Below are 56006 nucleotides of genomic sequence, written 5' to 3'. Positions count from 1 at the left end.
TGGAACGCAAACTCACACGTAAAGTCGCTGAATTAGAAGCTAAAGTTGAGGAACTCGATGAAAATAAGACCAAATTAGAACAAGCGATGGCATTACCAGAAAACTTCAATGACCTCGATAAGATGGCAAAATTACAAGCACAGCTCGAAACGCTCACGACCCAATTAGCAAAAGCAGAAACAGCTTGGGAAAATAGTAGCCTGGAACTGGAAAATTTCAAAAGTGAAAACTAGAGCACAAAACAGATAACTTCTAAACATTGACCAACAGGTATCTTTAAAAGAGATGTTATCAATAAAGCATTAAAAGAGCTAGGACAACTATAGTCTAAACCTCTTTTTACACTCACAAACCTAAAAAGAAGAAGACCACTCGAATTTTTTGAAAATTTTGAAAAATTCGGATGGTCTTCTTTTTGTTTTTATTATTTGGTGATATTTTTTGAACTACTGGTAGACATTTTCCACATATTCAATGCCATCAACGCTATTTTCATTTGTCGATTTATCTTTTTCTTACTTCAGTCAACCACATGGCAACAATCTTTCCATAGAAAGTCGCCATGTACAAACTGAGTTGATTTATGTTATAACCACTGTGCATGGGTTTATCTCCTTTCTTTTTTGGGGATAGACTACGGGGCATCAGTCCTTTTTATTTATAGTATACAAAGACGGTCGTAAATGAACGATTTTTAAGTCCATTTACGACCGTTTTTTGAAGCCTTATGGTCACAGCCTCGTGTTGTTCGTAGAGCTCTATTCTTAATTTACCTAGGCTTCTTCTAACCAATCAAATTCTAAACTTGGATCAGCATTTAGATCTAGACCAGCAAATATCTTATCCTTGTAAGCCGCATAACCAGCAGCTCCGATCATTGCTGCATTATCACCACAAAGTTTCAAAGGTGCTTTTAATAATTCAACATCTTCAAATTGTTTCAACTCTTCATCTAAACGATCACGTAAGCCTTGATTAGCTGCCACACCACCAGCCAAGATCAATTGTTTGACCGGATAATTCTCTAATGCCCTGACTGTTTTTTGAGCTAAAACATCAACGACGCTTTGTTGGAAACTAGCAGCCAAGTCAGCCTTATCCAAGGTCTCTTTTACTTGATCAGCATGATGGACCGTATTGATAAAGGCACTCTTTAATCCACTAAAACTAAAGTCATAGTTGTCTTCTTTTTCCATTGCACGTGGGAAAGCAAACGTGTCTTTGCCTTTATGCGCTAATTCATCTATCTCTTTTCCAGCTGGATACGCTAAGCCTAAAACACGCCCGACTTTATCATACGCTTCCCCCGCTGCATCATCACGCGTCTCACCAATGATCTTAAAGTCATTTGGTCCAGCAAGATAGACTAATTCCGTATGTCCACCTGAGACAAGTAACGCTAAAGCTGGAAATTTGATCTCACCAGCAAAATTGGCAGCATAGATATGCCCTGCCATATGATTTACTGGGATCAAGGGAAGATCATGCGCAAAAGCGATCATCTTAGCGGCTGTGACCCCAACTAATAATGATCCCACTAAACCTGGACCGTAAGTCACAGCTACAGCATCCAAGTCGGCATAAGTCACATCTGCTTGCTCTAAGGCATCCGCAATACATAAAGTTATCTGTTCGATATGGTGCCGACTAGCCACTTCGGGAACGACGCCACCAAAACGCTTGTGGCTCTTGATCTGGGTCGCGACGATATTTGATAGGATCTTATTACCATTTTCGATCACTGCAACGCTCGTCTCATCACAGCTTGATTCAAAAGCCAAAATCAAATTCTGATTTTTTTCCATCCTTTTTCAACTCTCTTTTTTAAATTTCTATTTACCAAGTTATAGCTATATTCTAGTCCATCTTCATCTTTGTAATAAGCATTTTTAATAGCTACTTCTTTAAAACCTGCTCGTCTATATAGCGCTTGTGCTTCTAAATTGCTACGTCTGACATCTAAACTCAAATGGCGGCATCCATATTTTTTAGCTTCAGTCTGCAAAGTCTCTAACATCATCAGACCTAAGCCTTGATGTTGATATTCTGGTAAAACTGCAATGTTAGTCACATGCGCTTCACTAGGTCCGTAAGTAAAGTCACATCCTGCAAAAGCTACCATGCGATCTTCATAGCGCACAACGATATAAAGAGAGGTCAGTTTATTTTGAATATGCTTTTCAAAATCTTCGTAGCTCCAAGGTTGATCTCCCGCATATACTGCACTTTCGATCTCAAGCATTTCAGCAATGTCGGGGATGATCGCACGACACATCAAATAATTTTTATCCTCAACGACTACATTATGACAACCAAAATCTAAATTAGGTCTTGCTTGAACTGGTTTTAGCAACGCCAAAAGTTTATCTTTATACTTTTTCAACATAAGAATCCGCTTGATCCTTTCCAGGGTGTTTTTCCATCCATTGTACTTCTGCTTGTGTCAAACGTAAATAATGTGGCACAAATGTCAAAGTATCCGCTACAGGGCGATCTTTACCCAAAAGTCCTAACAAATATGCACTCGGATAATCATCTTTAGGAGCACTAAAACGATAATTATCAGCTGTCAGAAGTTCTTCAAAGCGTTCACGATAAACTTTGGCATCTCCGATCAAGCAAACTTTTTTATCCTTTAAAAATTCGCATAATTCTACGACTGAGAGATGTTGATCAGGTAAAACTTCAACTAGCTTGCCTGCTTTATTTTGATAAACACCGACAAAAACATTTTCCCGACGCGCATCAAAGATCGGTACTAAAAGTTCAGCCGTATCATTTTGACAATTAGCTGCCAAAAGTTCTAGACTTGAAACTCCAACTAATTCCTTATTCAATGTAAAAGCTAGCGTCTTAGCAGCCGTCACTCCGATCCTAAGTCCAGTGTATGAACCTGGTCCGGCAGAAACAACGATCCGGTCAAGATCTTGTGGTGTTGTATCTGACTTTTGGAGCATTTCAGAAATGATCGGCATCAAAGTCGTACTGTGCTTTCGTGCCATATTGAGCGTTGTTTCTGCTAATAACGTATCATCTTCTAAAACCGCCACGCTCAAAGGACGATTTGAAGTATCCAAGGCTAATATCTTCATCTTGCAGCTAACTTCCTTTTATCTATTCTTATTACTTAAAATCACAATGAATATCTTAACATAAATCATTACAGAAAAAAGCTTTTATTTCAATTAGACAGCCTATCGACATTCATTGGTTTAATCGTTATAATAAAAAAACGGTATTTTGCTAATTTTGTGCATCACTAGCATTACTGGTGCACCTAGAAAGGAAGACGCAAAATGAAAAAAATTCTTATTTTGCACACCGGTGGTACGATCGCAATGTCAGAAGATAAAAACGGTGCGGTCGCTCCCGGAAAAGAAAATCCCCTCAATCAATTTAAGAACCCTTTTGGTGCTGATTATGAACTCGTGATCGAAAACATCTTCAATATTCCTTCACCCCATATGGACCCCGCTAATATGCTCGTATTGCAACAGCGGATCATCAAAGCTTATGAAAATGAAAATATCGATGGTGTCGTGATCACTCACGGAACGGATACCCTTGAAGAAACAGCTTATTTTCTCGATCTGACTATCCCATTTAAGCTACCGATCGTCTTGACTGGAGCGATGCGTTCGGCTAATGAGATCGGTTCTGATGGCTTGTATAACTTCAAAACAGCGATCTTGACTGCTGCTAGTCCGGAAGCTAAAGGCATGGGCGTCTTAGTGGTCATGAATGATGAGATCCACACTGCTCGCTATGTAACTAAGACTCATACCACTAATGTTGCGACTTTTAGAACGCCAACTTTTGGTCCGATCGGGCTGATCTTGCGTGATGAAGTGCGTTTTTTTGAAAAATTACTCCGCCACCGTAGTGTTTTGCTCGATCATGTAGTTGACCACGTTTATCTTTTTAAAGCATATGCTGGAATGGATCCAGAATTACTTGAGATCGCGCTCAATGAGCAAACTAACGGCGTCGTGATCGAAGCTTTGGGTGCGGGGAATCTTCCACCTAAAGTTTTACCTGTGATCGAAAAATTACTGGCTAAAAAGATCCCCGTAGTACTTGTATCCCGGAGTTTCAACGGGATCGCCCAAGATGTTTATGCCTATCCTGGTGGGGGCGTCCAGCTAAAACAAATGGGCGTCACCTTCTGTCACGGCTTAAATGGTCAAAAAGCTCGGATCAAACTCTTAGTCGGGCTAAGCGCTGGACTAAGTGGTGATGAACTAGCCGATTTTGTTTCAGATGCTGTTTCTTAAATAGAAAATGAGAGTGTAAGGATACGGTGCCTACCGTATTCTTACACTCTCATTTTTTATTATCTCCAAGTCACTTGCGCACTACAACTCAAAGTCCCATCAGCCATATAGATCTCGTGTAATGTGGTCAATTCGTCTTTTGAACGAAGTAATTCCACTTTACTAGTGCAAGTTTGCCCATAATTCAATTCATGTTCATATTTGATATTCAAAGCTACTGGCTCATGTTCCATTAAAAAATCTTTATCTAAAACATCTAGCATCCATTCGATATAATGAACATTGTTGACATGATGATTACTATCGATATCAAAATACCGCACACGATAATCTTTGGCTAACTCGACTTTTGCTAACCGTTTAGGACTGGCTAAACGTTCGATCGATCTGAGCGGTTCAGGACCAAAAGGTGCGATCACATCAGAGGTTATTCGCGTGATCTTTCGTGTTTTTAGATCAAGCAATACAAAAGCAGTATGCATCTTAGCTAACACTTCACCTTGTTCATCTCGAAGCCAAAAATCACGGTAACAAAAATAGCGATTGTAGGCTGTTGCTTTGGTTTCGATCACAACTTTTTCATCACGTCTAGGTAACCGAGTGACCGAAAGCAGGTGCTGTGTGATCACCCAACCCTGACCTTGCGCATTTAATTTTTCTTCCGGCATCCCGACAGCTTTTCCTTGCGCATAGGAGGCTAACATCATCAAATCGACTAATTTGCCTAGACTCAATTTACCAGTAGGGTCAGTTTCATAGTAAACGATCTGATGGGGCAACCGATATATATTTTCTGTCATTGTCTTATTTGTCCTTATAATTGATGATATTCGTTATAAACATCTTGTTTTTTCAAACCATTTAATTTTGCGACCTCTTTGATCGCTACATTAGGTTTCAACTGTTTTTGGGCGATCAAAGTTGCCACTTGCTCAGCTAATGGCAACTCCAGTAAAGGATCTGCTTTTTTAGCTTTAGGGGCACTATTGCCTTGGACCACGATCACAAATTCACCCCGGATCTCTTCTTTGGTAGCCCATTTTACCGCATCAGCTAACGTACCACGCAAGAACTCTTCATAGCGCTTGGTCAACTCGCGACACAAAGCGATCTTACGTTCAGGACCAAAAGCAGTTTGCATTGCCAGCAACGTCTTTTTCAAACGGTGCGGTGCTTCATAAAAAATCAGCGCACAAGTTTGTTGCTCTAACTGCTCTAAAACTTCCCGTTGCTCATTTTTCTTCCGGGGTAAAAAGCCATAAAACATAAAGGGTTGAGGCGTTATCCCTGAAGCGATAAGTGCGCTCAAAGCCGCATTTGCTCCCGGCAGCGGAACGACTGCAATATCAGCTTGAATACAAGCTTTGACCAATTCATGTCCTGGATCACTGATCGAAGGCATCCCTGCATCGCTTACTTGGGCCAGATCTTGTCCCGCCTGAAGTTTTTCGATCAAATAAGGGATCCGTTCTTGCGCATTATGCTCATGAAAACTGATCTGCGGTGTTTTGATCTCAAAATGGTTCAATAAACGTAGCGTATTACGCGTGTCCTCAGCACAGATCAGATCCACATTTTCTAAGATCTCAAGTGCCCGAAACGTCATATCTTGTAGGTTTCCGATCGGTGTCGGTACTAAATACAACGTTCCCTGCTCGTTTTTTTCTCTAAAACTACTCTTTTGCTTAATTGACATTAGTGTCGCTCCCCATAGATAACATCTTGACAAAAGACACACGGTTCATCGTTTATCCGTCGTGAGCCATACATGTTGTCTACATTACAAACATGGAAGCCCTCTTCGTAAAGTTTTTCCAAATTTTTACGTGACTTGGAAAGACCGGCTTCTTCATTGCTTGTCTCTTGTGTTTTCTTTTGTTCTAATTCGTGAAGTCTTTCACGTAGATGCTGATTTTCGATCTCTAACTCTGCATTTTTCTCGATGATCCGTGTCATCTCTTCTTTCACGCTCGCCAACATCGCTTGTACATCGCGTGACATTTCTTCCATATTTTCAAAATTGTCATATAATTCGCGTTTATCCACAAAATCACCTTCAACCTGTTATCATGCTTGATACCAACTGCATAAATTCAAAGTCAGCGCCTCTAAGATACTCTGAAATGAGACATTGACCGCTCGTTGCTGTTTAGTCGAAAGGACGGCTTCAACGGCGCGGATAGCCCCATTTTCTGGGATCTTTAAATTTTTTTCATTGAGCTCTTTACTATACATTATAAAGGCAACGTCCTCATTTTTACCATATTTTAACAATAAAATATCACGTGTTAATAAGACTATCAACTGTAATAACCGATCTTGGCTAGTTTTATCGGTCGCATATGGCATCAATTTGGTCTGGACCCCTACAAAAGCACGCCAATCATTTCGCAAAACTTGATTAAACCACTCCCAAACATTGGCGAGTAATTTATTAAAATCTTCGTCACCATCAAGTTCTCGGGCTTCTTTTTGACTATTGGTCAGATGTGCTAATAAATTAGCCTTATCTGCCCCGATCCCTTTAGTTTCTAACGTTGCAACCAATTTCTTTAATGTCAGCGAAGACAATTCAACTAACTGACACCGGGAGATGATCGTTGGCAAGATCTGGTTTACACTATCTGTCAATAAAAAGGCCGTTACATCGCCACTTGGTTCTTCTAAAAATTTCAACAGACTGTTAGCGGCACTGATCGTCATCTTTTCAGCATTTTGAATGATAAAAAGCTTCCGATTGCTCTCGACCCCACTTTTGACGAATTCAGCTTTCAAATATCTGATCTGGTCGACTTTGATCGAATTTCCTTCTGGCTTGATCTCGACTACATCAGGTTGATTATTTTGGGCGATCCGCCGACACTCATTGCATTTTAAGCATGGATAACCGTTTTGCTTTTGTTTACAAAAAACGGCTTGGGCGACCCAATGAGCTAGCTTGTTTTTTCCTGTCCCCCGTGGACCAGAGAATAAATAAGCATGGGCCAATTTTTTATTGTCCACCAATTTGGCAAAGTGCTTTGTCAAACGTGGTTGGAGCTCGATGATCGACTGTTCCATAAACTTCAACTATATCAAATGTGGCGCCATCAAGACTGGATGACTAGAAAAAATATAGTTTTCCCTTCTTAAATTATTTCTTGTTATCAGTTGCACATTTTTTCTTTCTAACTGATCTATTCTTAAAAATGAAAGAACTGTTCGACCGGTAAAACGAAAACGGTGGCCCCACCGACTTTTATCTCGACCGGATAAGTCCGCTCAACTTGACCTTCAACATTCACTGGCGGTGTGATGTATTCTGCGCGTTTAGAGGATGCATGCTTGATCAATGCTAAAACTTCAGCTACCCGATCATCTTCGATCCCGATCATAAAAGTCGTATTTCCCGATCGTAAAAAGCCACCGGTCGTTGCTAACTTGGTCGCTCTAACATCAGCTTCAACAAAAGCATTGCTCAAATTATTGCTATCTTTATCTTGAACGATCGCAATGATCATTTTCATTTCCAAACACCTAGTTTCTAACGGGAATTTTACTACTTAAGACCAGCTCGACCTCAGCTATCACATCAGCAAGTTTTTGGCTGGCATCGATCGTCACGATCCGCTCATTTTCAGTGGCGAGTTTTTGATAGGCGCGATAGACAGTCTCATAAAATGAGAGTGCTTCTTTATCCAAACGGTTAACTTCATCTTGACGATTCTGCTTGATCCGTTCAAGCCCTAGTCTCGGTTCGAGCGCTAAGTAAATGGTCAGATCTGGCTCTAATCCAGCTGTTGCAAACTGATTCATCTGTTTTACTTCAGCTACTCCAATACCGCGCCCAGCCCCTTGATAAGCTAAAGAACTATCAACAAAACGATCACACAGCACTACTTTTCCCGCTTCTAAGGCCGGGAGCACTGTCTCGACCAAATGTTGACGTCGTGCAGCAGCGTATAATAAAGCTTCAGTTCGTGCATCCATTTCAGTGGATCTCTCATCTAAAATAACATTTCGGATCTGTTCTGATATGCGATTACCACCTGGTTCACGCGTCCGTAAATAATCGACCTTGGCAGTTTTTAACTTAGCTTCGATCGCGTTTAGGACACTAGTTTTCCCTGATCCATCAGTACCTTCAAAGGTAATAAAAAATCCGTTCACTTGTAAAACCCCATTTTCATTTATTGATTTTATTGTACTGTAACATTTGCTGGCTGTCCACGACCCCATTTTTTCAAAAAGAAAAAGCCTGCCACTTCAGTTGGACTGCTTGACAGGCTAATTTTTAATAATTGATCACTGACGCTTGAATATGGCCCTTGACCTGACGATATTTAGCTTCACGATAGAGAAACTCATACTTAGCACGAGCTAGACTAACTTCAGCCAACAATTCATCATCAACGTCATAGACTGCAGCTGCAGTTTGGCGGGCTTGATCCCAATCCAACTTAGCTTGATCAATATCTTCTAATAATAATTCATTAAAAGAGCGTCTAAGTTTTTGCTTATTTCTTTTAAACATCAACTTCACCCCAACTAGATCTCTTGGCGGTTTTTCACCGCATTATACAATGTCATCTCATCAGCATACTCAATATCACTTCCGACCGCTAAGCCGTGTGCTAAACGAGTTGTCATGATATTAGCTGGTTTGATCAACTTCGAAATATACATCGCCGTTGCTTCACCCTCAGGCGTTGCATTAGTCGCCAAAATGACTTCCTTGATCTGACTATTTTGCTGGAGCCGCCGTAGCAAACTGGTAATATTGATGTCTTCAGGTCCTTTACCTTCGATCGGCGACAAAACACCATGTAAAACATGGTATAAGCCACGATATTCTTGCATTTTTTCCAAAGCCATCACATCTTTGACTTGTTCAACTACGATGACTTGACTTTGATCGCGGGTCTTATCCGCGCAGATCACACACGGATCATTTTCCGTGATATTGCCACAGATGCTACAGTAACTGAGATCTTTTTTAGCTGCGACCAGTGCTTTAGAAAAAGCAACAACCTCACTTTGCTCCATGTCGATCGTAAAAAATGCCAAGCGAGTTGCGGTCTTTTCACCGATCCCTGGCAACTTTAGATAACTATCGATCAACTTAGCGATCGGTTCAGGATATTGCATCGTCTAACCTTCTTTCACGCTTAAAAGCCAGGCATGTTGCGGGAATATTTACCCATTGTCTTTTGTGTTTGGTCATCGATCTTAGCCATCGCATCGTTAACAGCCATGATAACTAGATCTTGTAACATATCAACATCATCTGGATCAACAGCTTCTTCTTTGATCACAATATCTGTCATCTTGTGATCACCAGTAAATTTGACTACTACCGCATCATCAGAAGCATGCCCTTCAAAGATCGTTGCATGTAATTCTTCTTGATCCTTTTGCATTTGCTTTTGCAATTTTTGCATTTGTTTCATCATACCTTGCATGTTCATTCCACGCATCATAATAAATCATCCTTTCAAATTCTAATCATTTTTGACTTCAACTAGTTGTTCCCCAAAGAGCTCTTGGGCCTTGGCAACAACTTCTGGCACAACTGGCTGTGGCGGTGCTTGAATCACTTGTTCATCACTTTCAGGTGCTTTTTGCCTGACATCACCATGTTCACTCAAATAGTTACTTCTGATCTCAGGCCAACGGTTACCTGGGATAAAGATCAAATGGGGAGCAAGACCAAGTAAACGACTCAGGCCGTTACCTAAAACATCTTGGAGTTCTTGATTTTCAAGGGCACGTTGGCATAAGATGTCGTATTCAAAACCGATCACGATCCCATCTGGGCTAGCTGCGACTGGCTTGGCTACTTGCATCATTGCACGTTGAGTCACATTTAACATGTTCATCAGATCGCCCCAAACTTGACGGACCTGCATCAAGTTTTGCTTAGAAGCTTGACCTAAGACTTCATAGATCTTGCTCAAGTTCAACTTCAACTCACCATTTTGCTTAGTAGCTTTACGGTTTGATCTTGGTGGCGTCTGTGTTTTAGCAGGTACACCCGTGGTCTGAAGCTGTTTGAAACTTTGCTCCAATGCGTTGAGTTGCTTTTGTAACTGTGACATTTTAGCATCAGTTGCTGGATCTGAAGTGACTTGCGTTGTGAGCGGCGCACTTGTGACCTGTAGCCGTGACAATTTGACCGTCAGCACTTCTAAATAGATCGCTTCATGAACAGTAAAACGCATATTTTCTTGTTGCTCATTTAAAATATCGATCATTTGATAGAGCTGTTCTGGATCGACCTCACCTGCGAATTTTTTAAAATCATCATCGAGCATCCCTAACTCGCTTTCTTCGACGAGTTTTGGTGCTTGTTGGTACAATAAAAGGTCACGGCAGTAGTTGATCAGATCCTCGATCAGACGCTTGGCATCCTTACCATCTTCCAAGATCTCATGGATCGTAGCTAAAGCACTGCTCGTATCTTTAGCTACAACTTGATGCAAATACTTAGTCAAATTATCGCGTGTAACACTTCCGGTAACAAGTAGCGCATTATCCAGCGTCACTTGATTGTCCCCAAAAGATAACACCTGATCTAAAATACTCAACGCATCCCGCATCCCACCTTCAGCAGCCTTGGCGATCACTTTGAGTGCTGCTTCATCATAGGCAAAATCTTTTTGCTGTAAGATATATTCCATTCGTTTCAAGATCGCCTGTGGGGTGATCCGGCGAAAATCAAAGCGCTGTGTCCGCGAAATGATCGTCGTTGGGATCTTATGTGGCTCGGTCGTCGCCAAGATAAAGACAACATTAGCGGGTGGTTCTTCTAACGTTTTTAGTAATGCATTAAAAGCTCCGGTCGACAGCATGTGAACTTCATCGATGATATAGACCTTGTAATCCGCTTGTGTTGGAGCGTATTTAGCCTTATCGCGAATATCTCGGATCTCTTCGACCCCATTATTTGAGGCCGCATCGATCTCGATCACATCATTTAACCGTCCCGCTGTGATCGCCTTACAAGTCTCACATTGATTGCAAGGTTCACCGTCTTTTTGGTTTTGGCAGTTGATTGCTTTGGCAAAGATCTTAGCTGCCGAAGTTTTCCCAGTTCCCCGCGGGCCGGTGAATAGATAGGCATGTGTCGTTTGCTTTGTCAACAACGCATTTTTCAGCGTTTTCGTGATAAATTCTTGCCCTACAAGATCACTAAAAACTTGCGGACGCCAGACACGGTATAAAGCCTGATAGCTCATCAACCATTGCTTCCTTTCTTTTTCAGTTTAAAAAAAAATCTCGATCAACGTTAAATGACCGAGAGCCTAATTTCATATTAACTTAGGGCACATGCTGAACCAAACTTAGTGCTGCTTCCTTCCGGACCTGACACGCTTCGTAAGGACAACATTGCCCTAAGGCCTTACGGCACATTCTATATTACATGAAATTAAGTAAAATTTCCAGTCTTTAAATCAATTATTTTTATTTTTTACGCAAATTTGCAAAAAAATCACTTAGGATCTGCGCACATTCAGCTTGGAGCAATCCCTTTTGCACCTTAACTTGATGATTGAAGCGCGGATCCGTCAGTAAATTCATCAAAGTTCCAGCTGTGCCAGCTTTTTCATCGGCTGCACCATAATAAACTTTAGCGATCCGCGAATTGATGATCGCTCCACTACACATTGGACAAGGCTCTAGTGTCACATATAACTCAGCTTCTGGTAAGCGCCAACTGTCCAACACTTGATTAGCCTGAGCGATCGCGATCATCTCGGCATGTTTTTCTGCTTGCTGGGTCGTTTCACGCAAATTATGGCCCCGCCCGATGATCTGACCTTGATGCACTATGACACAACCGATCGGGACTTCGCCTAAAGCTTGAGCCTTCTTAGCTTCAGCTAGAGCAGCTTGCATAAACTCTTCTCGTTTCATTTTAGCTTTCTTTCACACTCTGTAAAATGAAATAGCCCTTATCTTTTAAGATAACTTCACAGTTACCAAAGACGGCTACCATTTTCTTTTTCGCAGATGGTGCCCCTTGCTTTTTTTGTAAAACTGCAACTAACTTGCCTCCGACAGCGAGATGCTCTTTGGCAGCTTCCAAGATCTCATGTACGACTGCTTTTCCAGCCCTGATCGGCGGATTAGTCACGATCAACTGATAATCTGTCTTCGTCACATTTTCATAGATGCTTGACGCAAAAATATTGACATTTTCGATCTCGTTTTGTACCGCATTTTTTTGAGCTAATTCTAACGCTAATTCATTGACATCGACCATATCGACTGTCACACTAGGCGCTTTTTTAGCCAAAGCTAAGCCGATCGGGCCATAACCACAACCAACATCTAAGATCGCGCCCGTAAGCTCGGTCGTTGCTACAGCATTCAACAAGACGCGCGAGCCATAATCAACTGTATTTTTAGAAAAGACCCCATTATCTGTTATAAAAGCAAGATCGTGTCCCAATAGTTCAAAATTCCAGTATTTCTCATCGTGTTCGACATTTGGATTCTTTGAATAATAGTAGTTTTCCATTCAGTCACCAAATTTCCTTTTCAAGTTATCTTCACGCTCTTAATTATATCATATCTAGTTTTAGCCTTTGCTTACAAGACAATAACAAAAAACTAAGGACAGGGCTTAGCCTACCCTTAATTTACTCAATCAAGATCTTTACCATTAGTTGCGATCACTTTTTGATACCAATAAAAAGAGTCTTTAGGGGTCCGCTTCAAACTGCTATATAAAATATGAACAAACGTAATCAAATATCTCAAATGATTACATTTGAGAAAGAAATATAGCTTTTCCTTTCCTAAATTTTATTTACTACCGTCAACGCTAGTGTTCCCATATCCTAACAAGAGGGTAATGACATTGACTAGCTCAGATAGCTTAAGGGTGTAGCCCACCCCGTTATATTTTCTAGTTTAATAAAGCTAAAAGATCAGCTACGGTATTTTCATCTCGATCCATGATCACACCACATTCATAACAAATATATTCGTTATGCTTAGTTTTATGTTTTTGATTACCATCAAGACTAATTTTTTCATCACCAGTCTTGATATGACCGCAATCAGAACACCTTTGTGTACTTGGATAGTATTTATCAGCTAAGACTACTTCTTTATCATGCCAGCCAGCTTTATAGGTCAATACTTGTCTTAGGTAATAAAGATCGTGTCAACTTGATTATCCATTACTTCTTTTAGTAATTGTTTCATCAAGAATAACACCTTTAGCATGGGAGTACAATAAGCTTTTAAAGTTCCATCGTTATCCCAGCGTTGTAGGGTTAAAACAGTAACGCCCGATCTTTCAGTTATTTCTTTTGGTTTTAATATCTACCTCACATTTTATCTTTCTTGTAGATATTACATCACATTTGATTATATTTTAATGCATTTTAATTAACAGTTATTTCCTCCAGCGCCCCAGTTTCATGGAACCCCCATGCACCAGTATTGATCTCATTGAAAGTGATCCAATACTTGACCTTATCTTTATAGCGTTCAAAAACAGTTTGCGTAAAGCGTGTAAAATCACTGATAGCTTCTCGACTGGCCCAGCCATTGTATTTTAAGGTCAAACCCAAAGGCATCTCATAGTGCGATAAGGTCACGACCGGCTCAATGTTATATTTTTTCATTTCAGCGATCAAATTATCATAAAATCTCAGGCCGCTTTATTTGGACGCTTTTCATCACCATTCGGAAAGATCCGAGTCCAGGCGATCGAGATCCGTAAAGCCTTAAAGCCCATTTGCGCAAATAATTTGATGTTGGCCGGATATTGATGATAAAAGTCTATCCGCGTTTAGAGTAATCACCTACTGTTTTCTCCGCTAATGCTTCTTTAAGGGAAACTTTTGTCACATTTTCCATTGAGATCTGACGCCTATCAGTGGCCTTTTTTACGACTTTGGCAGTCGTCAGTCTCTTGCCATCAGTATCGAAGGCTCCTTCGATCTAATTTGCCGCTGTAGCACCACCCCATAAAAAATCTTTTGGAAATGTGTGTGGATAATCTGTTTGATACAGCTTGCTTACCTTCTTTATCATTAACTCACTTTGAACGTAGCACTTTTAGGCAGCTGATACAAACGTTTACACTTATCTTTTAAGTAAATAAAAAGCTGCAGTTTTACCTACAGCCTTTAGTCTTATTCATTTATTCGTTGCCGATTTGCCAATGCTAATTCAGATAAGTAACGATAGAGTGGCAAGATATCGATCCGCTTAGGAAATTCAAATTTCATCGTTGTCAAATTTTCCTTATGTGGCTTTTGATAAACATTTTCTAAAACAGTCACTTTGATCTCACTGTCATCGATCCCAAATCCCGCCGTCTCGATCGTAACATCAACGATCCCATCTAAATAGATCGTGTGGTAAGCGGTCTTTTTACCAGTTGCCCCTTGTTTATCAACAAAAATCATCCGGTAATTTGTAAAGATCAAGGCATCACGAACTAGTTTATAGCCACTGCTGATCGTTTCATCTGTCAGTAAGAAATCACCATATTCTTGGGTCAATTCACGCACACTGACTTCAGAATAGTTTCCCAAGGCACCCTGGACTAGATTTTTAAACATTTGACTCATCCTTTCACAAAATCGTTCATATCTTGATGATAAAGGATTTTAGACAGATCAGCTACTAAAAAGCCTTCTGAAGTGTTTGAAACAAATTTTAGATGACTTTACTGTATTATTCGCAGTTTGTAAAATTAAGTTAGAAAAATAAAAAGCCATTTGTGATAGACTTTTGAGTAACACCAAACAAAAGTCTATCACAAATGACCTATAATCATCTTACCATAAGCGAACTGTCCTTCATACAAAATTTTTGGAATCAAGGGGTTAAAGCCTACATTGTAGCTAAAACCTTAAAACGTAGTGCTGAAACTATTTATCGAGTATTTCGTTTCTTAGATGCTGGATATTCGATCTCTGAATACTATGAAAACTATCGAGCTAATAAATATAAATCCGGCCGTAAACCCATCGTATTACCCAATGATGAGCTTGAGTACATCAAGGAAAAAGTTAGTCTAGGTTGGACTCCTGATACGATCATCGGACGTAATGAAAAACATAGCAGCTGTTCGATGCGTACCCTTTATCGTATCTTTAAACGCTCTAAAGACCTAGATGTGACCTCGCTCCCAATGAAAGGAAAAAGGCATCCAAATGGTTACGTTGAACGCCGTGGAAAAGCTGGGAGACTAGGTCGGACTCTTTTGGAACGACATCAGGACTATCCCAACTACCATAATGAATTTGGACATCTTGAAGCTGATACGATCCAAGGTAAAAACCACCATGGTGCAGTAATGATATTAGTTGAACGGAAGTCTAAGGCTGTCATCATTTTGAATACACGCCATAAGACGGATAAAGCTATCTTTGAGAAACTTGATGCTTTACTTTCTGTTACTCCTAAAGGACTCTTTAAATCGATCACTTTTGATAATGGTAAGGAATTTTCTAAGTGGAAAGATATTTCTAATAAGCATGATATCGGTACTTACTTTGCTGATGTAGGTGCTCCTAACCAACGTGCACTAAATGAACATACGAATGGATCACTTAGGAAAGACGGACTAGGAAAAGATATGGATCTCAGTGATCTCCCCACTGACTATGTCCAACAAGTAGCTAGTTATAGGAACAATATTCCACGTAAAAGTTTAAACTATAGAACCCCACTAGAAGTATTCATAAAGTATATTACGAATGAGCAAGTAGTTTTTTCTAACTTGATTTGACAATTCAGGTTTAAAATATTACTACTTTATAACTCTACTAAATTTACAGTATCGCCTTCAAATTTTCCTTGAACAATAAGATTCACAACATCTTTTCTAGCTTTTAGCCCACTAAATGTGGATAAACTCTTTATTTCAAAAATGTCGCCTTGACTATCTTTGATCTTTTGTCCTACTTTAAATTTTAAACTAGGTACAGTAACACAAGTGACATCCTTAAAGGCCAAATAATAAACATCTAAAGCTTTCATCTGTCATCCCTCAAATCTTTAAAATCTTTAGCATAATTTTTGATAAGCAATTTTGTATCTTCGATTTCTTTTTTCGTCAGTTTTAATTATTACACAAATACGGAGGTAAGAATATGGCTACATATTGGAAAACAATAAATATAAATAAATCATGGGACTTCAACAATAAACGCTTCAAAAAAGCTAAGACTGAATCATCTAATAGAATTATCCGAGTCAATGATGATCTGTTAAACATTTTAAGCGAGCTTAAGCCAAATAATACTAAGCAAGTTTTTGATAGTGTATTTGGTTCAGTTCCTGGCTCTGGTGCGGTCAATAAAGCTTTACGTAAAGTTCTAAAACGAGCAGGTATTTCCAAAAAGAATTATCATTTTCACAGTCTTAGACACTCGCATGTTGCGCTACTTTTGTATTAGGGCGTTGATGTAGTATATGCGATAAGTAAAAGATTAGGTCATGCAGACTTAACGACAACTACTAGAAAATATTCTTACTTGATCGATGAATTTAAAGCTAAATCAGATGATCATATTGAAGATTTGTTAAATAATTTTTCTACAAAAAAAGAGAACAAAAAAATTCTATAAAAAATTTTTGCTCTCTTGGGGGACAAAAAGCCGATTAACCCTTATTTTATAAGGTATTGCAATGCGCTTGATCGGAATTGAACCGATGACCTACCGCTTAGGAGGCGGTTGCTCTATCCTGCTGAGCTACAAGCGCAAAAAATAGAATAGTCATTAAAAACGACTATTCCATTATAGGAAGAATTACTTCTAAAGTCAATGATCCTAGTAACCGACCTCGATCTCTTTTAGTAATTTCATGAAATTATGTCGCCTGATCCACTCAGCTAAAGGTGAAAAGATCTTAATTTGTAGTTTAGAAGTCTGCTTTTTGACCAAACTTTCTTCACGATAATCAACTTTAACTTGATCTTTAGCTAACGGTGTCAATTCATAAGCTTCTTTTTTCACATAATGATCTGTTTCGATCTGCAAATGATAACTGCGATCTGGGATCAACTTGATGACCTTGAGTTGAGCTTTGGTCTGATGATCTAACTTAGTAGCATAGCTTAAATCAGATAACTCAGCCACAGTCAATTCGCGTCCTGTTTCTTGCTTGATATCATACAGGAGCGTATCCAACAAACGCTGAAATAAGTATTCGGCTGAAACATTCAAATTCATTGAAATTTCCATCTGCTCTTCCTCTTTCTGCTAGCTTTATTCTCAGTATATCACTTTATCTTCTTTGCACCAGTTATCTAACTTTTCTTACGTTTTCCTTTATTTTTTTGGTCACGTTTACGGTTCTTTTTCCGTTTTTTCTTAGCAGGTTCAGCTTGAGTTACTGGTTTACTTGGCTTTTTACGAACTGGTCGACTTGGCGCTTGTTTCTTTAACTCAGCTAACTCATTTTGATCTGTAACTAGTTGACGTTGATAAAGATAGACTGGCTCTAGTTCATAGCCCTTTTCTTTGACCAATTGCTTAAACATCCGCAGATCGCGTTCATTACCGATATTAATGACGGTCCCATCAGCACCCATTCGCCCCGTACGTCCAACTCGATGAATATACGTATTGACATTTTTAGGCAGATCATAGTTCACGACAGCAGGTAGCCCTGGAATATCTAATCCTCTAGCCGCTACATCTGTGGTCAATAACAACGCAACTTCTCTTTTCCGCAATTGACGTAAAGCTTGTTCCCGTTCAACTTGACGCTGTTCACTATGCAAACGTGCAACGTTAACATGTGCATGTTTTAACTTTTCGTATGCATCATTTAATTCAGCGGTTTGTTTGAAAAAGACTAGAGCGCAAAAATCGTCTAACTGTGCCAACCTACGTAAAGCATCGACGCGCTTTCTTTGTGGAACTTCTAACAAATAATGCTCCACTTGACCTCGAGTATGATCAACTTGGCGAACATCGATCACAGTTGGCTCGATCCCAAACCAGCGATGTAATTCCGATAAGATCGGAGCTTTAGTGGCTGAAAAAAACGAAACAGCTGCCGCTCTAGGCGCATGTGTGATGATCTCACGGCAATCAGCTAGTGTTTCAGCTTCACCCAACAATTCATCTGCCTCATCGATCACGATCGCCTCTAGTTTATGCAATTTTAATTTCTTATCATTGATCAGGTTCAATAATCGGCCTGGTGTCCCGATCACAACTTCAGGTCGCTTTTTTAATTTTTCGATCTGCCGTTTGACATTTGCACCACCTATCAAAGATAAGACATTTAGCTCAAGTAACTTAGCCCATGGGCGGATCACATTAGTCAACTGGGCTGCCAACTCTTGCGATGGAGCTAAGATCAATAATTGCGTACCATCCTTAGGTAAAAGCTGTTCTAATAATGGCAAAGCGTAGGCTAAAGTCTTACCCGAACCAGTTGGAGCCAACCCCAACACACTCTTCTCCTGCGCTAGTAATGGTGCAACTTCCGCTTGGATCGGTGTTAGGGCTTCAAAGCCTTGTTCTTTAAAATAATTCTCAAATTTTGGATTCATACTTACCTTTCTCAGTAGTCGACCTCATCAGCCGGAAAAGCAAGTCCTGCACTTTGACGTAATTTATACAAGACATGATTTACTTCAACGGCTACGGCTAACCACTCCTGCTGTAACTGCTTATTTTGCAGTGAATCCGTATCTCGTAAAACCTCTCCAAAAGCTTTTGCTTCAGCCAACATTGGATTTTTAGCCGGATCCACTGATAACATTGTACCATTTCCTGTGGCATCGACCAATTCCACTTTTTGTAATTCAGCCGCATTATCCATCACGATCGTCTCTTTTAGTCCGTAAACTTCACCAGGCAGATATGAATTGGCTGTCTTACCAACATTTAAGACTACATCATAGTCCGGATAGTTCAAAATGGCTGTCCCAGAACCATCGATCCCGTTGCGTAATTTTACTGGATAATAATGGACATCTTTTGGGATCCCAAACCAACTGATCGCATCATAGACAAGATATACCCCTAGATCTTGCAAAGCTCCACCTGAAAACTTAGGCGAAAAGACATTTGGTTCTGCTCCCGCTAAAAATTGATCATAACGCGAGGAATATTTTTTATAGGTCAAATTAGCCCCTTGGATCACAGGTAGCTCTTTGACTGCTTGTTTGACACTTTGAAAATTTGGCTCGTGAAAATGTCTAGCTGCTTCAAAGCAATAAAGTTCTGGATGATGATGCAAATATTTCTGTAAGGCTTTGAACTCTGCTGGATTAGAACACATAGGCTTTTCAACGATCACATGCTTCTTGGCTTTTAAGGCTTGTAAGGTTTGTTCAAAATGCAAACTATTCGGCGATGCAATGTAGACCACCTCAAAAGTACCTTGTTCAAAAAATTCATTTAAATTATCAAAATATTCTGTTACATTTTTGAAAGCTGCACCAAATTTTTGCGCTGTGGCTACTTTCCTTGAATATACGCTGGTTAAAGTAAACTCACCTGTAGCTTCTGCTGCTTCAACAAATTGCTTAGTGATCCAATTAGTACCAATGATCCCGAGTTTCATAATAAGTAACCCCTTTCAATTTTCCATTCGTATTTATTATAACAGACTTCGAAATATTAGCGTACTAAGAGCTGATTTGTCCCAATTTTTTAAGTTAAAATATTCCAAAAGTATGACAAAATTTCTATTATATTTCATTTTCAAATATTACTGGTATTTTACTATTTTTACAGTATAAATCGTGGTATATTATACTCAATAAGAAAATTGGAGGGGTTGAAGCAATGAAACGCAAGGGCTTGATCAGTTTAGGCCAGACTTTATTCAGTAACGTGATCAATTTTAACAAGAAAAGCAAGCAACCACAGGTGTCTCTACCACTGATCTACGCCGGTAGTTGGCAATTTATCGATGAATTAAGTAATCGAACTCATTGTCTTGAGATCACGACTGACTTGCGGATCTTGATCGATCATCGTGAACTTACTGGTCAAGTTCAAATGCTCACCTCTAAAGAACTCATCTTTTTGGACGGTTATGGTTATCATTTACGGATCGATGCCATCGATGGTAAGCCGATAAGTGTTTATGATGAGGCTGACAATCGTGTTTATGAATTGAGCGAAAATTTAGATTCCGATGGATGTCTTTGACTATCGAATACAGCTAAAAAAGCTCGTATGCAAAACTGCATACGGGCTTTTTCATATCCAACGATTTTCTTTTGCTAAAAGTACTGCTTCTAGGCGTGAACTGGTCCCCGTCTTGCTCAAGATCGCGGAAATATAGTTTCTAACGGTCCCTTCAGCCAGAAATACTGCTTGTGCTATCTGCTTAGTATTACTAAATTCTTTCATCACATTCAAGATCTGTAATTCACGTTTATTCAAGGGACACTTTGACTTATCAAACATCCCCTTGACCAATCGACTTTCATATACTGTTTGTCCGTTAGTAACTGTTCTGATCGCTTGGATCAAATCGTCACTAGGCGAATCTTTTAATAAATATCCCGAGATCTCAGCTTTAATAGCTTGTGCAAAGTATTCTTCTCGTGCAAATGTCGTTAAAATGATCACTTTCACAGGAATTGCTAATAATTTCAATTGCGTAGCCACCTCCAATCCTGTCAAAGATGGCATTTCAATATCCAAAAGAGCTATATCCGGTTTAAGTGCTATGATGTCTTTTAAAGCTTGTTTTCCATCGGTGGCAGTTCCGATCACTTTGAGATCATCTTCTAACTCAAGTAACGTTTTGAGTGCTTGTGCGATCATCACTTGATCTTCAGCTAGATAAATTTTGAGCATCATCCGATCCCCCCTTTCTTTTAGGGAGCCTTAGTATGATCACAGCTCCATTTTCAGTCGTAAAAGTAGTGTTGCCACCTAAATCAGTCACTCTTTGTTTGATACCACTCAGTCCAAATGATATCTGTTTAGTAGCAAATCCTATACCATTATCTCTTATAGTAACATGATAATTTGTTCCATCTTCTTTAAATATAACTTTAAAAATATTTGCTCGACTATACCTGATCGCATTAGTGACAGCTTCATTTATAACTGCTGCAACTACTTGCTGTACTTCTTGTTTCCATAATGCTACGTTATCATCATTTTCAACTATCAGGATAATTTTTGCTTGGCTTAATTTCTCATTTGCTTGATATAAGACTTGTGCTAACGTTTCATACTTTAGATCGTGGGCTATTTGCCGTACTAATTCAAGGTCTGCTCTGGCTTCATCAGCGATCTGTTCTATCTGTAGCTGTGCTTTAAGTGGATCTTTTTTTAAAAGTTTTTGTGCTACTTCTGCTTTTAAAGCCAATAGTGAAAAGCTTTGTCCCAAATCGTCGTGAAGTGCTTGGGCGATGCGATCTCTTTCCTTTGCTAACAAATGCAATCGCTGATTTTCACTTTCTAGCGTCTGTTTTTGTCTTTGCTTCTCACTTAAGGAACGAGAGGCTAAGACAGGCAAAGCTGGTGATAAGATCAAAAGTAGTAGATCGAAAATATCTACATTTCCATCATTAGTTAAAAGAACATAGATCACTCGACAAAGAGAAACACCCAAAAATATATAAAACATCCATAATAACCGTCTGAAGCGCTTATTTTCCAGAGGAAACGACCCGATCAAAAATGAAGTAAATACAAATAAAAAAATATAGTTGAATACTACAGCAAATATCATATCGATCACTAACTGAATAACGATCCGCAAATCAAAGTTTTTAGTCGTCATAAAACTATCACGGTAGACCTTGACATAAAATATTATGATCGCTGACCAAAAATATTTGCTCACACCCTCTATCGCACTGGTCAAACTAAGAACAGGTAAGATAAAGAGTACCCAAAAATATGGAGCAAAACCTAAATATTCAGGAAATAAAATATGCGCACGTAAAAATTTTTTCATACTAGCATGTCCTTGCTATTGTTTTTTCGATCAAATATATCAGACCACCTAAAAGTAAACTCCAAATGATCACCCCAACTAAATAACCCCATGTGATCATTTTACCACTGACTAATTCGCGTGCTATTTCAGCTATATAATATACTGGTGTGTGTCCACCTATGATCTGGATCCAGTGAGGTAGTGTTTTAAAAGGAAACCATAAGCCACTGACAATTGCCAACAAAAACACGATATTACCCAAAATATTGACAGTATTTGTATCATGCGTTTGAGCTAACAATACCCCGATCAACATCAAAGGCGTTGCTAAAAGTGGAATGATGCCAACTAAAATAAGCCATAATTTGACCGAAAAAACAATACCATTGAATAGCCACCCTGTCAATCCTAAAGCAATGACACAAAAAACATTTAGCAACCAAAAAATACTACCGACCGAAATATAATATTGCCACTGTTTAACTGGTAGTAAGCGTAATGATTTAGCGTAACCACTCACATAGTCATTTACTAAAGTGTTAGCTACAGTTAAGACTGAGCCCAATAGATTAGCATAGATCATCATTGACACCAAATAATCTCGCTTAAAACCCATATCATCGGATAAAATCTTTGTAAATAATAAATAAAACAGCACTGGGATCAAAATATCAAAAAATAAAAAATTAGGATTTCTTAAAATGATCCGCTTAAAATTGAACTTACTTTGATACCACATTGTATGTTCCTCCTGTCACTTCTAAAAATAGCTCATTTAACGAATCATGTTCGATACTTAAATTTTTGATCGCTGGTAAATAAGGAACAAGCTCTTGGATAAGTTCGTCTGGCTCAGTCGTCTGAATAATATAATTCATGGCATAATTTTTGACGGTTAGCACTCCAGGAAGTTCTGTAAAAAGACTTTTGTCTAAGACACTCGTAAATCTAAACGTCACTTTTTGACCGTTTTGTTGTAATTCTTGTAAAGTCCCTGCAAAAGCTATGCTACCATCTTTTAAGATCAAGAAACGCTGGACTACGTTTTGTAATTCTTCCAAATAATGACTGGTTATCAGAAATGTTTTCCCAGCAGTTTGCAATTTTTTTATCTGTTCCCAAAACTTTTGCCGATGTTTCAGATCCATTCCAACAGTTGGTTCATCTAAAAATATCACCTCTGGATCACCTGCTAGGCACAATGCAAATTGCAATGATCTTCTTTGTCCGCCTGAAAGTTTAGCGATAAAGGTCTCTTGTTTTTCCTCTAAATCTGCGATCGTTAATAATTCAGCATAACTTTTACTTTTAGGATAATAGCTACGCCAAAGTTCAAGGATCTCTTTTACAGTTGTGCGTTCAAGGGTAAGTTCATTTTGCAACATTACCCCGATCGCTTCAGTTTTTAGTCTCTTTTCCCCTAAGATCTCGATCTCGCCTTGATCTTTAGAAACTAGTTGTAATAAAACATTCAATAAGGTTGATTTACCAGCCCCATTCCTTCCTAAAAGGGCTACGATCTCACCTTTTTTGATCTCAAGATCCACTTGTTTTAAGATCACTCTTTTATCATAGGTCTTTTGTACATTTTTTACTTTGATCACTGTCTTCATAGATTCCACATCCTTTGATCAATATCGTACCCTTAGTTTAGTCTCAAATATCGCCCATATCTAGACGTAAATGTCATGATATTTTATGACAATTGTCACAAAAAAAGTCGCCTAAAAAGACGACTTTTACCTTATAATTTTATTCGATTGCTCGGTTTAGCATAATTTTGGCCTAAATAATAGGTCAAGATCACTAAAATAAATAAGCCCACAAAGACTAAATAACTGGACTCGATTCCAAATGTACCACCATTTAACATCGCAGATCCTGAAACCGGACGCGATGCTAAGATCACACTTGTACCATTGATCCCTGAAACTGGGGTCCCAAATAACGGTCCCTCAGCAAAATTCCAGGCACTATGAAACGCACCTGCTAGCCAAAGATCACCGGTATAGGTCCGAAACAAGCTCATCAAGATCCCAAAGAGCGTCAAACCAATAAGCGCATTGATCCCGACCCCACTATTACCTAAGTGAGCAAGGGCAAATGCCAAAGCCGAGATGAGGATCGCCCAACGTTTTGAAACTTCTTTTTCCAATCTTCCTTGTAAATAACCACGAAAGATGACCTCTTCAGTCATCCCTTGCATCCCAAAGCCTAGCAAAAAGGCTAATAATACTGTCCAATTGGAATTTTGCCAGATAACACTCACACTAAATGCCTTCCCCAAGACCGCGATCCCCCAGATCAAAGCAAAAAATGCTAGTCCAAGAACATATCCAGTCGCATAGCGCAAGAACGAGCCTTTTTTATCAAATGGCATGATCTGATGTAACTGCTTTGGATCACCTTTATACTCTTGTTTCAAAATAAAGACAACAATTATCTCACCGATAAAGCCAAGTCCTAGGGCAAGTGGCGAAAAGATATCACTTAGATCACCTGAGAAAGCCGCCATCAATAAGCCCGTAAAAATCATGATCAGTCCCATTGGGATCGATGATACGATCATCAATAGAAGTGTCCATAAAAAAATTCTACCGATCCGTTTTAATTTATCCATCTACTCACATCCTTTTTTACATAAAAATTAAAACACAAAAAATAAGTAAAAGCTAGCAAAATGCGATTTGACAAAAGTCCTCATTTAACTTCAAAACATAGCTACTGGTATCACAAATCATATCTGACGAAAATAAAACAAGGGACTCATTATGATACGTGATCTGCATCATGATGAGTCCCTCGTGTTCATACGGCACTGATCGTATAGACTTACACTTTAACGCCTACTTATTTAACCAAGCTTCTTTTTCAGTTAAAAATTTTTCTACACATTCTTCCAAACTCAGGCCAGTTCGTTCAGCTAGGGTCGCTAGCCACCAAACGGATTCCCCGATCTTTTGAGCCAATTCATCATTACTTGTCTTAGGCCACCGTCCTTGTTTATCCATCGTCAAGCGCCCCACCAAAGCAGCATCTGTTAGAAAAGCTAAGGCATCTTCTTCAACCGACCACCATGAGCCATGATGCTTTTCTTCGAGCATATGATACTTTTGGCGGATCGCATGTGAACGTGCACTTACTTCATTTAGGTCCATCAGTTATTCTCCTTTATCGCATGACCAGTAGCATAGTCGATCTTTAATCCCTTTTGAACATTAGGGATAAAAACATTATACTCTAACGAACCATCACTTGCTTTAGCTTCTAAATGAGCTCCTGATGGTACTAAATTATTACCGCTATAGACATTTGTCACACGATAACGGACAGTCTTATTACGATCTAAGGCTTTTCGAACAAGACTTTCGTAATAGTTTTGACCTGTTGAATATTTTGCATTAGCTTCATTAGCCCAAGCTGTCTGAGTCGCAATATTTTTGGGATTGCTCTCACTAGCATCAAAACCACGAATATTTCCCACTAAAGCATACCCTAGTAAGTGTCCGCGATCATAAGCATGGTTGTAGGCGCCACTTAAGTTAGTGAGTTGCTTAAAGCCCTGTGGTTTCCATTTAGTCGAACCATTATTAGTTTGGTGGCGATTCTTGTATTGCCGTGTTGTCCTATTCAAAAGGGCATTGGCTACCGTCGGACGTTTTAAGCTATCGACTTCATTTGTTGCATAAGGAGCACTAGAAACCTTAGCTTTTAAATCTGTCTTGTTGTTATTAACGATAAAAGCCCCACTGTTGTTCCATTTGAGATTTTGCTCACCGCCCAATTGTTTAACAACATCCGGCGTCAAAACCGTTTGGGCTAATTGTTGTGATGGAGTGCTCTTTTTTAATTCACCAGAGCCACTCGAACTATTTTTTTGATGTGTGCGCCAACCACCATAGTGCGTCGTTGCTTTAGCTGTTACCGGTGCCCCGATCGCACCACTGAGCATCAAAGCTGCCGCAAATCCGGTCAGTATTTTTTTGAACTTCATAATTTCCTCCGTAAAAAAAGACCAACAGAATCATCCATTGGTCTCTGTTTGTTCGATTATTATAAAATGTTGATATTATGTGCGCGACAAGTTTCGATCATTTCCTTTGGCCAAATACTTGCTTGAACTTCGCCAACATGCGCTTTACCTAGTAACAACATACATAAACGAGATTGTCCGATCCCGCCACCGATCGTGTATGGCAATTCCTTATTCAAGATCATTTGATGGTACGGTAATTGCTTACGATCAAGGGCATCAGCTGCTGCTAATTGGGCTAACATCGAGTCCTCGTCAACGCGGATCCCCATGCTTGAAAGCTCTAAGCGACAGTTGAGTGGCTCATACCAGAATAAAATATCACCATTCAAGCTCCAATCATCATAATCAGGAGCACGTCCGTCATGCTTTTTACCGCTCTTCAAGGTACCACCGATCTGCATCAAAAAGACCGCGCCGTGTTCTTGACAGATCTTATCTTCACGTTCTTCAGGCGTGAGCTCTGGGTACATATCTTCTAATTCTTGAGTTGTGATAAAGAAGATATCGTCAGGCAATTTATTGACTGCTTCAGGGTATTTATACCAGACTTCATTTTCCATGTGCTTGATCACTTTAAAGATTCGTCTGACCGTATCTTCAAGGGTTTTAACATTGCGTTCTTCTTTAGTGATGATCTTTTCCCAGTCCCATTGATCGACATAACTTGAGTGGTAGTTATCCAACTCCTCATCTTTTCGGATCGCATTCATGTTAGTATACAAGCCTTCATGTAGCTTGAAGCCATATTGTTTTAGGGCCATTCGTTTCCATTTAGCTAAAGAATGGACGACTTCAATGGTATCGTTTGGAATACTCTCCATCGTAAAAGATACAGGTGTTTCATAACCATTCAAATTATCATTCAACCCCGAACTCTTTTCTACATACATTGGTGCTGAAACACGTGATAAGCCAAGCTCTTTGCCAAATTCATCTTGGAAGGTCTCCCGAATATAACGGATCGCTTCTTGTGTCTTTTTGACATCAAGCTTGGGATCATAATCTTTTGGAATAATAAGATCCATAAATGTCATCCTTTCTCAGTTAGTTAGTTTAATTTTACCTTAAAATAATTAGATTGCAATCTTTATTTTTTGAATTTCGTACCTTATTTCTTAATTTAACTACTTACAACCTTCCAAACGTTTTTGATGGTGGCGTTTTCAGCAAAATGTTATACTTACCGTAGTTTATAAATGAAAGGATGATCATGATGGATTTTACTACACTCGTTCAGAAAAGACATTCGACACGTGATTTTACCGAGCAAATTATCCCTAGATCACAGCTCGACCAGATCATCCAAGATGCTCTAACAACACCATCTTGGGTCAATTCCCAGCCTTGGCGTGTCTATGTTGCCACGGGTAATACTTTAGCTTTGATCAAAGAAAAGCACCGTGAAGCAGTCAACCAAGGTGATCTTGGTCAACCAGAATATCCTGTTTTAAGTCGTGATAAGTGGGATCAACGTTCACAAGCAAACATGGCCGCTTGGACGACCGAATTTAAGCAGCGTTTCCAACCTGGTGAAGTTGATTTTCGTAAAAGTCAAGCTGATCTCTTCAATGCCCAAGCACTCATCTATATCACGCTACCAAAAAACTTATCCCTTTGGTCAGTCCATGATATCGGTGCTTTTACCCAAACATTAGTCTTAAGCGCTACCGCTCAAGGACTTGCTTCGATCACTGCTTATGAATTAGTCAAATTTCCTACTCTTGTCAAAGAGATCATGGATATATCTAGCAGTGAAACTTTAGCCGTTGGAGTGGCTTTAGGCTACGCTTCAACTGATCCCTTAAATAGCTTTAGTCCCAATAAACTTACCTTAGAACAAGTCGCTACCTTTAAAGATTAAAAGTGACCAGTCCTTTCCCATTATAGAAAAGGACGGTCACTTTTTTCTATGATCTTAAAAATTTTGTGAACTCAGCTACAAGGTCTTATTACGCTTGAAAAATATTCATAAATGTACCTTTACCCTACATAGTATTTTATTTTTCTCCAATTGAACCTGACTTTTCTTTTTTAGCTTGCTTGCCACTTCATCAGATACTCTACTTGATCAGTCGTCTCATCTAATTGTTCATTTACCACAGTAAAATCAGCTCGCTGATAAAAATTTAGGGCTCGCTCATTTTTAGCATAAACAGCTAAGCTCAACTGGCTCTTTTGTTGTTTAGCCTTAGCTAATAACTCGCTTCCGATCCCTTTGCCTTGTGCCTTGTCAGCCACAAAGATCCCCGCGATGTAAGTATCTTGAAGCCCAATGAAGCCCCAAATCTCATTATTTTTTTCATAGACCCAGATATTTGCTTGGGGCAACATTTCTTTAACTAATGCATAGTTGGCGTGCCAATATTTGACAGAGATAAAATCATGGGCTGAAATATTTGTAGCAAGCCAAAGCTCCATAACTTGTTCTAAATCATCGGTTCTAAATTTTCTGATCATAAGCTAACCATTCCCTTCCATGCTATGATACAATAATTGCACACAACAGAAAAGTGAGGACTTAACAATGGAGCAGATCCTTGAATATATAGAGCGTATCGATGATCCGGATAACCGCCTGATCTTTGGCGACTTTATCAACTGGCTAACGACTGATTTTCCTGAATTAAAGCCAGAATACAAATGGAATCAGCCAATGTTCACCCATCATGGAACTTTTATCATCGGTTTTAGTGTTGCCACCAAGCATTTTACTGTGGCACCTGAAATGCGTACTTTTGAGCACTTTTTGCCCCAGATCAAAGCCCTAAAGCTCAAACACGGCAAAAAAACTTTCCAACTTCAATTTGGCAAAGACATCCCATATGACTTACTCCGCACGATCATCGCTCACACGTTAGAAGACAAACAAACTGTTACTAGTTTTTGGGATAAGCGTAAAATTGGCGAATGATAAAACTCTTATTATACTGTTATCAAACAAGGGAGCTAGCAGCGTGCTAGCTCCCTTACTATTTATTTGGCACTGACGGGAGCGCCCCATGCTTTTTAGCTAAAGTTCTCTCAAAACAAGATCATATCGGAGTATTTCTCTCTACGCCTGTAGCTTGCGAATTTATTCCGTCAACGGTTCATAAGAGCTGAGCAGTGAGAGCGACTCACTACTTTCTTATGCATTCCTCGACCGTGGCAAGTATTTCAACTTCCAACACCGACCCGAACATTCAGCATTTTCATATATTTGTATGATCTGCCGTCTTGAGCGATGTACCTGCTTCTTTTCTTATACTGTTATTTCTAACATTCACAGCAACACACTTATTTGGATATTACCAATGTAAACTGCATTCATCCCTGAATAGCAGCAATATTGGCTTCTTCTCACTGAGCGTCTATTATCATGTGGAAAAGTTCAGTACGTTAATTCTGGGCTACATTTGCATATCTCTTAGCCTCTTTTGCTTTTACAAAACGCCATGATGTCACCACCACTTTGATAGTCACTAGCCAGTATCCCAACTAGCAAACTACGCGGGCTTATCCTCCGAGATATCTTAGCAAAGCGTTCAACTTCTCTGCACTAAGTTCGATATGATCTTGTTTTCAAAGAACTTTAGTATTATTATACACATTTTATCCCGTGTGACAAGCTTTTTGATCAATAAAAACCCTCTTGCTAATTGATCGAGCTAAGAGGGTAAAGTTAGTTATTCAATTGTGATCACGCCACTTTTGTCTTAGCAAATGCCAAGTAACCGCAAGCTACGACACCTAATGCGATAAAAATAATTGCAGCGATCATGTTGCCTTTAGAAACCATCGTAACTGCGATCGTCGCAAATAAACTGATGATCGTCAATAAGATACCTGATTTTTGCAATGTGTTGAGTTCATTGAACTTATCTTTGAAACCAACAGCTAACATCAATGAGCCTGCAAATGAACCCAAGCCAAAGAGTACGTGTAAAACGATAAATAACATATCCATCCTAGCACCTCCTTTTCCTTCTTTACTTAAAAATATACAGGATGTGTTAAGTAAACTCAACTCTTTTGTCTTTTGTACAACAAATCACTTTTCCTATTCTTGTACCACGATAAAGTTTAGACTGTCTCTAATGTGAGCAAATTTTATCGCTGGACTATCTTATAAATGAGAATGTAAGTTATATAGCCTCATTTTTTATAACGTATCTTTTTTTAAACGTGATAGGACCAATGTGATCCAAACAGAGATCAATGATGGTAAGACCAAAATGATCAGCTTACTTGGATCGGTCAGATTTAACTGACTGATATCACTAGCTTTGAAATTCTAATTTTTTAAAATACTTAAAAAATTATCGAACATAACTTGATAGACTGTCACATATAGCAGTCCCCATTGGATGATGTATTCATATAACATCTGCACTTGAGAGGATATCTTAAGCTTAGCATTCAAAAAATGATTCAACCAATATAGTACGATCCCATTTAAGATGGCTATGATCAAGATCACTGAAAACAAGCCCTCTATTCCATAATTTAATACTTGACCCAGCGGTGTTATAAAAAATAACAGTATCAACAATTCAAATAAAACACAGTCTAAACATGTTTCTAAGCCCACAAGGACAAACGCCCTTACTATCTTAAGCGATTTTTCTTTCCTTAAACCTACTAAAGATCCAGAAAAAATTATCAAAACTATCAAAGCGTAAAGTGCTATATAGCTTCTCCCCTTGATTTTTTATCATCGTCAACACTGTATTGTCTATACAAAAAGGCTAAAAGGATCTATTCTTTACTTTTAGCCTTGGATCTTATTTATTTTAATGTTCTGATGCGCCGGTATTAGCATCAGGTGTCATTTCAGCACTTGGTGTTTCAGAAGCACCTGTGTTGACATCAGGCATCATCTCCATCTTGCCACCGACCAAACGTTGCCCTGTTTCTTTCAAATACCAATCTAGCCATGGCTTGAAATTAAAGACTAGTTCATTGATCCCAGCATAGGAACCATCTGGATAATACATTGCCTGATAATGGTGCGTATTGACCACATTTTCTGGTGAACCGGGAACGATCGTACGCACAAACTCCTGATTTCCGTTGCGCAAAGTCCCTACGACCCATTCAACATTTTTCATCCGTGCCGGTGGCAATGAATTATGCACCGTCGATAACCGGCTACCAGATTGAGCCGGTATTCGTTTAGCTAACATTGTCTCTGGCTCTTGATGCGCATTGTTGTAGTATAAGAATTGATTATTATCGTCTGCATAAGTCAATTCAAACGGCATCGACTTCAAGAACATATTGATCTGATCGACCGTTAAGATCCCATGGTCGAGCTTGACATAAGTATCTCCCGAAACCGCTCCTGTGATCTTCGCTACTTTTTCGACCCATTTGGGATCATCGGGATCAACTTCAGTTACCGTTGTTTTGATCGGATGGTTAGCATCTAGATCTTCGGGTGCGATCGGTTTTGGTTTTTTTAACGAACTGACCACTTCAACGTATTTGATAAAATTATCTAAACACGTCTCTAAAAAGTTGACTGTATCTTGACTAATGATATTTCCTTCATCATCAAATGCTTCTTTGGCTTTTTCTAACAAAAATTCATTTCCGGGTAATGTATATGCATTGACCCCGGGTGCATCTAAGATCTCACGCAAATGGGTTTGAGCACGCGAAGTTCCTTGGTCATAATAAGAAGCCCCAACGATCATCACAGGTTTACTTTCAAACGGATGAACTTGATAAGACAACCATTCTAAAACACTTTTTAACGCTGCCGTGATCGTATGATTATGTTCTGGTGTAGCGATAATGACCCCATCTGCACGTGTGATCTTATTGTTCAAAAGGCGTAATTGGAAGCTGTCTGCCCAATTATCATCTTGATTGAACATTGGAACTTTATCGATCTCCAAGATCTCCAGTTCAAATTTTGATTTGAATTGTTTTCTAATATATTCCAACAATAAGCGATTATATGATTGTTCTGCACTAGAGCCAACGATGCCAACAAATTTCATTGTTAAATACCCCTTCCTCGCAAATTAAAGATTTTCCCAGTCAAAATTTTCAGCTTCCTGATGCAATAACTCATGTGCATTTGAAAGTTTAGCTGTAATTTTAACAAAAATCCGGAAATCATCAAAGAGTGCGTCTAATTTTTGAACGGTCTCTAGATCGATCAAATTCCCAGCTTCATCAAAAGCCTGTAACGAATGCGCCAAGAGAAATTCTGACCCCGGCATTACACTGGCCTTTAATTCAGGAGCGTCTAAAATTTGGCGCAATTGCGCTTGCGCACGCGAAGAGCCCAACTTACCGTATGAAGCCCCCGTGATCATAACTGGTTTATTCAATAAAGGTGAGATCCCGTATGAAAGCCAAGCTAAAGCATTCATCAAAGCCGCCGGGATCGAATGATCATATTCTGGTGTAGCAATGATCACTCCTTCTGCTGTCTCGATCTTAGTAGCGATCTCAGTCACCTTTTCAGGGACTTTCTTGTCAGCCGGCTTGTTGAAAACTGGGATATCTTTTACCTCGACCAATTCGATCTCAGCTTTATCCGCCAAATGACTTTGCATATATTGTAATAATTTACGATTAGTCGACTCGGCTGAGTTCGTACCAACGATTCCAATAAGTTTCACTGTGTCATCCTCGCTTTCCACTAGTTATATATAGTTTGATCCTCTTAATCTCTCAGCTTAATTATACCGTATTCAAAACCCTAGTAGAAAGTATATTTAGCTTTTTACTTCAAAATAATTAGCAAACTGCTCGGTTCTTATCTATTCATTGTTTTTCTCCCATTCACTAAAGTAAACGGTGATCCCATCAGCCGTGATAAAGTAATCGATCCAGATGGCCGAAACATCATGACTAGACGCAAACTTTAACTCGACCTTAGCTAGCTCAGGTGCCTCTTCTAACTGCATCTCAAGGTCATTGACACTTCGCAACTCGATCTTTTGCCACTCATTTCCTATCCCACCTAAACTTTGCGTGATCTTTTCTAACATTTGAACTTTCGGCGTATTGTCCAAGCAAAGGTATACCTCTGGATCAGTTAAATATACATCGGGGCGTGCCGCTTTAACGATCAAAGTTCCCCGTTGATTTTCATTTGTTTTTGAAAAACACGCTTCTAGACATTCGATCGCTAACGGTCTGTCATCTTTTTTAAGTCTAAAGGTACCGATCAAAGTATCTAAGGCATCGACACTTTGTGAAGTCACCGTAAAGATATCCTTCTCGACGGATGCCAGATCACTTCTTGTCTCCAACTTTTCAATGACCTTTTTACAACGTTCAAATGGGTAAGGTGCATTAGCCGCAGTTGCATAGATGATCTTCTTAACTTTAACGATGTGCATCTCTTCAGCTGGTCCTACTGGAACAACGACTTCATCACCTTCTTTAATGGTCTCATCATCGCATAGATACGTATAAAGTGGTTCATCAGGTATAAATTCGACCTGACAAAACATGTATTTTTTCTCCGTCGTCGAGCTAAGTTTTTGCGCTAGCTCAACTAAAATATCCACGATCAGTCGATTTTGTAAAAAGCGCAAAATATAGCCCTCACTAAACTCTTCACGCTTAATGATCCGTACTAAGGCTGCCAACAACACCTGCGAAGATAAATTTGACAGCTCCGTTACAGTTTCAACATCTACCTGCGCTTGAGATAAGATCAATTGATAATTTTCTAAATTGAGCTGAGGTTGGTCGTATACGAATAATTCGACTTCTCTGATAAAGTTCTCAACAGTTTGAGAATATTTGACATAGGGTAAATTGCCTGGACGATAGCACCACTCACCCCACGGCCCTGTAGCCAATTTATCTTTCCATGCTAGCAATAATTTGACTTCTTCACACATTTAGATCACCTCTCTATACAAAAAAGACCATGGCAAGAGTGCCTGCCATGATCTTTGAGCAAGTATCTGATCACTTCTTGCGATAAGTTTCTGGCAATAAGATAATTGCCACCAGATATATCATTGACACAATAATATAGAAAATATTGGCAGATAGCAAGCCACCTGCACCCAAGATCATGCTCCAGATAACATTTAGGATCGTATAAAAGCCATAGGTCAAAGCCCAGATCACACCAAAGAGCAAGGTCGACTTTTGGGGGTTCATATTTGGCAATTCATGTGGAATGTTTAAATAGATCGGATATTGTGAGAATAAGAAGATCCCACTGATAAATAGTAGCGTATATGCCACTAATGGTGAGATACCCGCTAAAAAGATCGCACCGGCAATGGCTAAGATCGCAGCACTACCTAAAACTAATAGGATCGGACGCCGTTTTCGTTCGACCTTGATCTTTAGCATCAATAGGGTTCCGACCATACCACCGCCAGAAACTGCACAGATCATCGCACCTGGTTTAAAATTACTATAAGCATTTGCCAATGTTGGCGGTAAACTGGTCAAAGTCATCACATATAAGAATAAGAAAGCACCAAAACCCAAGGCAAATTTCCAAACAAACGGATCTTTGACTGCTTTTCCATAACTGTAATCATTTTTAACTTCAGATCCACCTGAGGTCTCAAAATTTTGTGCTTTCAATAACCAAACGATAAAGAAGAAAATGCTAAAGGCTGCCACACAACTCAACGTCAAACGCCAATTATGTGTCATTTTATCGGCAAAAAAGACAAACGCGATCGCCATGATAAAGGCCCCGATATTATAAGATGCGGTGATAAATGACGAATAAAAGATCTTTTGTTCCCGTGAAACAAAGCGGACCACGATTGGATTCATGTAGACCATGATCATTGACCCACCAAGCGCCATGATCATCCGCGCAATAATGTAGAGCCAATAATTGGGCATCCAGATCGCGACCATTGAAAATGATAATAAGAATAAGGCAAATTGACCAGCGCGCTTGATCCCAAGCTTCATCAAAAATAAAGCAGCTAAGAAATTAGCGACTACCCGAGCGATCGTGATCGTATAGTTGACCACTTGACTCAACACCGGTGAAACTTCATGTCCAAAATAAGTTTGAATGATCTGTGGTCCAAGATTGGAACCACCGACCCAACTAGCAGCAAATGTAACATATGCTGCAAACAGGGTGAAAAACATCAAAATACCCGTTTTTTGACTGACTTCTTTCATTTAAGATCCCCTACCATTCTTTGATTGACCGATGCAGCTAACAACAAATAAGTCTGGGTGTCTACTTGGACTAGACCACCTCGCCTTCAGTTATTTTGATAGCGTTATCATTTTTGAGCACTATAACAATAAACAAATTATCTTTCAAGAAGTTTTTGCTTATGATAAAACCACAATAAAGTGGATACTTCGCTGTTTTTCACCCAAATCAACTTTTATTTGTACACCTTTATTCTATCTTTAAAAGGAGGTTTTCGTCTAGTAAAATACTCTCTTTATGTGATCGGATACAATTAGACCATTAAAAAAGGCCGAGATCTACTCAGCCCTACAGCCACATCACAATATTCTTTGATATATCTCTAGATCTAGGTCTTTAAAAACATTAAAAATGACCTTGAGCTTAGAGTCAGTTTGACGCAAAAAATCTTTGACCGTCTTACTTGCGATCTGAGCGGCACGCTCATTTGGAAAGCCAAATTCACCCGTAGAGATGCAACAAAAAGCTAAACTTTTTAAATTATTATCATGTGCCAGCTTTAAACAATTATAATATGCTTGCGCTAACTGTTCTTCGTATTCTGGGGTCAAGGTCTTATTTTTAACGTACGGTCCTGCCACATGGAAAACATATTTGCTGGGCAAATTATATGCCTTAGTCGGTAAGACTTGAGCGACTTTCACAAAGCGCCCGACCTTTTGCATAACTTGATAACATTCATTTCGTAGTTGGACCCCTGCAAAAGTATGGATCGCATTATCGAGGCAATTACAGTTCGGGCGATAACACCCTAGCATCGTTTTATTCGCAGCATTGACGATCGCATCGACTTTAAGTGTCGTGAGATCCCCTTGCCAAAGATAGATATTGTCAGAAAGCGGCGTTAGATCTTTGAGAGTCGTTATTTTCTTTTGAGCCAATACTTCAGTCAAATATGCATCTTGGATCTGCTCAAATTCAGGTGTGATCGGGCGCGCTAAGCGTGTATTGAATAATGCTCGTAGCATTTTTTCTTGTTCTGCTTGTGTCTTTGGGATCTTAAATTTGGCTGTTCGTGGATTTTCATTTAATAAGCTTTGGATCAGATAAAGTCGCCGTTTAGCTTGGTCCATCAGTGATACCTCCATTCTTATCTATATATAGTATATATCACCTTTAGCCTTTAAAATATTTTTAAGCCGATAACGGCCACGATGATCAAAGCAACACAGATCATTTGTTTAGTATTTAATTTTTCGCCATAAACAAGGCTTCCCACAACCAAAGCTCCGATGCTACCAAATGAGACCCAAATACTGTAGGCTACTCCAGCATCCAGTGTTTTCATCGCAAATGAAAGTCCCGTCAAACTTACCGTCGCAAAAAATAATGTTCCCACTGTCCAAAACAGCTGTTTAAAACCACTTGCTCGTTTCATACAAAAAACCAAGCCGACTTCGGCTAACCCTGCACCGATCAAATAGATAATGTCCATCGTTACTCATCCCCCAAATATTTTAATCCGATCAACCCACTGATCATCAAGCAAACACAGATCCCTTGGCCCAAACTCAAAGTTTCACCTAAAAAGATCCAGCCAAATAAGACCGAGCCAACTGCACCGATCCCACAATAAGCCGAATAAGCGATCCCAGCAGGTAAATTTTTCATAGCTAGGGAAAATAAGTAAAAACTCAAAATAATAAAAACGAGCGTGATGATCCCATAAGGCTGGATCGTAAAACTGTCCGAAAGCTTCAACGTCAACGCCCAAACGATCTCCAGCAATCCTCCTAAGATCAACAGTAACCAATTTTTATTCAAATCACTTCATCCTTTCAAATAAAAAAGCATAGCTAGACAAGATCCATCTTATCCAACTACACTTAGAGTAAGCCTCCGATGTAAAGTATAAATTATGCTATCAGAGTTATATTCAACTGTCAATTCAAAATTTATTTCAAATATTGCTGGAAAAAGTCTACGATCTTAGCAAACGGAATGACTTTATCTTTGCCACCATCATAAAAATCTGTATGGTCAGCTACAGAGATCAAATACAATTCCTTATTATCAGGGCAAACCGCACCTTCCACCATCTTAGCGTAAGCATCTTCACTAAAATAACATGAATGTGCCGCTTTACCGTGGATCATCAAGACTGCATTTTCGATCTCATTACTGTATTTAAGAAGTGGTTGGTTGATAAACGACATACATCCAGTCACATTCCAACCATCATTTGAATTCAAAGACCGCTCATGATAACCACGCTTAGTTTTGTAATAATTATAATAATCAGCGACAAACTGAGGTGCATCAGCTGGTAAGGGATCGACCACCCCACCAGCTCTAGCATAGTCAGCATTAGCATAATCGCGGGTGCGTTGCTTGTTTAAGGCAATCTTTTTAGCTTGACGTGCTGCTTGAGAATCTTCAGCATCAAAGTAGCCATTAGCATTGATCCGTGACATATCATACATCGTTGCCGTCACAGTCGCTTTGATCCGCGTATCAAGGGCCGCGGCATTCAAAGCCATACCGCCCCAACCACAGATCCCGACGATCCCGAGTTTTTTTGGGTCAGCTAGCTCTAAATTAGATAAATAATCGACCGCTGCTTGAAAATCTTCTGTATTGATATCAGGCGAAGCCACATTATGAGGAAAACCACCACTTTCACCCGTAAATGACGGATCAAAAGCAAGCGTTAAAAAGCCAGCCGCAGCCAAAGTTTGCGCATATAACCCAGAAGCTTGTTCTTTAACGGCTCCAAATGATCCCGCGATCGCAAGTGCAGGTAGTTTACCAGCTGCAGTTTTAGGCAAATACATATCAGCCACTAAGGTGACACCGTAGCGATTGTGAAACGTCACTTTTTGGTGTTTTACCTTAGAGCTGGGTGCAAACGTTTTATCCCATCACAACCAACACTATCAAAGCAGATCAAACAACTGGAAGCTGAGCTAGGACAAAAGCTCTTTACCCGAACCAACTACAGTATCCGCTTGACCGAAGCCGGGCTGCTCTTACAAAAGCGCGCTGAAAATATCGTTGCTTTAGTTGATAAAACAACGCAAGAATTCCAAGATCTAGATGATGTGATCGGGGGCGATATTCATTTTGGTTGTGCTGAATCGATCGGCATGCAATATCTAGCACGCCAATTCAAAGAGTTGCAGAGCACTTATCCAGGGTTACGCTACCATTTATACAGTGGTGATAGTAGTGATATCGCCTTGCGCTTAGAGCGAGGCTTGTTAGACTTTGCCGTGATCGTCCAAGAAGTTGATCTGCAAAAGTACAATTATCTCAAACTCCCCCATCACGATACTTGGGGCGTGCTCATGCCTAAAGATAGCCCGTTAGCACAGCATGCAGTTATCACAGTCGCTGAGTTAGTCGATCTGCCCTTGATCGTGTCACGCCAAGGGATGGAAGCAGACTATCCTAAGTTCTTTGGTGAAAAAGTTGATGAATTAAATATCGTTGCAACCTCAAACTTGATCTATAACGCCTCACTTTTAGTGCGTGAAAATCTAGGCTATGCTTTGACATTTGATGATCTAGTCGACACTAGTAGCGACAGCGAGCTTTGTTTTCGCCCACTTGAGCCAAATCTGACCTCTAACATGTATCTTATCTGGAACAAACACCAAGTCTTCTCTCCCGCTGCCAAATTGCTATTAGATAAACTCAAAGAAAAACTAGCTCAATAAAAAAAATTCTGGTGAAGTGAACCCATAAAGTTGGACACTCTATTTAGACTATATTTCTTAAGGCAAGATGTCGGTATTCTACCGGTGTCTTGCCTTTTAATTTGACCTTTATCCGTTCGTTATTGTAATAGCTGATCCAGCTGATCATTGCGTTGACCAACTCTTCTTGTGTTGTATATTCTTTATTGTGATATAGCTCTACTTTCATTGTGTGGAAAAAACTTTCCATGGGTGCATTATCTAAGCACGTTGCCCTACGAGACATGCTTTGAAAGATCCTATTTTCTTTTAGCTTCTTTCGCCATTGGACACTCTGATATTGGACACCTTGATCGCTATGGAGAGTCATACGATAGTTTAATTTAGGTCTAAGTTTTATCAATGCATCCAACGGTTTTACCACGAAGTCTGTTGTTGGATGCTTACTGATACTATAGCTCACTATTTCATCTGTACATAGATCTTTGATAGGTGAAAGATAGACACGTTCTTCTTGTGTCTTATTTCCATACCTAAATTCACTTACGTCAGTCACCATTTTTTGAAATGGTAAATGTGTATCAAAACGTCGATGTAATAAGTTCTTAGCTTTCTTACCTTGTGGTCCAAGGGCAGAATTATATTTTCGCCTTTGTTTATTATACATATGCGCTGATAGGTCATTTTCTCGCATGATGCGACTAACACGCTTATGATTTACTTTTATGCCTTGAGATCGTAATTTCAGTGTTACTGTACGATAACCAAAACACGGGTGCTTTGATTTGACCTCCTTTATAAGCTTTAATAGCTCCTCATCTTTATTTTTTCGCCTGTTTATTCGTTGGGCTTGATAGTAAAATGTACTACGTTTAAGACTAGTGTAAGGTAGTATTTCATCCAATGTATATTTAAATTCCTGCCTTAATTCTTGGATGATTTGATATTTTTCTTGCGATGTCCGCGCTTCTGAACCAAGGCATCGAGTTTTTTTAAGTATTCATTTTCAACCCGTAAAGCACGATTCTCAGCTCGTAAACGTTCTAATTCAGATAATTCTGATTTTTCTGCTTGTTTATTATTGTTGGTCGTCATGTGTTTAGCCCGTCCTCTTCTAGTAAATAAGGCATCAACACCTTTAGTATCCAATTTACGTTGCCAAGTCGCGATCGTCCCAGGATTACTTATATCAAACTGAAGTGCTGTTTGCGGATAGGAAGCCTTATGTCTTTTTCTCCAGTTTAAAACGTTGAGCTTAAAATTTCCATCGTAATCGTATTTAGGGTAGCGAACTTTTAACCCATCAATACCATATTTTTGATATCGTTTGACCCACATAAGGATATTTGAGTGATTCTTCACTTTATAAACTTTAGCTACTGTGTTACTTCCATAGCCTCTTAGATACATATTTACAGCCCGCAACTTATCCTCAAAAGAAAATTTAGTCATAGTAAAACCCCCTAAGTTAGATTCCTTTGTCCAACTTAGGGGGTTCACTTCATGGGACCGTTTGATCTCAGAAGTTTTTTATTTCCAAAATAAGTCATTTAATGTTACATCAAGTTCTTTACAAATACTGATACAAAGATTGATCGTGGGGTTATAGTCGCCTTTTTCAATGGCCGAGATCGTTTGGCGTGAAACACCGACACGATCGGCTAAAGCTTGCTGTGAAAGGTCTTTTCCCGCACGAGCTGCTTTTAACTTTAAATTCTTCATCTGCCTTCATCTTCCTTACGATCTAGGTAGTTACGCAAGAGGATCGTGCTTCCTGTGATGAGCAAGAAAATACCCAGAAATACTAAGTAAATATCTTGCTGATCTACTTTTGAACTTTCAAAATAGTCCCAAGTTACCGGCAACAATTCCAAAAGCCCTAGTCCAGCATATAACCAGCCCATTGAAGAACTTTTTTTGACTTTAACAGGAAAATAAGCATGCTGCCAAATAGTATATGGTGCAAACACCAAAGTCCCAAGCCAAATGCTCAGCGCCGCTAGATTTTCACTCGATAAAAGCTGGATATTCCCGAATACTTCCAAAAAGTATACAACAGCATTAAAAAACATAATTGTAACAAAAGCATATTTGTAGGCCCGATCTACCACCTGTGTTTGTCGTTCATCACGTTCACCTTCGACTTTATTCATCAGTATCAAAAAGCCAAATGAAAGGGCTACAACTAAAATTATTACTGGAGCTAAAAACATTATAGATCACCTTCTTCATTACTATCGAGATGATTACGCAAAATGATCGTTAGCGCAATGCAAAAACAACTGATTCCAAAGATCAAAAAGCTAACACCTTTTGTAAGATCAGGACTCCCTCCCCAAAGTCCTAAAAGATCGACTATCCCAATCAATAAATTAGGAATTCCCATTATGAGCATTACGACTGCAAAACCATTAGTTTTTTCAGATTTGAGTGAAAAATATGCGTGATTCCAAATTGCATAAAGTGAGGCTACTAATATACCACTCCAAATACTCATTGTAGATGTAAACCTCACTGAAAGTTCTGGAAAACTATCAAAGACACTAAAAATGTAAAAGACAGCATTCAAAAGCAAAACTGTTAGCAATCCATAACGACCCCCACGATCCATGATCACTGTTTGTCGTTCATCATACCCATCATCTTTTTGTAAAAATAGCACTAGTCCTACCACCGCAAAAAATAAAATTACAAATAAACTTCCTAACATGGGTATCCCTCCTTTTCTACACCCTAATAGTAATTTAAATCATCAATAATGTCAACTATATTTTACAAAAATAATCTATAAATGGCATAAAGCATAAAAAAGAGTGCCATCACTGACACTCTATATCTTATTTACCTAAAACTAAGCGTCTAGTATACACTGCTTGGCCTGAATGCATACTAGCATCATCTAGCGTTGAGATGATCCGCACTGCTCGTGTAACTGGGGGTTCCCAACTTTCATCAATGATCTCATCTAATGTTGCCAGGTCTAGTTTCGATAGATAATCTCGTCCAAAAGCGACCGCCGCTTGAAGATAATCAACTAATAATTCTTTATCCTCCACTTGAACTTTACGTGCTTGTTCTGGTGTATGGATCCAATCCTGTGTGTCTAAAGGTAGATCTAAATCAAACTTTTGCACCCAACCCTGACTGGTATAGAGCGGTTCTTTTCCAGCTAATTCCGATAATTGTTGATCGATCATCTTAGCTGTATGCCAAGTCAACCACGTGACCGATTTGATCAGATCCGCTGGCATCGTGTTCAATTGTTCAACATTCATTTGTGCGATCGTTTCTAAAAAACGTTCTTCCGCCCGGTTAAGTGCATCAACTAACATCTCTACTGTTTGCATAATATTTCCTCACATTTCTCAAATTTTTTAGCGCCTATAACACCAAACGTTTCCATTTTCTGATCTTCGTTCTAAAAGTCGTAAAAGGCGCCACGGTATTCACATGAATAAACTTATAGACTTCCCAGACTGCTGTTTTAGTTGAATTATCCGCCCATTTTCGCATATGCGGTTCAAATACTTCAGCTTCACTCAGTTCATCAAGCATCTGATATATGGCCTGAATGTTTTGGTCTAATCTTTTTTTCAATTCTGCTAGTGACAATGGAGCATAGGTTACAGAAAAATATTGGTAAAGTTCCCCTAATTGATTCCATTTATAGTTCTCAGTTGGGGTTTTTACTGTTTTTCCTTGTCTTTCATCTGCTTCCCACTGTAATAATAGCGTTGTCCAACCTACTTGATAAGCCAAATTTTCCGCTGGTGTACGGTCCACTGCATCACAACGCTCATCTTTTAAAGCCTCAGGGATCGCGGTAAATTCCGCAATATACTTAGCATACGTTTTTTTGATCTCAGCTTTTAGTTCTGCTTTATCATGATAACTTCTCATCGTTTAAACTCTCCCTTTAAATCTTTTACTTGAGTTTACACGTAGATTTTTCCCACAGTATCACTCTTTATCTTGCTTTATTTTCATGATCATCTCACCAATATTTGTTGACTGACCACAAATATCTACTTAGCTTATCCTTTAGACCTTGCTTAGAGATCAAATGTGAAGTCATGGGCTCAAAATGTGCCACAAGCCACACTTCAAAAGTAATATTTGAAAACCGATCGTAAAGTTTTCCTTTACCGCCTTACTAAACATTGCTTTTAACTCTTCTACAGTAATTTCATCTTTATCAAAAACAACAAAAACATCAGTCTGTTTATCGCGACTAAGTTTAGGATCATTTTGTAGCAGTCGCTTAGCCTTATCGATCCATGTTCTGCCACTATTATTCAAAATGAGTGTTCTTATCTTCACATTGGATAGGCGCAATTTTTGACGTAAAAAATCAAAATATTTCTGCTCAGTTTCACCCTCTACTAAAATATAAACTTTGCGTTTTTCTTTTCTACCTTTCTTATTTCTCGCCATCTTATTCCCCCAAAACTTCTAGTAAAGCTGAATGATTAATGATCTGTGTAGCACCAAACCTTCCTTCCAAATAACGTTTTTTGTAGCCAAAATCTCCACGACTCAAAGATATGTCATCAAAATCGTAAATCGAAAAGAGCTCGGTTTCGCCATACTCATTTTTTTCAGCAAACCAGATTTGATCTTGACGTAACTTGTGATCCATCAATGAAAGCTCATGAGTCGTCAAGATAAATTGATTTAGTTGCTTTTCATGAGTAAAAACATCCAATAAAGCCTCAGCTAATTCAAGATGAAAAGAGCGATCAAACTCATCGATCAACAGTACTTTACCTGCATTTTCATTACGCAAAATATATAATGCTAAAAACATAAACGCTTTAGTTCCCGTGCTTTCATTGTCAAAATGCACTTGAAAATCTTTATCTTTGGAGTGATGTGTAGTATATACGTCATATATCGTTGCATAAGTCTCTTCATTTTTGGGCATGAACATCTCCCCATTAAAGTCGATCTGAACTTTAGGGGTTAAAACCCTGCGCTCTTTAACCTCAACATCAATAATATTAAAATCCGCTGCTTTGAGAAATTTCAAAAATTTATTTTTAAAGTTTGACTCCGATAATGCTTTAAATAAAACATTTGGTACTTGATCTGAATTAACAAAGACCAGATCTTCTAAAAACCAAGTATAGGCCAACTTAGCTTCATTCACATTGTTTTCTTGTGCAAAGAACAGTAAATTTTGATTTTTTCTAATATTTTTTTGCAATCCTCCAAGTTGCTTAGGCAAAGTAATAAATTCTTTTCCCCGACGTTCAAAAATAACACTATTATTTACTTTTAATTTTTCAAACTGAAATTTTGCTTGATCATAGACTAGTTCATACTCGAAATATTTCCGCCCTTTGATAAATGAAACAGATAATTTGGTATCATCAGAATTATAGCCAAATGTGTTCGTCGGTAATGCCTCATTTTCACTCGTGGTCGGTGTTAAAACTAAGAAGCGAAGCATTCTCAGAGCATCTAACAAATTCGTTTTCCCATTAGCATTTCCACCAAATAAAATTGCTAATTTTAATAACTTTATTTTATCAAATGTCAAAATATTATTTTTATATTTTCGAAGATACTTCCCCTTCTCCATGGAAAATTCATTAGTATCTTTGAAAGATTTAAAATTAGTGACTCTAAAATCAACTAACATATTGCCACCACCTTTTTAGTTGTAACAATTATAACGTTTTTTCGTTTTTTTATAAACAATATACTCTTTTCACAGCCAAATTCCATTTCACTGAACTATTACAACTAGATCTTATCATCCATCCACGCTACCAGATCACGCATCACTTCATTTTTATTCAACTCATTTAAGATCTCATGTCGGGCATCAGGATATAACTTTAGCGTTACGTCTGTAAAAGCTTCATGTCGCAAGATCTTATAAAAATGCGTCACGCCTTTACCAAAGTCTCCAACTGGATCTTTTGCTCCTGAGATCAAAAGTAATGGTAAGCTACGAGGGATCTTTTTGATCCACTTACGACTCGCTGCAAGATTTGAAAAAGTGAATAACGCACGATACATATTCAATGTCGGTGTAAATTGATGATGCTTGTGCGCTAAATACTTATCTACTTCTGTTTTGTCACGCGATAACCAATCAGCGCTCGTCTTATTTGGAGCAAACATACGATTGAACATCCCTGTACTCATCTGTTCCAAAAATTTACTGCGATACTTTTCACCATGGGGCACTCGCAAGATCTTTGTTAATCCGATCGCAGTCCAAGTCTGTACCCGTGGTTGCTGACCTGTTCCCATGATGATCGCTGCGTCAACGTCTCGGCCATACTTAGCCAAATATAAGCGTGTGATAAATGATCCCATCGAATGTCCTAGGATAATGTAGGGAATATCGGGATATTTTTTACTAACTTCCCTTTGCAAAGTATGCACGTCTGTGATCAGATCTTGCCAATTTTTGGGGAAAGCCCCGTAGTCCTCGGGATCTTTGACCGTCTCGCCATGTCCAACATGATCATGCCCGACCACAAGATAACCCGCATTATTTGCAAAACGGGCAAACTCATCATAGCGTTCGATGTATTCGACCATCCCGTGAACGATCTGTAAAACTGCCTTAGGCTTTACGACCTGCCACATGACCGCATAATTGGCGCGTTCTCCAAAATTCCAAGTTTTCTTTTCTGTCATTTTCTACCCCATTACAAGAAATATAATTAAATTTATTTATCTAAGTTCAGAATAGCATAGTTTTACAGATAAGTTCAGTAAAGACAACTAAAAAACAGGAATAAACAGCTCGTCTATTCCTGCAAAAATTATCATTTCAATTTTTCTCTATATTTAAAGACTATCCCAGCCTCCACTAACAGGCTAAGCATCGCTAAGTTAAAAGCCATTTTGATCCCAAAACTTTCAGTGATCCAACTCATGATAAAGAGTAAGATTGAAAAGCTGATCACAGAGATCATCTCAAAAACTGCATCAACATCTACTAATTGATCTTTTGTAACACTTTCTTGGATCAAAACAGCTTCTGGGATCTCTTTTAACTGAGATACACTACCAAACAATAGTGAACCAAGCAAAAAGACAGCTGAATGTGGTACTTTTAAGATCAAAAAAAGCATTACGATCGCTAAAATCAGCGACATCACTATACTAAAAACTTTATGTTTATTGATCTTTTTAGAAAACTTGAATACTACTAAGCCTCCAATAACGATCCCAAGTGAATAGGTCATATTAGCATAACCCCAATACTCTTCAGTTTCATGTAAGATCTCAGTCACAAAAACTAAAATGATGGATGAGACCCAAAGTGTATCGGAAAAAATTTCTAAAAGCAAGGTCCCAAGCAAGATCTTCAAAACTGTACGCTGATACAATAATCTCCCCCCTTTAAAAAGGGTCTGACATGTAGTTTCTGAGCTGTCTTTTATAACAACTACTCTAGGCAAACGACTCGTAAGAAAAGTAGCCAATGCAAAAAAACATAACGTGACCAGTAAAGCACCATGTATCCCTAAACTAGCAAATAAGGCCCCACCAACGCCCCAACCAATGACTGCAACACTTTCACTGCAAACTGTCAGGACTGAATCACCACGAGCGAAGTCGGTCTCATAGTGTGTCATAAGTGTAACTGTTATCGGCTGTTCAAATCCGTCCAAAAGTGAGATCAAAGTTACCACCAGATAAATAAAAAGCAATGGTAGTCTGGGCCAAAAATACAGCGAAACTGTCAAAAATGCTAATGAAAACGTCTTTGCTGCTTGCGTATAAAAAATGATCTTATTTAACGGTAGATATTTGCTCACTAAAGGAACTAAAAATGTCGTGGCAAATGAAGCACCACCCATCAAGATCGGAACAAGTGAAGTCGATACGAGCGAATCTGAGATAAGATAGATATTAGCGATGATGAGGACTCTGAAAGAAAGATCAGCCAAATTAGCTACAAGCTGCGAAAGCGCCAATAACTTAAATGCTTTTGTCATAAAAATCCCCTACTTTTGCTATTGATCGCTAGTTTTCCCCAATAATTTTTAACACATTAGCTTGATCCTCCTAATATCTGCAATAATTTCTTTAAAAATAACACACTACCGCCCAAAATAAAAGAATAAGTTTTTTAGCTAGATAATTCTAAAAAATAAAAAGGACATACTCAAAAAGTACATCCGATCTACTTATAAGCGATCTAAATATTCACCGTATCCCTCAGCTGTCATCTTATCAGCTGGGATAAAACGCAAAGCAGCGGAATTGATACAATAACGCATTCCCCCAGCCTCTTTAGGACCATCAGAAAAAACATGTCCTAAGTGTGAATCAGCTTGACTGCTTTTGACCTCAGTCCGACTCATAAAATGCGAATAGTCAGCTTTAGTGGTCAAGTTTTCTTTAGCGATCGGTCTTGTAAAGGCTGGCCAACCACACCCTGAATCATATTTATCCTTGGAAGAAAATAAAGGTTGACCACTTACAACATCGACATAGATCCCTTTCTCAAAAAAATCATCATATTTTCCCGTAAAGGCGCGTTCAGTCGCAGCGTTTTGGGGCACTTCATAAGCAAGGTCCCCAATTTTTTGGCGAAGTTTGGCTTTATCCATGAGAAACCACCTCTCTAGTGTTGGGCTTTTTTCATCAAGAAAAGAAAATACGGGGCCCCGATAACTGAGACCACGATCCCTGTCGGCAAAGTATTTCCGATCAAAAATGTCCGTGTCAGCGTATCAGCCACTAAAAGTATCAGTGCCCCTAACAGCATAGTTGCTGGGATCCGAACCCGATGCCCAGCCGGAACGAATAGCTGACTCATATGGCCCGCTAAAAGTCCAATAAACACAATATTTCCTGCTATGATCACAGTTAATGATACCAATAAACTAGTTAAAAACAAAAGATCACGCCTAGCTTTATGTAGATCTAAACCTAAAGCTAGACTCGACTCTTCGGCTAAAGTCAAAAGGTCAAAGATCCGACTGCGATAATAGATCAGTCCCCACAAGATCAATAATAAAGGAGCTAAACTCAAGCTTGTCCAATTATCGCCCATGATCTTGCCAGATAACCAATCGATCATATAGGTCAACTTAGCTTGTTCAACGTGACCGACCACGGGTAAGATACTAGTCGATAAGATCGCTGAGAGCGTCACACCTGTAATGATAAATTTGATCGGGTCAAGTGTACTTTGCTGTTTCTTGGCTAATTGATAGATCGACCAACTGACAAGCAAACCACCAATAACAGAAACTAGCGGTAAGCTCTGTGACATATAAGATCCTTGGGGCAAATACCGTAACGAAAAAGCGATCAACAGACCTGCGCCCGCGTTGATCCCTAATGTTCCCGAATCTGCCAGCGGATTTTGCGTTAGTGTTTGTAATAATAAACCACTTAGACCAAGCGAAGCACCCGCTAGCAGACACGCTAAAACACGCGGCATTCGCAATTCAAAGACAACAAAATTTTGCGCTGGAGTAGCTTGCCCGGTCATAACATCCCATAGTTCAATAAGATCAAGCTTAGCATTTCCCAGTGCCAACGATAACACGACACTAATGATGAATAAACTTCCCGTAATAAGGAAAAATCTCTTTTTAGTCATAAAATTCCCCCTTGTGGATCATCCACAAAAAATACGGTAAGCAAGTCACACTGACAACTGAGATCAAGGGGGTCTCATATGGTGGCGCAATAAAACGACTGAGTAGATCAGCCCAGATCATAAAAGTCGCCCCTAATAAAGCTGTTAGCGGTAAGATCTTTTGATAGACCGGACCAGTCCACTGTTTAACAACGTGAGGAATGATCAGTCCCACTAAAAATAAGCTCCCAACTAAGGCAACAGCTGCACCAGATAAGATCAAGACTAGCCCTAGGAAAAATACCATAAAGCGCGTGGTTTTTTGACCTAAGGCGACTGAAAAAGTCTGGCCTAGACTAAGGATCGTTAGCTGTTTGGCCAAAATAAAGGCTAACATCAACCCCACCAAAATAAACGGTGCAATGACTTTTAACATCGCCCAATTGACGCCCACTAAGCCTCCAGCTTGCCAACCAATGATCGTTGGTGAAAGTTTAAAATACGTGACTAGCCCTTGCCCTAGAGCGGTAAATAATGCCGAGACCATGGCACCAGCTAACAAGAGATACAATGGGGAAAATCCGATCCGGGCTTGATACGATAAAGCTAACACTAAAAAGGCAGCAATTGTGGCCCCAAGCAAACAAAGTAACAAGATCATACTGTAATGTAAACTCTTAAAAAACAGATAGCCCAATGCTAGTGCTAGACCAGCTCCGGCGTTGATCCCTAAGAGTCCTGGATCAGCGATCGCATTTCTCATCAAACCTTGCATGATCGCTCCTGCCGTTGCCATGGCCGCTCCCACTAGTCCAGCTGCTAAAACGCGTGGCAAACGCAGATCGAGCAAAACATCTTGGATGGCTGTTTCTTTAAAGGGATGCAAGAATGTCGTCAGTAGTTCTTGTTGACTGTATGAAATAGCACCAAAGCGTAGACCACAGTAAAGCCCAAGCAAGAAAAGTAGCGAAATAATGGTGAGCTGAGCGACAAACTTTTTGTTGCTAAAAGACATCTTATTCCCCTATTCCATTGCTTTTAGGCCATTTTCGAGCGTCTTTAATTCATATTCCAAACTCAATGGATCATTGAAATAAAAAGCATTCGCATTGACTTTTAAGATATGACCTTGTTGGACCGCTGGGATCGAACGCCAAACATCACTTTCATAAAGTGAAGCGCCTGTCCTTTCATCTTCAGCAGCAACGATCGCATAATCACCAATGTATTTTGGTAAAACTTCCTGAGATACTTCTAAATATCCGGCTTTAAATACATCGTCAACGACTTTTTGCGGTGCTTTAAAGCCCAGTGCTTGATAGATCACTTCACCACCACGGCCCCAATTATTGCCAAAAAGATCAATATCTTTTTCATAAAGACCGATCACTGTAAATGTCGCATTTTCACCCAATCTAGCTTTGAGTTCTTTTCCTACTTTAGCTGTTTTTTCATTCCAGTTCTTGATCCAATCTTTAGCTTGCTTTTCTTGATCGAATACTTTGCCAAAACTAGTCAAAATATTTAGATAATCTTGCTTGCCATAATCGATTGCGATCGTTGGGGCGATCTTTGCTAATTTATCAACATTTTTATCACTTGAGTCGATCACGATCAGATCTGGTTTTAAATTCACTAAGGCTTCTTGATCCTCACTGGATAAGACCTTGGCTTGGCTGACCTTATCTTTTAACACGGGATTTTTAGCATCATAGGGTGTCACAGCTACTGGTTTGTAGCCTAATTTAAGCAAATAACCAGTGTAAGTCGACGAAAGGCTTGCGATCTTTTTAGGACGTTCTGGGATCGCACCATAGTAGTGGAAGCCTTCGATCTTAGGCTTGCTAGATAATTTTTCATTTTGGGTCGTGTTAGCCTTACCACAAGCGACTAACAGTAGGCAGGTCAAACATAAACTAAATAAGACAAATGCTTTTTTCATAAAAATCTCCTTTTATTTACATAACTGATAATTCAATAAGAGTGGTCGTCCACTGGTTGGATCTTGGATCAATTGAGCATCTATCCTAAAGACCTCACGCAAGACTTCGGGCGTCATTACTGCAGATACCGCATCTTGCTTGACGATCTTTCCTGCACGCATTGCGACTAATTCATCTGAAAAACGAGCTGCTAAGTTGAGGTCATGCAAGACCATGATGATCGTCTTATTTTCTTCTTGCTTTAGCTTTTGCAAGATCTCCATGATCTCAAGCTGATGATTCATGTCAAGGTAAGTCGTTGGTTCGTCAAGAACGATAATATCAGTATCTTGGACTAGAGTCATTGCGATAAAGACCCGTTGCCGCTGTCCACCTGACAATTCTTCGACCAAATTATCTTTTAGATGCTTAGTTGCGGTAAGCTCTAATGCCTGATCGATCTTTTGTTTATCACTTGCAGTCAAACGCCCAAAGCCTTTTTGATAAGGATAACGACCATAAGACACTAGATCATAGACTTTTGTCGCTGTCGTTAATTTAGGTGACTGCGGTAAAAAAGCAATTCTTCTAGCGATCTCTTTTGTATCCAAACTCAAAAGTGGTCTGCCAGCAAGCGTAACTTCCCCTTGTGCGACCGGCCATAAACGTGTCAAAGCCTTTAACAAAGTTGATTTCCCACATCCATTAGCGCCAATGATCGTGGTGATCTTATCTGTTTTAAACGTCACGGATAGATCAGTAATTATCTTTTTTGCTTGATATGCAACCGTTATTTTATTTGCTCTAAGCTCGATCACATACACCCCCTTAGGCTTAGTATGTTGTAACAAGTACAATTATATCATAAAATTTAAATATCACCCCAAGAAAAGTAAGCGCTTTTAAAGATAACTAAAAAGAAGATGCTTATTACAGCATCCCCTTTCTTGATCACATTTTATAGATAGTTGGTTCGATGTATTCCTTCAATTCTTTGCCGATCGATCTGCCCGCCAAATAATATACCAAAAGATAAATCGGCAAAAACAGTCCTATCGTGTACAATAACGGCTGTCCTAATCTACTATACCAATTAGTAGTCAGTGAATCAGTTATCAGATAACTGGCACCTAAGATCCCAAATACTCCATTTACCAAACCTAAGATCAACGGTGGGAAAAATAACCACGCATTTTCAACGGCTACGACATGTCGGATCTCTTTTATTTGATAACCTAACTTAGCTAAAGTATCATATTCTTCACTTAAGGACAATTCTTCGATCCGCGCAGTAAAGTATAAGATCGTGCTGATCGTTACAAAAAATAGGATCGAGATCATTGAGATCATCAAAAATGTCGGACTATTGGCATTGGTGATCAATTTATTCCGCTCATAAGAACTAAAGTATGCGACCTTAGTCTTTTTAAATGCTTGCACTAATTTTTCATTATCACGCATGTTTTTTCCGTCAAATGACACGATCGCATAACTAGCATTGGGATATTTTTGCGCTAACTCATTAAATTTTGCATCGCTGACGATCACCGTTACAACACTGTTAGCAAATGCAAAAGGATTTTGATTGGTCGCTTTTTTCACTTGGAGCGTCTGAGAGCCATCTTTGAGTGTAAAACTTTCATTTACCGGAGCTAAACTGGCGTAATAATTGACCAATACAGCCTCATTTAACGCTAATTTTTTCAATTGTTCTCGATGCTGTAATGCCATCAACTCATTGTAATTGCTCAAAGAGATCACATCGATATGATCACTTGTATTTCGCTTGGAAAAATACCACTTATCTTTTAATTTGAGCTGTAGTAGTTTAGAATCAACAGCTTTAAGGGCAAACTTTTGTTCAAAACTTTTGATCTCACTTGTACTCAAAGGACGTTTCTTAGCTATTTTAGTTTCTAATGTGGTTGGGACGATCCGTTTAGTCGCTTCATATGGATATGACAGTGTTAAAAAGGTAACACCTAAGACCATGACCGAGCCAGCCTCATTGTAAGAAATTTTACTTATTAATTGTATATTAGACAGGACCAGTATATTCAGCTTCGCCATCTTTTTCGAACTTTCTGACCCAAGAATCGACTTGCGAGTAGAAGACTTTAATACTTATCGATCGTCTTTTGATAGTCTTTATTAGCTACCAAAAATAGTCAGCTTCGTCGTAGTAGTACTCATCTTCATCATCTGGATAGCTACTATCAAATTCTCTCATAAGTGCCTTGATCAATTCTTCTCTTAACTGATTTTCATCTAAATTATTAACATGAGCTATAACTTCTTCAAGCTTTTCCTTTCGGAACATTAAATAATCAGCTTCCCATTCCTGATGACGTTTTTCTTCTTCAAGCCGTTCTTCTTCCCACTCAGCAAGAACAGCTTTTGCCTGTTCAGAAAAATGGAAAAAATATAAAGCGACCATATGCTTACAAATTACTCTTCGTCCTGCCGCAAATGGACAAGTACAGGTCGACTTTCGAGGATGATTGATATCTATGACAACATCATAAATATTGTCCTGAGAACCACTAACCTTCCCCTGATAAACACCATCTCCTATCTTTTCACCATTTAAAACTGCCTTACTTTTATAATAGCCAAGACCTCTATTAAAAGAGGCATTGCTAGCCAGATGAACCAATTTTATGTCGTCCCAAATACTCATACTCACGTGACCTCCTTATTCTCTTTTTTTCCGTTCCAATACCGTTACCGTTTCAACATGTGCTGTTTGTGGGAACTGATCGACTGGCAAGATAGGTTGGGTGACATCATATCCAAGTTCCATGAAACTTTGCAGATCACGAACTAAAGTTGCCGGATTGCAGCTGACATAAACGATTTTTTTAGGTTGCATCTTAGCTGCACTTTCGATCAAACTTTGCGTCAAACCTTTACGTGGCGGATCGACCATGATCACATCTGGCTTGATCCCTTGTTCTTGCCAAGTTGCCATCCAGTCCTCGGCATTACCAACTTCAAATTCTAAATTATCTAAATTATTTAAAGCTGCATTTTTCTTAGCATCCGCGATCGCTGCTTCGACGATCTCGACCCCATATACTTTTTTAGCATGCTTGGCCATGGACAGTGAGATCGTCCCGATCCCACAATAAGCATCGATCACCGTTTCATTTCCCGTCAAGCCAGCCCGCTTGATCGCCTCTTGGTAAAGTTTTTCAGTCTGAGTTGGGTTGACTTGATAAAATGATCTCGCTGAGATCTCAAATTTAAGCCCATTCAACTGATCGGTGATATATTCTTTGCCCGCTAAAACCTGAGTCTTGTCACCTAAGATCACATTGGTCTGCTTGGAATTGATATTTTGTTGCAAACTCACCACATCAGGACAAGCAGCCATGATCTCATTTACGATCGCTTCTTTATTTGGCAGCTTATTAGTCCGCGTCACCAAGACGACCATCACTTCTTTAGAATAATGTCCACGCCGTACCATGATATGCCGTAAGATCCCACTGTGTGTAGCTTCATCATAAGCTGTCACTTGATTTTTTTGTAAGATCGCCAACACTTTTTGGATCACTTCATCGATCCGTTTATCTTGGATCAAGAAATCCGTTAGCGGCAAGAAATTATGACTGCCTCGCTTGAAAAAGCCAGCTGTCAGTTTTCCATTAATTTCACGGACTGGTACTTGAGCCTTGTTACGATAGGCATATGGTTCTGCCATCCCCAAAGTTTGTTCGACTGCTAGGTCAGCTAGATGCGCCTTTTGCAACAGATCACTGACTAGTTTTTGTTTGAATTTCAATTGAGCTGGATAAGCTAAGTGTTGTAAAGGTGCGATCCCCGTTTGTGAATAAGCTTTGCCTTTCCCCGTGACCCGATCAGGACTGGTCGTTAAGCGTTCGATAACTTTAGCATAACCAAAATTTTTGCCGACCTTTAACACATGGAGTTTTACTTTTTCACCAGGCAAAGCATCATCACAAAAAAGTGAATATCCTTCGACTTTAGCGACACCCATTCCTTGGTAAGTCAGATCCACGATCGTCGCTTCTAATTTTTGATTTTTAACTACAGGTAATTTCCGTTTCATTACTTATCCTCGTTTACTTTGATTTTAATTGCCACTATCTATTCTACCAAGTCCTAGCTGACAAAAAAAGTCGCCTAGCCTCTTAGCGCTAATTTTAGCAGGCGTAAAAGTTGTTTTTGCTCAGTCAGATCTAACTTAGCTAAAGCATCAGCGTGGGCTTTTTCTAATTTAGGTGTGATCTGTTCATAGATCTGACGCCCATTTTCTGTCACAAATAATTGCTTTGCTTTACCTACTTGTTTTCTTTTGATCAGATCCAGTCTTTCCATCTTTGTGATGATCTGGGTGATATTTCCCTTAGTGACGACCAAGGTAGTAGCTAACTCCTTTTGAGTACACCCAGTATAGTTATATACATAATTTAAGATATCGTATTGTGCGTTAGTTATGCCAACTTGTTGTAAAACTGCTGCACTGTTAGCTAGTAGTTGGCGCTGAAGTTGGCTAACTCGCATAAAGATCAAACTCTCGCGATTCATATTATCACCCCTTACAATTAGTAAATTTATATATAAACTATATTTTTGTCAACTATCATTGCAAAAAAAGAGTGGCGTACCACTCTTAAGGCTTATCATGTTTTTGATGCCACGCCTTGATCTGTTCTAGGCGTTGCTTGAAACGGATCTCGTTTCCTTGCTCAGTTGGCAGATAATAAGTATGCCCCACTAAATTATCCGGCATCGTTTGCATTGTAGTCAGTTTGTCCTTGGTAAAATGGGCTAACTCATAACCTTTGCCATAGCCTAATTCTTTCATCAACTTGGTCGTCCCATTTCTGATCTGCAGTGGCACCGGTTCATTTAAAGTCTGTTTGACATCTTTAGCAACTCTGGTAGTCGCTTTATAAACAGCATTAGATTTAGGTGCCAAAGATAGATAGATCACTGCTTGGGTCAAATGCACATTACATTCAGGCATTCCGATAAATTGACACGTTTGAAAAACATTAACAACTAGATTCAAGGCATTGTTATCAGCTAAACCGATATCTTCACTGGCAAAACGCAACAAGCGCCGGGCAATATATAACGGATCTTCGCCACCGGCTAGCATCCGATTCAACCAATAGATCGCTGCATCAACATCGCTATTACGCATGGATTTATGCAAAGCTGAGATCAAGTCATAATGGTCTTCACCGTTCTTATCATATTTGAGTGTCTTTTCCCCTAAAACTTGACTCAACAGATCATCACTTAGTTCTAAAGTTCCATCTTGGCTGACATTTCCATTATCAACTAGCATCTCTAATGTATTTAAGGCATTTCGCGCATCCCCGTCACTAAAGAGCGCGATCTGCTCTAATAACGTCTTTGAAGCAGTGAGCTCTTTTTCAAAGCCTACTCGACAAGCACGGTCCAACAGCTCAACTAATTGTTCTTTCGTCAGTTGCTTTAAGACAAAGACTTTCAACCTGGATAAAAGCGCTGAATTGATCTCAAAAGAT

General features: G+C 39.2%; 68 protein-coding genes, 1 tRNA gene, 1 other RNA gene and 4 pseudogenes (2 of these 74 cut by a window edge). 8 read left to right on the top strand and 66 right to left on the bottom strand.

The genetic code is table 11. The features are described 5' to 3' along the window. Positions 1 to 233 carry the end of a ribosomal protection-like ABC-F family protein gene (gene abc-f, locus CPS94_RS01430; RefSeq protein ID WP_112195604.1) on the top strand. Its footprint begins 1726 nt before the window's first position, so 233 of the gene's 1959 nt are visible here — the last part of the coding sequence; its start codon lies off the left edge, out of view; the stop codon is at positions 231 to 233. A 540-nt stretch (positions 234 to 773) separates the two neighbouring features. On the opposite strand, the gene tsaD is transcribed toward abc-f, so the two are convergent. The 3 genes from tsaD to tsaB are packed head-to-tail and all read right to left on the bottom strand — an operon-like array spanning position 774 to position 3092. Next, positions 774 to 1805, bottom strand: coding sequence for a tRNA (adenosine(37)-N6)-threonylcarbamoyltransferase complex transferase subunit TsaD (gene tsaD, locus CPS94_RS01425; protein WP_112286328.1), 1032 nt, complete (start codon positions 1803 to 1805; stop codon positions 774 to 776). Continuing rightward, the gene (gene rimI / locus CPS94_RS01420) at positions 1784 to 2386 is read right to left on the bottom strand and encodes a ribosomal protein S18-alanine N-acetyltransferase (RefSeq protein WP_112195608.1); all 603 of its coding nucleotides are present in this window, start codon (positions 2384 to 2386) and stop codon (positions 1784 to 1786) included. The genes tsaD and rimI overlap by 22 nt, the downstream gene beginning before the upstream one ends. Next, the gene (gene tsaB / locus CPS94_RS01415; protein WP_004048342.1) at positions 2370 to 3092 is read right to left on the bottom strand and encodes a tRNA (adenosine(37)-N6)-threonylcarbamoyltransferase complex dimerization subunit type 1 TsaB; all 723 of its coding nucleotides are present in this window, start codon (positions 3090 to 3092) and stop codon (positions 2370 to 2372) included. The genes rimI and tsaB overlap by 17 nt, the downstream gene beginning before the upstream one ends. A 204-nt stretch (positions 3093 to 3296) precedes the next feature. Between tsaB and CPS94_RS01410 the strand changes: the two genes are divergently transcribed. Further along, positions 3297 to 4274 carry an asparaginase gene (locus tag CPS94_RS01410; RefSeq protein ID WP_004048344.1) on the top strand — a complete coding sequence of 326 codons (978 nt, stop codon included), beginning with the start codon at positions 3297 to 3299 and terminating at the stop codon, positions 4272 to 4274. Positions 4275 to 4333: 59 nt separating this feature from the next. On the opposite strand, the gene CPS94_RS01405 is transcribed toward CPS94_RS01410, so the two are convergent. The 18 genes and pseudogenes from CPS94_RS01405 to CPS94_RS01320 form a co-directional block, all read right to left on the bottom strand. Further along, on the bottom strand, positions 4334 to 5074 hold the full coding sequence (locus tag CPS94_RS01405; RefSeq protein ID WP_112195610.1) for an acyl-[acyl-carrier-protein] thioesterase: 741 nt from the start codon (positions 5072 to 5074) through the stop codon (positions 4334 to 4336). Between the two features lie 14 nt (positions 5075 to 5088). Then, positions 5089 to 5970 carry a 16S rRNA (cytidine(1402)-2'-O)-methyltransferase gene (gene rsmI, locus CPS94_RS01400; RefSeq protein WP_112195612.1) on the bottom strand — a complete coding sequence of 294 codons (882 nt, stop codon included), beginning with the start codon at positions 5968 to 5970 and terminating at the stop codon, positions 5089 to 5091. After that, a complete protein-coding gene (locus tag CPS94_RS01395; RefSeq protein WP_010689434.1) occupies positions 5970 to 6320 on the bottom strand; it encodes a DNA replication initiation control protein YabA in 351 nt (116 codons plus the stop codon). Before CPS94_RS01395 ends, rsmI begins: the two co-directional genes overlap by 1 nt. A gap of 21 nt (positions 6321 to 6341) precedes the next feature. Next, positions 6342 to 7334 carry a DNA polymerase III subunit delta' gene (gene holB / locus CPS94_RS01390; protein ID WP_112195614.1) on the bottom strand — a complete coding sequence of 331 codons (993 nt, stop codon included), beginning with the start codon at positions 7332 to 7334 and terminating at the stop codon, positions 6342 to 6344. A 122-nt stretch (positions 7335 to 7456) separates the two neighbouring features. Next, the gene (locus tag CPS94_RS01385; RefSeq protein ID WP_004048354.1) at positions 7457 to 7780 is read right to left on the bottom strand and encodes a cyclic-di-AMP receptor; all 324 of its coding nucleotides are present in this window, start codon (positions 7778 to 7780) and stop codon (positions 7457 to 7459) included. 10 nt (positions 7781 to 7790) lie between these two features. Continuing rightward, complete coding sequence (tmk, locus tag CPS94_RS01380) at positions 7791 to 8423, bottom strand: dTMP kinase (RefSeq protein ID WP_076150030.1); 633 nt, start codon at positions 8421 to 8423, stop codon at positions 7791 to 7793. A gap of 124 nt (positions 8424 to 8547) precedes the next feature. Next, positions 8548 to 8787 (bottom strand): YaaL family protein, encoded by a 240-nt coding sequence (locus CPS94_RS01375; protein ID WP_039936044.1) that lies wholly within the window; start codon positions 8785 to 8787, stop codon positions 8548 to 8550. A 14-nt stretch (positions 8788 to 8801) separates the two neighbouring features. After that, entirely contained in the window at positions 8802 to 9401 is a 600-nt protein-coding gene (gene recR, locus CPS94_RS01370) for a recombination mediator RecR (protein WP_004048359.1), read from the bottom strand. 20 nt (positions 9402 to 9421) lie between these two features. Continuing rightward, the gene (locus CPS94_RS01365; RefSeq protein WP_089135379.1) at positions 9422 to 9736 is read right to left on the bottom strand and encodes a YbaB/EbfC family nucleoid-associated protein; all 315 of its coding nucleotides are present in this window, start codon (positions 9734 to 9736) and stop codon (positions 9422 to 9424) included. Between the two features lie 18 nt (positions 9737 to 9754). Continuing rightward, positions 9755 to 11491 (bottom strand): DNA polymerase III subunit gamma/tau, encoded by a 1737-nt coding sequence (gene dnaX, locus CPS94_RS01360; protein WP_112195616.1) that lies wholly within the window; start codon positions 11489 to 11491, stop codon positions 9755 to 9757. 76 nt (positions 11492 to 11567) lie between these two features. Then, positions 11568 to 11654: signal recognition particle sRNA small type (ffs, locus tag CPS94_RS01355), an RNA gene on the bottom strand. Positions 11655 to 11717: 63 nt separating this feature from the next. Then, positions 11718 to 12170 carry a tRNA adenosine(34) deaminase TadA gene (tadA, locus tag CPS94_RS01350; RefSeq protein WP_010689444.1) on the bottom strand — a complete coding sequence of 151 codons (453 nt, stop codon included), beginning with the start codon at positions 12168 to 12170 and terminating at the stop codon, positions 11718 to 11720. Position 12171: 1 nt separating this feature from the next. Continuing rightward, positions 12172 to 12777, bottom strand: coding sequence for a class I SAM-dependent methyltransferase (locus tag CPS94_RS01345; protein ID WP_112195618.1), 606 nt, complete (start codon positions 12775 to 12777; stop codon positions 12172 to 12174). 125 nt (positions 12778 to 12902) lie between these two features. Next, positions 12903 to 12980, bottom strand: a pseudogene (locus CPS94_RS01340) (family 1 glycosylhydrolase); the annotation flags it as partial. Between the two features lie 187 nt (positions 12981 to 13167). Continuing rightward, positions 13168 to 13416: pseudogene (locus tag CPS94_RS01335) on the bottom strand (zinc ribbon domain-containing protein); the annotation flags it as partial. Positions 13417 to 13502: 86 nt separating this feature from the next. Beyond that, positions 13503 to 13589, bottom strand: a pseudogene (locus tag CPS94_RS11855) (IS607 family transposase); the annotation flags it as partial. An 80-nt stretch (positions 13590 to 13669) separates the two neighbouring features. After that, positions 13670 to 14285: pseudogene (locus CPS94_RS11695) on the bottom strand (family 1 glycosylhydrolase); the annotation flags it as partial. A 122-nt stretch (positions 14286 to 14407) separates the two neighbouring features. Beyond that, positions 14408 to 14839, bottom strand: coding sequence for a PH domain-containing protein (locus CPS94_RS01320; protein WP_076150027.1), 432 nt, complete (start codon positions 14837 to 14839; stop codon positions 14408 to 14410). 203 nt (positions 14840 to 15042) lie between these two features. Between CPS94_RS01320 and CPS94_RS01315 the strand changes: the two genes are divergently transcribed. Next, positions 15043 to 16014, top strand: a complete 972-nt coding sequence (locus CPS94_RS01315) for an IS30 family transposase (protein ID WP_112195620.1) — start codon at positions 15043 to 15045, stop codon at positions 16012 to 16014. A 26-nt stretch (positions 16015 to 16040) separates the two neighbouring features. On the opposite strand, the gene CPS94_RS01310 is transcribed toward CPS94_RS01315, so the two are convergent. Beyond that, on the bottom strand, positions 16041 to 16265 hold the full coding sequence (locus CPS94_RS01310; RefSeq protein WP_112195622.1) for a hypothetical protein: 225 nt from the start codon (positions 16263 to 16265) through the stop codon (positions 16041 to 16043). A 113-nt stretch (positions 16266 to 16378) separates the two neighbouring features. Between CPS94_RS01310 and CPS94_RS11515 the strand changes: the two genes are divergently transcribed. Further along, on the top strand, positions 16379 to 16684 hold the full coding sequence (locus CPS94_RS11515; RefSeq protein ID WP_238145364.1) for a tyrosine-type recombinase/integrase: 306 nt from the start codon (positions 16379 to 16381) through the stop codon (positions 16682 to 16684). A 233-nt stretch (positions 16685 to 16917) separates the two neighbouring features. Here the strand turns inward: CPS94_RS11515 and CPS94_RS01300 are convergent. The 4 genes from CPS94_RS01300 to CPS94_RS01285 all read right to left on the bottom strand — a co-directional run bounded on the left by CPS94_RS01300 (position 16918) and on the right by CPS94_RS01285 (position 19817). Continuing rightward, positions 16918 to 16991, bottom strand: a tRNA-Arg gene (locus CPS94_RS01300). Between the two features lie 68 nt (positions 16992 to 17059). Continuing rightward, entirely contained in the window at positions 17060 to 17473 is a 414-nt protein-coding gene (locus CPS94_RS01295; RefSeq protein WP_004049310.1) for a DUF3284 domain-containing protein, read from the bottom strand. Between the two features lie 65 nt (positions 17474 to 17538). Beyond that, positions 17539 to 18795, bottom strand: a complete 1257-nt coding sequence (locus CPS94_RS01290; RefSeq protein ID WP_112195624.1) for a DEAD/DEAH box helicase — start codon at positions 18793 to 18795, stop codon at positions 17539 to 17541. An 11-nt stretch (positions 18796 to 18806) separates the two neighbouring features. After that, positions 18807 to 19817, bottom strand: coding sequence for a Gfo/Idh/MocA family protein (locus CPS94_RS01285; protein ID WP_162626455.1), 1011 nt, complete (start codon positions 19815 to 19817; stop codon positions 18807 to 18809). 221 nt (positions 19818 to 20038) lie between these two features. Between CPS94_RS01285 and CPS94_RS01280 the strand changes: the two genes are divergently transcribed. Continuing rightward, on the top strand, positions 20039 to 20407 hold the full coding sequence (locus CPS94_RS01280) for a DUF4828 domain-containing protein (RefSeq protein ID WP_112286326.1): 369 nt from the start codon (positions 20039 to 20041) through the stop codon (positions 20405 to 20407). A gap of 51 nt (positions 20408 to 20458) precedes the next feature. On the opposite strand, the gene CPS94_RS01275 is transcribed toward CPS94_RS01280, so the two are convergent. From CPS94_RS01275 to asnA, 8 genes are all read right to left on the bottom strand, one after another. Continuing rightward, a complete protein-coding gene (locus tag CPS94_RS01275) occupies positions 20459 to 21064 on the bottom strand; it encodes a response regulator transcription factor (protein ID WP_004049315.1) in 606 nt (201 codons plus the stop codon). Further along, on the bottom strand, positions 21042 to 22178 hold the full coding sequence (locus CPS94_RS01270) for a sensor histidine kinase (protein WP_112286325.1): 1137 nt from the start codon (positions 22176 to 22178) through the stop codon (positions 21042 to 21044). Before CPS94_RS01270 ends, CPS94_RS01275 begins: the two co-directional genes overlap by 23 nt. Before the next feature lies 1 nt (position 22179). Then, the gene (locus tag CPS94_RS01265; RefSeq protein ID WP_112286324.1) at positions 22180 to 22899 is read right to left on the bottom strand and encodes an ABC transporter permease; all 720 of its coding nucleotides are present in this window, start codon (positions 22897 to 22899) and stop codon (positions 22180 to 22182) included. Next, positions 22883 to 23773 (bottom strand): ABC transporter ATP-binding protein, encoded by an 891-nt coding sequence (locus tag CPS94_RS01260; protein WP_112286323.1) that lies wholly within the window; start codon positions 23771 to 23773, stop codon positions 22883 to 22885. Before CPS94_RS01260 ends, CPS94_RS01265 begins: the two co-directional genes overlap by 17 nt. Positions 23774 to 23904: 131 nt before the next feature. Further along, entirely contained in the window at positions 23905 to 24780 is an 876-nt protein-coding gene (locus CPS94_RS01255) for a CPBP family intramembrane glutamic endopeptidase (protein WP_112286322.1), read from the bottom strand. A 226-nt stretch (positions 24781 to 25006) separates the two neighbouring features. After that, positions 25007 to 25318, bottom strand: coding sequence for a nucleoside triphosphate pyrophosphohydrolase family protein (locus CPS94_RS01250; protein WP_112286321.1), 312 nt, complete (start codon positions 25316 to 25318; stop codon positions 25007 to 25009). Continuing rightward, a complete protein-coding gene (locus CPS94_RS01245) occupies positions 25318 to 26154 on the bottom strand; it encodes a DNA/RNA non-specific endonuclease (protein ID WP_112195640.1) in 837 nt (278 codons plus the stop codon). Before CPS94_RS01245 ends, CPS94_RS01250 begins: the two co-directional genes overlap by 1 nt. A gap of 59 nt (positions 26155 to 26213) precedes the next feature. Further along, positions 26214 to 27221: an aspartate--ammonia ligase gene (gene asnA, locus CPS94_RS01240; protein WP_112195642.1), complete on the bottom strand. Its 1008-nt coding sequence runs from the start codon at positions 27219 to 27221 to the stop codon at positions 26214 to 26216. A 188-nt stretch (positions 27222 to 27409) separates the two neighbouring features. Here asnA and CPS94_RS01235 point away from each other — a divergent pair, with 188 nt between their 5' ends. Further along, entirely contained in the window at positions 27410 to 28057 is a 648-nt protein-coding gene (locus CPS94_RS01235) for a nitroreductase (RefSeq protein ID WP_112195644.1), read from the top strand. 170 nt (positions 28058 to 28227) lie between these two features. On the opposite strand, the gene CPS94_RS01230 is transcribed toward CPS94_RS01235, so the two are convergent. Beyond that, complete coding sequence (locus CPS94_RS01230; RefSeq protein ID WP_112195646.1) at positions 28228 to 28653, bottom strand: N-acetyltransferase; 426 nt, start codon at positions 28651 to 28653, stop codon at positions 28228 to 28230. 67 nt (positions 28654 to 28720) lie between these two features. On the opposite strand from CPS94_RS01230, the gene CPS94_RS01225 reads away from it, so the two are divergent. Next, complete coding sequence (locus CPS94_RS01225) at positions 28721 to 29107, top strand: iron chaperone (RefSeq protein ID WP_112195648.1); 387 nt, start codon at positions 28721 to 28723, stop codon at positions 29105 to 29107. A gap of 768 nt (positions 29108 to 29875) precedes the next feature. Here CPS94_RS01225 and CPS94_RS01220 read toward each other — a convergent pair. From CPS94_RS01220 to CPS94_RS01175, 10 genes are all read right to left on the bottom strand, one after another. After that, positions 29876 to 30142, bottom strand: a complete 267-nt coding sequence (locus tag CPS94_RS01220; protein WP_112195650.1) for a Na+-transporting malonate decarboxylase, carboxybiotin decarboxylase subunit, madB — start codon at positions 30140 to 30142, stop codon at positions 29876 to 29878. Between the two features lie 327 nt (positions 30143 to 30469). Next, the gene (locus tag CPS94_RS11850; RefSeq protein ID WP_456264533.1) at positions 30470 to 30841 is read right to left on the bottom strand and encodes an SA1002 family membrane protein; all 372 of its coding nucleotides are present in this window, start codon (positions 30839 to 30841) and stop codon (positions 30470 to 30472) included. Positions 30842 to 30968: 127 nt separating this feature from the next. Continuing rightward, entirely contained in the window at positions 30969 to 32183 is a 1215-nt protein-coding gene (locus CPS94_RS01210) for an NAD(P)H-dependent oxidoreductase (protein ID WP_112195654.1), read from the bottom strand. 24 nt (positions 32184 to 32207) lie between these two features. Next, positions 32208 to 32813, bottom strand: a complete 606-nt coding sequence (locus CPS94_RS01205; protein ID WP_004049341.1) for an NADPH-dependent FMN reductase — start codon at positions 32811 to 32813, stop codon at positions 32208 to 32210. Positions 32814 to 32954: 141 nt separating this feature from the next. Then, the gene (locus CPS94_RS01200; RefSeq protein WP_112195656.1) at positions 32955 to 34049 is read right to left on the bottom strand and encodes a DUF6508 domain-containing protein; all 1095 of its coding nucleotides are present in this window, start codon (positions 34047 to 34049) and stop codon (positions 32955 to 32957) included. Positions 34050 to 34119: 70 nt separating this feature from the next. Beyond that, a complete protein-coding gene (locus tag CPS94_RS01195) occupies positions 34120 to 35316 on the bottom strand; it encodes an MFS transporter (protein ID WP_076149957.1) in 1197 nt (398 codons plus the stop codon). Positions 35317 to 35655: 339 nt separating this feature from the next. Next, the gene (locus CPS94_RS01190; protein WP_056958767.1) at positions 35656 to 36429 is read right to left on the bottom strand and encodes a protein-ADP-ribose hydrolase; all 774 of its coding nucleotides are present in this window, start codon (positions 36427 to 36429) and stop codon (positions 35656 to 35658) included. A 50-nt stretch (positions 36430 to 36479) separates the two neighbouring features. Then, positions 36480 to 36791, bottom strand: a complete 312-nt coding sequence (locus tag CPS94_RS01185; RefSeq protein WP_004049350.1) for a DMT family transporter — start codon at positions 36789 to 36791, stop codon at positions 36480 to 36482. A gap of 2 nt (positions 36792 to 36793) precedes the next feature. Next, on the bottom strand, positions 36794 to 37120 hold the full coding sequence (locus CPS94_RS01180; protein WP_112195658.1) for a DMT family transporter: 327 nt from the start codon (positions 37118 to 37120) through the stop codon (positions 36794 to 36796). Between the two features lie 131 nt (positions 37121 to 37251). After that, on the bottom strand, positions 37252 to 38139 hold the full coding sequence (locus tag CPS94_RS01175; RefSeq protein WP_238145362.1) for an alpha/beta hydrolase: 888 nt from the start codon (positions 38137 to 38139) through the stop codon (positions 37252 to 37254). A 21-nt stretch (positions 38140 to 38160) separates the two neighbouring features. On the opposite strand from CPS94_RS01175, the gene CPS94_RS01170 reads away from it, so the two are divergent. Continuing rightward, the gene (locus CPS94_RS01170; protein WP_238145360.1) at positions 38161 to 39015 is read left to right on the top strand and encodes a LysR family transcriptional regulator; all 855 of its coding nucleotides are present in this window, start codon (positions 38161 to 38163) and stop codon (positions 39013 to 39015) included. Between the two features lie 43 nt (positions 39016 to 39058). Here the strand turns inward: CPS94_RS01170 and CPS94_RS01165 are convergent, their stop codons facing one another. The 21 genes from CPS94_RS01165 to CPS94_RS01065 all read right to left on the bottom strand — a co-directional run. Next, positions 39059 to 39934, bottom strand: a complete 876-nt coding sequence (locus CPS94_RS01165) for an IS3 family transposase (protein ID WP_039936034.1) — start codon at positions 39932 to 39934, stop codon at positions 39059 to 39061. After that, on the bottom strand, positions 39919 to 40446 hold the full coding sequence (locus CPS94_RS01160) for a helix-turn-helix domain-containing protein (RefSeq protein ID WP_112286318.1): 528 nt from the start codon (positions 40444 to 40446) through the stop codon (positions 39919 to 39921). Before CPS94_RS01160 ends, CPS94_RS01165 begins: the two co-directional genes overlap by 16 nt. A 78-nt stretch (positions 40447 to 40524) precedes the next feature. Further along, the gene (locus tag CPS94_RS01155) at positions 40525 to 40716 is read right to left on the bottom strand and encodes a helix-turn-helix transcriptional regulator (protein ID WP_004049360.1); all 192 of its coding nucleotides are present in this window, start codon (positions 40714 to 40716) and stop codon (positions 40525 to 40527) included. Next, a complete protein-coding gene (locus CPS94_RS01150) occupies positions 40713 to 41207 on the bottom strand; it encodes a hypothetical protein (RefSeq protein ID WP_112195660.1) in 495 nt (164 codons plus the stop codon). The genes CPS94_RS01155 and CPS94_RS01150 overlap by 4 nt, the downstream gene beginning before the upstream one ends. After that, positions 41207 to 41704: a hypothetical protein gene (locus CPS94_RS01145; RefSeq protein ID WP_112195662.1), complete on the bottom strand. Its 498-nt coding sequence runs from the start codon at positions 41702 to 41704 to the stop codon at positions 41207 to 41209. The genes CPS94_RS01150 and CPS94_RS01145 overlap by 1 nt, the downstream gene beginning before the upstream one ends. A gap of 127 nt (positions 41705 to 41831) precedes the next feature. Next, positions 41832 to 42341: a DinB family protein gene (locus CPS94_RS01140; protein WP_112195664.1), complete on the bottom strand. Its 510-nt coding sequence runs from the start codon at positions 42339 to 42341 to the stop codon at positions 41832 to 41834. A 34-nt stretch (positions 42342 to 42375) separates the two neighbouring features. Then, complete coding sequence (locus tag CPS94_RS01135) at positions 42376 to 42894, bottom strand: ClbS/DfsB family four-helix bundle protein (RefSeq protein ID WP_112286317.1); 519 nt, start codon at positions 42892 to 42894, stop codon at positions 42376 to 42378. A gap of 171 nt (positions 42895 to 43065) precedes the next feature. Then, a complete protein-coding gene (locus tag CPS94_RS01130; RefSeq protein ID WP_112195666.1) occupies positions 43066 to 43428 on the bottom strand; it encodes an RloB domain-containing protein in 363 nt (120 codons plus the stop codon). A gap of 1 nt (position 43429) precedes the next feature. Further along, a complete protein-coding gene (locus CPS94_RS01125) occupies positions 43430 to 44638 on the bottom strand; it encodes an AAA family ATPase (RefSeq protein WP_112195668.1) in 1209 nt (402 codons plus the stop codon). A 104-nt stretch (positions 44639 to 44742) separates the two neighbouring features. Beyond that, entirely contained in the window at positions 44743 to 45651 is a 909-nt protein-coding gene (locus CPS94_RS01120; RefSeq protein ID WP_112195670.1) for an alpha/beta fold hydrolase, read from the bottom strand. A 131-nt stretch (positions 45652 to 45782) separates the two neighbouring features. Then, the gene (locus tag CPS94_RS01115) at positions 45783 to 46961 is read right to left on the bottom strand and encodes an MFS transporter (RefSeq protein ID WP_112195672.1); all 1179 of its coding nucleotides are present in this window, start codon (positions 46959 to 46961) and stop codon (positions 45783 to 45785) included. A 192-nt stretch (positions 46962 to 47153) separates the two neighbouring features. Beyond that, a complete protein-coding gene (msrB, locus tag CPS94_RS01110) occupies positions 47154 to 47579 on the bottom strand; it encodes a peptide-methionine (R)-S-oxide reductase MsrB (protein WP_112195674.1) in 426 nt (141 codons plus the stop codon). A gap of 14 nt (positions 47580 to 47593) precedes the next feature. Continuing rightward, positions 47594 to 48580: an iron ABC transporter permease gene (locus CPS94_RS01105; protein ID WP_112195676.1), complete on the bottom strand. Its 987-nt coding sequence runs from the start codon at positions 48578 to 48580 to the stop codon at positions 47594 to 47596. Continuing rightward, a complete protein-coding gene (locus tag CPS94_RS01100) occupies positions 48573 to 49574 on the bottom strand; it encodes a FecCD family ABC transporter permease (RefSeq protein ID WP_112286316.1) in 1002 nt (333 codons plus the stop codon). The genes CPS94_RS01105 and CPS94_RS01100 overlap by 8 nt, the downstream gene beginning before the upstream one ends. 9 nt (positions 49575 to 49583) lie before the next feature. Then, entirely contained in the window at positions 49584 to 50501 is a 918-nt protein-coding gene (locus CPS94_RS01095) for an ABC transporter substrate-binding protein (protein ID WP_112286315.1), read from the bottom strand. Positions 50502 to 50513: 12 nt separating this feature from the next. Beyond that, positions 50514 to 51299 (bottom strand): ABC transporter ATP-binding protein, encoded by a 786-nt coding sequence (locus CPS94_RS01090; protein ID WP_112195682.1) that lies wholly within the window; start codon positions 51297 to 51299, stop codon positions 50514 to 50516. 133 nt (positions 51300 to 51432) lie between these two features. Beyond that, positions 51433 to 52473, bottom strand: coding sequence for an ABC transporter permease family protein (locus CPS94_RS01085; RefSeq protein ID WP_112195684.1), 1041 nt, complete (start codon positions 52471 to 52473; stop codon positions 51433 to 51435). A gap of 163 nt (positions 52474 to 52636) precedes the next feature. Further along, positions 52637 to 53161, bottom strand: a complete 525-nt coding sequence (locus CPS94_RS01080; protein ID WP_112195686.1) for an SWIM zinc finger family protein — start codon at positions 53159 to 53161, stop codon at positions 52637 to 52639. Positions 53162 to 53176: 15 nt separating this feature from the next. Continuing rightward, on the bottom strand, positions 53177 to 54556 hold the full coding sequence (gene rlmD / locus CPS94_RS01075; RefSeq protein WP_112195688.1) for a 23S rRNA (uracil(1939)-C(5))-methyltransferase RlmD: 1380 nt from the start codon (positions 54554 to 54556) through the stop codon (positions 53177 to 53179). 74 nt (positions 54557 to 54630) lie between these two features. Then, on the bottom strand, positions 54631 to 55035 hold the full coding sequence (locus CPS94_RS01070) for a MarR family winged helix-turn-helix transcriptional regulator (RefSeq protein WP_112195690.1): 405 nt from the start codon (positions 55033 to 55035) through the stop codon (positions 54631 to 54633). Between the two features lie 85 nt (positions 55036 to 55120). Next, positions 55121 to 56006: the 3' portion of a replication-associated recombination protein A gene (locus CPS94_RS01065; protein WP_112195692.1), read on the bottom strand. Its footprint extends 431 nt past the window's final position; 886 of the gene's 1317 nt are visible here — the last part of the coding sequence; its start codon lies beyond the right edge, outside the window; its stop codon occupies positions 55121 to 55123.

It is taken from the genome of Ligilactobacillus murinus, assembly GCF_003288115.1.
GTDB classification, from domain to species: Bacteria; Bacillota; Bacilli; order Lactobacillales; family Lactobacillaceae; genus Ligilactobacillus; species Ligilactobacillus murinus.
Note: the sequence above shows the minus strand (reverse complement) of the source record. Positions and strands in the feature narration are given on the sequence as shown.

Bases quoted from the DNA above. Each gene is read 5' to 3' on its own strand.
- CPS94_RS01245 (WP_112195640.1), bottom strand. From the start codon at position 26,154: ATGAAGTTCAAAAAAATACTGACCGGATTTGCGGCAGCTTTGATGCTC.
- CPS94_RS01070 (WP_112195690.1), bottom strand. From the start codon at position 55,035: ATGAATCGCGAGAGTTTGATCTTTATGCGAGTTAGCCAACTTCAGCGC.
- CPS94_RS01320 (WP_076150027.1), bottom strand. From the start codon at position 14,839: ATGTTTAAAAATCTAGTCCAGGGTGCCTTGGGAAACTATTCTGAAGTC.
- CPS94_RS01080 (WP_112195686.1), bottom strand. From the start codon at position 53,161: ATGAGTATTTGGGACGACATAAAATTGGTTCATCTGGCTAGCAATGCC.
- msrB (WP_112195674.1), bottom strand. From the start codon at position 47,579: ATGGATAAAGCCAAACTTCGCCAAAAAATTGGGGACCTTGCTTATGAA.
- CPS94_RS01345 (WP_112195618.1), bottom strand. From the start codon at position 12,777: ATGGAAAACTACTATTATTCAAAGAATCCAAATGTCGAACACGATGAG.
- tsaB (WP_004048342.1), bottom strand. From the start codon at position 3,092: ATGAAGATATTAGCCTTGGATACTTCAAATCGTCCTTTGAGCGTGGCG.
- CPS94_RS01315 (WP_112195620.1), top strand. From the start codon at position 15,043: ATGACCTATAATCATCTTACCATAAGCGAACTGTCCTTCATACAAAAT.
- CPS94_RS01265 (WP_112286324.1), bottom strand. From the start codon at position 22,899: ATGTGGTATCAAAGTAAGTTCAATTTTAAGCGGATCATTTTAAGAAAT.
- CPS94_RS01120 (WP_112195670.1), bottom strand. From the start codon at position 45,651: ATGACAGAAAAGAAAACTTGGAATTTTGGAGAACGCGCCAATTATGCG.
- CPS94_RS01270 (WP_112286325.1), bottom strand. From the start codon at position 22,178: ATGAAAAAATTTTTACGTGCGCATATTTTATTTCCTGAATATTTAGGT.
- CPS94_RS01385 (WP_004048354.1), bottom strand. From the start codon at position 7,780: ATGAAAATGATCATTGCGATCGTTCAAGATAAAGATAGCAATAATTTG.
- recR (WP_004048359.1), bottom strand. From the start codon at position 9,401: ATGCAATATCCTGAACCGATCGCTAAGTTGATCGATAGTTATCTAAAG.
- CPS94_RS01085 (WP_112195684.1), bottom strand. From the start codon at position 52,473: ATGGTCTTAGGTGTTACCTTTTTAACACTGTCATATCCATATGAAGCG.
- CPS94_RS01255 (WP_112286322.1), bottom strand. From the start codon at position 24,780: ATGGATAAATTAAAACGGATCGGTAGAATTTTTTTATGGACACTTCTA.
- CPS94_RS01195 (WP_076149957.1), bottom strand. From the start codon at position 35,316: ATGAAAGAAGTCAGTCAAAAAACGGGTATTTTGATGTTTTTCACCCTG.
- CPS94_RS01200 (WP_112195656.1), bottom strand. From the start codon at position 34,049: ATGTGTGAAGAAGTCAAATTATTGCTAGCATGGAAAGATAAATTGGCT.
- CPS94_RS01405 (WP_112195610.1), bottom strand. From the start codon at position 5,074: ATGACAGAAAATATATATCGGTTGCCCCATCAGATCGTTTACTATGAA.
- asnA (WP_112195642.1), bottom strand. From the start codon at position 27,221: ATGGATCTTATTATTCCAAAAGATTATGATCCCAAGCTTGATGTCAAA.
- CPS94_RS01115 (WP_112195672.1), bottom strand. From the start codon at position 46,961: ATGACAAAAGCATTTAAGTTATTGGCGCTTTCGCAGCTTGTAGCTAAT.
- CPS94_RS01220 (WP_112195650.1), bottom strand. From the start codon at position 30,142: ATGGATATGTTATTTATCGTTTTACACGTACTCTTTGGCTTGGGTTCA.
- CPS94_RS01280 (WP_112286326.1), top strand. From the start codon at position 20,039: ATGAAACGCAAGGGCTTGATCAGTTTAGGCCAGACTTTATTCAGTAAC.
- CPS94_RS01275 (WP_004049315.1), bottom strand. From the start codon at position 21,064: ATGCTCAAAATTTATCTAGCTGAAGATCAAGTGATGATCGCACAAGCA.
- CPS94_RS01130 (WP_112195666.1), bottom strand. From the start codon at position 43,428: ATGGCGAGAAATAAGAAAGGTAGAAAAGAAAAACGCAAAGTTTATATT.
- CPS94_RS01230 (WP_112195646.1), bottom strand. From the start codon at position 28,653: ATGATCAGAAAATTTAGAACCGATGATTTAGAACAAGTTATGGAGCTT.
- CPS94_RS01295 (WP_004049310.1), bottom strand. From the start codon at position 17,473: ATGGAAATTTCAATGAATTTGAATGTTTCAGCCGAATACTTATTTCAG.
- CPS94_RS01145 (WP_112195662.1), bottom strand. From the start codon at position 41,704: ATGTTAGGAAGTTTATTTGTAATTTTATTTTTTGCGGTGGTAGGACTA.
- CPS94_RS01125 (WP_112195668.1), bottom strand. From the start codon at position 44,638: ATGTTAGTTGATTTTAGAGTCACTAATTTTAAATCTTTCAAAGATACT.
- CPS94_RS01105 (WP_112195676.1), bottom strand. From the start codon at position 48,580: ATGACTAAAAAGAGATTTTTCCTTATTACGGGAAGTTTATTCATCATT.
- CPS94_RS01190 (WP_056958767.1), bottom strand. From the start codon at position 36,429: ATGGACCAAGCTAAACGGCGACTTTATCTGATCCAAAGCTTATTAAAT.
- rsmI (WP_112195612.1), bottom strand. From the start codon at position 5,970: ATGTCAATTAAGCAAAAGAGTAGTTTTAGAGAAAAAAACGAGCAGGGA.
- CPS94_RS01185 (WP_004049350.1), bottom strand. From the start codon at position 36,791: ATGGACATTATCTATTTGATCGGTGCAGGGTTAGCCGAAGTCGGCTTG.
- CPS94_RS01375 (WP_039936044.1), bottom strand. From the start codon at position 8,787: ATGTTTAAAAGAAATAAGCAAAAACTTAGACGCTCTTTTAATGAATTA.
- holB (WP_112195614.1), bottom strand. From the start codon at position 7,334: ATGGAACAGTCGATCATCGAGCTCCAACCACGTTTGACAAAGCACTTT.
- CPS94_RS01260 (WP_112286323.1), bottom strand. From the start codon at position 23,773: ATGAAGACAGTGATCAAAGTAAAAAATGTACAAAAGACCTATGATAAA.
- CPS94_RS01135 (WP_112286317.1), bottom strand. From the start codon at position 42,894: ATGAGAAGTTATCATGATAAAGCAGAACTAAAAGCTGAGATCAAAAAA.
- CPS94_RS01095 (WP_112286315.1), bottom strand. From the start codon at position 50,501: ATGAAAAAAGCATTTGTCTTATTTAGTTTATGTTTGACCTGCCTACTG.
- tsaD (WP_112286328.1), bottom strand. From the start codon at position 1,805: ATGGAAAAAAATCAGAATTTGATTTTGGCTTTTGAATCAAGCTGTGAT.
- CPS94_RS01150 (WP_112195660.1), bottom strand. From the start codon at position 41,207: ATGTTTTTAGCTCCAGTAATAATTTTAGTTGTAGCCCTTTCATTTGGC.
- CPS94_RS01290 (WP_112195624.1), bottom strand. From the start codon at position 18,795: ATGAATCCAAAATTTGAGAATTATTTTAAAGAACAAGGCTTTGAAGCC.
- dnaX (WP_112195616.1), bottom strand. From the start codon at position 11,491: ATGAGCTATCAGGCTTTATACCGTGTCTGGCGTCCGCAAGTTTTTAGT.
- CPS94_RS01250 (WP_112286321.1), bottom strand. From the start codon at position 25,318: ATGGACCTAAATGAAGTAAGTGCACGTTCACATGCGATCCGCCAAAAG.
- rimI (WP_112195608.1), bottom strand. From the start codon at position 2,386: ATGTTGAAAAAGTATAAAGATAAACTTTTGGCGTTGCTAAAACCAGTT.
- CPS94_RS01160 (WP_112286318.1), bottom strand. From the start codon at position 40,446: ATGACTAAATTTTCTTTTGAGGATAAGTTGCGGGCTGTAAATATGTAT.
- CPS94_RS01155 (WP_004049360.1), bottom strand. From the start codon at position 40,716: ATGAAGAATTTAAAGTTAAAAGCAGCTCGTGCGGGAAAAGACCTTTCA.
- CPS94_RS01210 (WP_112195654.1), bottom strand. From the start codon at position 32,183: ATGAAATTTGTTGGCATCGTTGGCTCTAGTGCAGAACAATCATATAAT.
- CPS94_RS01100 (WP_112286316.1), bottom strand. From the start codon at position 49,574: ATGTCTTTTAGCAACAAAAAGTTTGTCGCTCAGCTCACCATTATTTCG.
- CPS94_RS01310 (WP_112195622.1), bottom strand. From the start codon at position 16,265: ATGAAAGCTTTAGATGTTTATTATTTGGCCTTTAAGGATGTCACTTGT.
- CPS94_RS01235 (WP_112195644.1), top strand. From the start codon at position 27,410: ATGGATTTTACTACACTCGTTCAGAAAAGACATTCGACACGTGATTTT.
- CPS94_RS01140 (WP_112195664.1), bottom strand. From the start codon at position 42,341: ATGCAAACAGTAGAGATGTTAGTTGATGCACTTAACCGGGCGGAAGAA.
- CPS94_RS01410 (WP_004048344.1), top strand. From the start codon at position 3,297: ATGAAAAAAATTCTTATTTTGCACACCGGTGGTACGATCGCAATGTCA.
- tadA (WP_010689444.1), bottom strand. From the start codon at position 12,170: ATGAAACGAGAAGAGTTTATGCAAGCTGCTCTAGCTGAAGCTAAGAAG.
- CPS94_RS11515 (WP_238145364.1), top strand. From the start codon at position 16,379: ATGGCTACATATTGGAAAACAATAAATATAAATAAATCATGGGACTTC.
- rlmD (WP_112195688.1), bottom strand. From the start codon at position 54,556: ATGAAACGGAAATTACCTGTAGTTAAAAATCAAAAATTAGAAGCGACG.
- CPS94_RS01225 (WP_112195648.1), top strand. From the start codon at position 28,721: ATGGAGCAGATCCTTGAATATATAGAGCGTATCGATGATCCGGATAAC.